Genomic DNA, 49,725 nt, shown 5'->3' on the forward strand with positions numbered 1-49,725 from the left:
GCATTCCCGCGCGCCGCGCACTCCCGACGTACTCCTTGTGACTACTCGTTGCGCTGTGCGGCGGGTTGCCGGAAGCCGTCCGCCCCGTCGCCGGGGGCATCCGCGATCTGCGTGATGAGGGCGCCCAGTTGCGCGGGCATCGACAGGAACGGCGAGTGGCCGCTCGCGATGCGGTGGACCGCTCCGGACCGGGCGGCCAGTTCTTCCTGGTGCTTGGGCGGCAGAGCCTGGTCGTGTTCGCAGATGACGTACGTCGAGGGCACGGTGCGCCAGCCCGCCTGGGTGAGGCTGTCGCTGAAGGACCTGGTGCTCTGCGGCACCAGCCGTGCGGCTGCCGCGTCGGCCTCCGGGCCGGGAACGTCTCCGTAGAACAGTGCGACAGGGTTGTCCGGTACGGCCTGGAAGCCGTGCGGATCGGACGGTACGGGCGCGCCGTGGTAGCCGAGCAGACTCTCACCGGCATCGAGCTGATAGGCCGCCAGATAGACGACGTGCGCGACATTTCCGGCCTGCGCCACGGCCTGCGTGACCGGGATGCCGCCGTAGGAATGGGCGACGACCACAGCCGGGCCGTCGATGCGCCGTAGCTCGTCCAGCACCGCCCGCGTGTCGTCCTGGAGTCCTGCCTCGTGTCCCGCGCTGGGCAGGTCGACCGTTCGGGTCCGCCACCCGCGGGCGTCCAGCACCTTTGTCAGCGAGCTCCAGCACCATGGGCCGTGCCAGGCCCCGTGCACCACGAGCAGTGTCGGACGGGGGACCCCATCTGCAGTCACGAGATGCCCTTCTCGTTGGTCGGTCAGTCACGCCCGGCACCTTCCAGGGGCCCGGCGGGATCGAGCGTAAGCCGCATCGGACACGGTGTCCAACACGATGTCCATCAACGAGCCGTCCCAGCCGCGACTTGCCCCTGAAATGTCCGTGACTCCACTTAAATCGCATATGTCACTATCTGGCCATAAGCTCGACCCCAAGTGTGCAAGCGAGCCGGCCTCACGCCCTGGAAGCGAGTTGCTGCCATGGACCATGTGGACGTCACCCTCAACGTGAACGACACCGAACACCACCTCCGACTCGACGCCCGCGTCACCCTGCTCGACGCGCTCCGCGACCACCTCGGACTGACCGGCTCGAAGAAGGGCTGCGACCAGGGAGCCTGCGGAGCCTGCACGGTCATGGTCGACGGAAAGCGCGTAGTGGCGTGCCTGGGGCTGGCCGCCCAGTACGAAGGGCGAAGGATCACCACCGTCGAAGGGCTGGCGACGAACGGTGAACTACACCGGATGCAGGCGGCGTTCGCGCGGCATGACGCGTTCCAGTGCGGTTACTGCACCCCGGGGCAGATCATGTCGGCGGTCTGCCTCATCGCAGAGGGGCGCGCGCACTCCGACGAGGACATTCGCGAGTTCATGAGCGGCAACATCTGCCGCTGTGGCGCCTATCCCAATATCCGCGCCGCGATTCGCGACGTGGTGGCGGAGGCGTGACCATGGATCCCTTCGAATATCTGCGGGCCGCCGATTCCGACCAGGCCGTGGCCGTGGTCACCGAGGACCCCGGTACGTCGTATCTCGCGGGCGGCACCACGCAGTTGGACCTGATGAAGGACGGCGTACTGCATCCGCGTCGGCTCGTCGACATCACCCGCCTTCCGCTCGGCGGCATCACGCACACCGAGTCGGCGGTGCACGTCGGGGCGCTGACCACCATGGAGGAGCTCGCCGCCGATCCCGTGGTGACGGAGCGGCTGCCGTTCGTACGGGAAGCGCTGCTGCTCGGCGCCTCGACGCAGCTGCGCAACATGGCCACCATCGGCGGCAATCTGCTGCAACGCGCCCGGTGCCGCTACTTCCGGGACCCGACCGTGCCCGCCTGCAACAAGCGCAGCCCCGGATCCGGGTGCGCCGCCATCACCGGCGTGCACCGGATGCACGCCATCCTCGGCACCAGCGACCACTGCATCGCCCTGCACGCCTCGGATGTCGCCGTGCCGCTGACCGCCCTCGACGCCGTCGTCCACATCCAGGGCGTGAACGGTCCCCGTGCCGTACCGCTGACGCGCTTCTATTTGCCGCCGGGTGACACCCCGCACATCGAGAACGTGCTCCAGCACGGCGAGTTGATCACCGCGGTCGAGATCCCGCTGCTGCCACGACAGGCGCGTTCCCACTACATCAAGGTCCGCGACCGGGTGTCGTACGAATTCGCGCTGGTCTCGGCCGGTGTGGCGCTGGTGCAGGAGGACGGCGTCATCCGGGAGGCGCGGGTGGGGCTCGGCGGCGTGGGCACCGTGCCCTGGCGGGCCTGGGACGCCGAGGACGTCCTGCGTGACGCGCCCGCGAACGCGGAGACGTTCCTTGCCGCCGCCCGGGCCGCCCTGGTGGGAGCCCGTCCGCTGCCCGGTACCGCGTTCAAGATCGAGCTGGCCCAGCGCACGCTCATCCGCACCCTCGAAACCGTGTCAGGAGCCGAGCAATGACCACGCTCGAAGCCGCCCGGGCCGTCGGTCCCGGCCTGGATCGCGTAGACGCGCCCATGAAGACCACGGGCAGGGCGCCCTACCCCAACGACTTCAGCCTCCCCGGCATGGTGCACGCCTGCCTGGTGCACAGCACCATCGCCGCAGGTCGCGTCCGTGCCATCGACACCACCGCGGCGGAGACCGCGCCCGGAGTCCTGGCCGTCATCACCCATCTGACCGCGCCGCAGCTGGAGCGCGGGCCGATGACGCTGCTGGGCCCGTCCCCGCCGGCCCCGCTCCAGGGCGACCGGATCCTCCACTACGGGCAGCACCTCGCCGTCGTGGTGGCCGCCAGTCCGGAGCAGGCCCGGCACGCCGCGGGGCTGGTGCGCGTCGACTACGAGCCTGCCGAGCCGCTGCTCGACCTCCACGACCCGCGGGCCGCGGTGGTCACCAACCCCTGGGGGCTGGACTCCGACCGTGGCGACATCGCCGCCGGGTTCGCCGCCGCGGACGTGGTCGTCGGCGGCAGCTACACCACCCCGGACAACACCAACAACCCGCTCGGCCTGATGTCCACGGTCGCTGCCTGGAACGGCGACTCGCTCACCGTGCACGACTCGACCCAGTGGCCCCACAACGTCCGCACCACGCTGGCCGCGGTCTTCAAGATCCCCGAGAGCAACGTCCGGGTCCTCGCCCCCTACGTCGGCGGGGGTTTCGGTGCCGGGCTGCGGGTGTGGCCGCATGTGATCCTCACCGTGCTCGCCGCACGCGAGGTGGGCAAGCCGGTCAAGCTCGTGCTCACCCGGCCCGAGATGTTCACCGCCGTGGGTCATCGGCCCTACAGCGCCCAGCAGATCAGGATCGGGGCGACCCGCACCGGAGAGCTGACCGCCATTGAGCACGAGGGCGTCTCCCCCGTGGCGATGGATGACGACGACTACGAACCCGTGTCGGCCTGCTCGGCCGTCTCCTACGCCTGCCCGAACGTCCGGACGCGGGACCGACAGGTGCGGCTGAACATCCCGTGCCCCGGCTCCATGCGGGCGCCGGCCGAGGGGCAGGGCAACTTCGCCCTGGAATCCGCGATCGACGAGCTCGCCCATGAACTCGGCATCGATCCGCTCGAACTGCGCCTGCGGAACTACGCGGAGGAGCATCCGCTGCTCGGGCTGCCCTGGTCCAGCAAGGCGCTGCGGGAGTGCTATCTGCAGGGCGCCGAGCGGTTCGGCTGGTCGCGCCGCGACCCTCGGCCGGGGTCGATGCGGGACGGACGCTGGCTGATCGGTTACGGACTGGCCGGGGTGTCGTACCCGCACTACCAGGTGCCGTGCCAGGCCCGTGCGTCCCTCCACCGCGACGGTTCGGCCGATGTGCGCAGCGCCGCCACCGACATCGGCACGGGCACGTACACGATCATCACGCAGCTGTCGGCGGAACTGCTGGGCCTGGACGTCTCCCGAGTCCACTTCGACCTCGGCGACTCGGACATGCCCTACGCGCCGCAGGCAGGAGGTTCCGGTCTGACCGGCGCGCTGGCGGGCGCCGTTCACGCCGCCTGCCGCCGCCTCGTGCAGGAGTTCCTCGACGTGGTGCGGGACGACCCGGATTCACCGCTGCGGGGAGCGGCGCTCGACGACGTCGCCGTCTCCCAAGGCCGGATCCACCGGATCGGGAACCCGGACCAGGGCGAGTCGTACACGGACATCCTGACCCGCCACGGCCTGGAGGAGCTGAGCGCCGACGGCCGCAGCACACCGCCCCAGCCCGACGCGGCGGGCATGGCCACGGCCGGCGCGTTCGGGGCCAAGTTCGTCGAGGTCCGTGTCGATCCCGACCTGGGGCTGCTGCGGGTGACCCGCGTGGTGTCGGCGATCGACGGCGGGCGCATCCTCAACGAGAAGACCGCCACCAGCCAGATCGTCGGCGGCACGGTGGGCGGCATCGGCCAGGCGATGTTCGAGGAGACCGCCACCGACGCCGGGACCGGACGCATCGCCAACGCCACCTTCGGGGACTACCTGGTGCCGGTCAACGCCGATGTCCCCGACATGGAGGTGATCTTCGTCGGCGGTCCGGACCGGGCAACGCCCGTCGGGACGAAGGGAGTCGGGGAGATCGGGCTGGTCGGTGTGGCGGCGGCCGTCGCGAACGCCGTCCACCACGCCACGGGGCGCCGCATCCGCTCCCTGCCGATCACCATCGACCAGCTCATGCTCTGACGGACGCCATAGGCCCGCCGGGCACTCGGCCTCACCAGGCCGGTTACCTAGGATGAGCCCATGGCTTCCACCACTCGACGACGCTCCAGCGCGGCCGACCGGAGGTCCGCTCTCGAGAAGCGGATCCTGTCCGCGATCGATGAGCTGCTGCGCGAAGGTGTCACCTACACCGAGCTCAGCGTCGAGCAGATCGCGGGCGCCGCCGGGATCTCGCGCTCCACGTTCTATCTGTACTTCCGCGACAAGGTCGACCTGCTGCTCCGGCTGAGCGGCTCGCTCAAGACGGAGAGCCATGCCATCGCCGCTTCCTGGTGGCCCTGCCGTCCGGGCGGCGGGCTCGACGGCCTGGCCCGCACCTACGAGCTGATCCTGCGCCACTACCGCGAGCACGCGGCGCTGCTGTCGGCGATCAACGAGGTGGCCGCGTACGACCCGGCAGTCCGGGAGGCCTGGACCGCCGACCAGGACCGCTTCGTCGACCACGTCGTGGCCGTGCTGAAGGAGGAACAGCGGGCCGGCCGGACTCCCGCGGACATCGACCCCGCCCTGACCGCCAGAATCATCGTCCAGGGAGGCGGCCAGGTCATCGCTCAGCAGGTGGCCGACGGCGACGTCAGCGACGACGCGGCCGTCGCCCGCGAACTGGCGAACGGTTACTGGTACGGCGTCTACCGCCGCGCCCCGCAGCCGACTGCTGACTGAGGCCCAGGGCACCGCCGAAGCTCCGCATACGTGACCGTGCCCCGGCCTTCGGCCGTGGCGCCGTTGGGACATGTCTCATGCGTGCCACACGAATGCAGTGACACGCCTTCCAACCGCACCGGATTCTGTCCTGCGCATGACCACCTTATTGCGCTGAGTGGAAGGCCTGGGACAGATGAGAAGAACCCGCCTGGTTGCGGCGGCAGCGTTGGGGCTCGTACTGAGCACCAGTGCCGTGGCACCGGTGTCCGCGCGCTCCGCCGCCGCGGACGGTGCCACGGCCGCTGTGGCCCCCACAGGGAAGGCCGCCACGGTGCGGCTGATCACCGGTGACCGTGTCACGGTCACCACGGACGCCGCCGGCAGACGGACCGCCGCGGTCCAACCCGGCCCGGGGCGCAAGGGAGTGGTGTTCCGCACCGTCGAGCAGAACGGCAGGCTGTCCGTCATTCCGTCGGACGCCTCGAACGGTGTCGCGACCGGACAGCTGGATCGTGAACTCTTCGACGTGACCGCGCTCATCGCCCAGCAGTACGACGAGGCGCACACCGACGCGCTGCCGGTGATCGTGCGGAACGCGGCGGGCCTGACGGACGGCGCCACGCGCCGGCTCACCGCTCTCGCCGACGACGACTCCCCCACCCGGCTCGACAGCATCGGAGCGCTGTCGCTCCGGGTCGGTGAGGACGACCTCGGCCGGTTCTGGCAGCAGTTGGCGGCCGGCGGCGCGCCGGACGGCGCCCGCGGGAGCCAGGCACCGCAGGTGTGGCTGGACAGCCGGGTCCGTCCCGTCCTGGACCGGAGCACCGCCCAGATCGGGGCGCCCGCCGCCTGGCAGAGCGGGCTGCGGGGCGAGTCCGTCAAGGTCGCCGTCCTGGACACCGGAGCGGACGCGTCCCATCCCGACCTGGCCGGCCGGATCGCCAAGGCCGAGGACTTCTCCGGCAGCGCCGGCACCGGCGACGCCTTCGGCCACGGCACCCACGTGGCCTCGATCGTCGCCGGCAGCGGCGCCGCGTCCGGCGGCACCCGCAAGGGCGTGGCACCGGAGGCCGACCTGCTGATCGGCAAGGTCCTCGGCGACGACGGTTACGGCACCGAGTCCCAGGTGGTCGCCGGTATGGAGTGGGCGGCTGCCCAGGGCGCCGAGGTGGTCAACATGAGCCTCGGCTCGGAGGGGGCCAGCGATGGGCAGGACCCGATGAGTCTGGCCCTGAACGCGCTGACCGAGAGCACCGGTGCGCTCTTCGTGGTGGCGGCCGGCAACGCCGGTGAGCAGGGGCAGAGCACCGTCGGCTCGCCCGGCGCCGCGGACGCGGCCCTCACCGTCGGCGCGGTCGACCGCGACGACGTCCTCGCCTCGTTCTCCAGCCGGGGCCCGCGGGCCGGGGACAAGGCGGTCAAGCCCGATGTCACCGCGCCCGGGGTCGGGATCGTGGCGGCACGTGCGGCCGGCACGACGATGGGCCACCCGGTCGACGCGCACTACGTCGCGGCGTCCGGTACGTCGATGGCCACCCCGCATGTCGCGGGCGTCGCGGCTCTCCTCGCTCAGCGGCACCCGGACTGGGGCCCGGAGCGGCTGAAGGACGCGCTGGTGAGCACCTCCCGCACGGTCGTCGGCCAGAAGGTCACCGAACAGGGCGGTGGCCGCGTCGACGTCGCCGCCGCCGTGCTGGGACCGTTGACCGCCACCGGCACCGTCGCTCTCGGCACGTACGAGACCGGTAACGGCAGCCCACGTTCGACGAAGGTCCGCTACACCAACCACTCCGGCGAGGACCTCACGCTCGCGCTCGACGTCCGGCTGGCCACCACCGCGGGCCGTGAGGTCGCCGACGGTGCGGTGCGCCCCGGCACGGATTCGCTGCGGGTCGCGGCGGGCCAGACCGTCGAAGTGCCCGTGACGGTCGACCCTTCCCGCCTCCAGCGAGGCGCCTACTACGGCTATGCGACCGCCACTTCCGCCGACGGCGAGGTGAAGGTCCACACCACGCTGAGCCTGCTGGTCAAGGGACCCGTCCATCGCCTGACGGTCACCACCTACGACCGCCAGGGCAACCGCTCCGGCGCACTGCCGACGATCTGGGGAACCGACGGCTTCGTCCGGTACGTCGACGAGGACCGGGGCATCGCCGAGGTCGAGGAAGGCACCTACCAGCTCGATCTTCCCTCCATCGCATCGGACGGCTCGGAGCTGCGCCATGTGATCCTGCCCGAGGTGAAGGTGACCAAGGACATGGCGGTCACGCTCGACGAGCGCAAGACCACCAAGGTGGAGATCCGCACCCCGCGTCCGGCGGAACAGCGCGGCATCGTGCACTACCAGATGCACCGGGTGATCGACGGGGTCGGTCTGACGCAGGGCGTCATGTACTTCGACAGCGCCGAACGGATCTACGTCAGCCCCACCGCCGAAGTCACCGACGGCACCTTCGAGTTCGCCTCCCGCTGGCAGCTCGTCGCACCACTGCTCCGGGCCGAGGTCCCCGGGTCCGGGATCGACCTGCGGGCCTACTACATGCCGCAGTCCCCGCTCTTCGGCGACCGGGGCCGGCGCCTGACCGCCGTCGACGCGGGGGATCTGTCCGCGCCGCGCTTCGACCGCGCCCGCGGCAAGCTCGCCGTGGTCACCAACCGCGACAACATCTACGAGCCGGACACGCTGACGAAGGCCGCCGAGGCCGGGGTCGCGGCCGTGGCCCTCGTCCACTTCAGCGACCAGCCGTGGACCCGTTGGGAGCCCGACGGCGACCGCTGGGCGCTGCCCACCGTCAGGATCGGCGCCGACGCGGGCGCCGAGCTGCTGGCCCGCATCGAGGACCGCAGGACGCAGGTGCACTTCACGGGCACCGCCCGCAGTCCGTACCTGTACGACGTCATGCAGATCTCCTCGCAGCGCATCCCCAGCAAGGTGGTGCACACCGTCACGGAGGACAACAGCGCCGTCATCCGCACGACGTACGCCGACAACGGCGGTACGCCGTGGGCCTCCGAACAGCGGTTCGCCCGCCGTCCCTACCAGGACTTCGCGTGGCTGCAGTACTCCCGGCACGTCCCGACCGGTTTCGAGCGCACCGAGTACGTCTCGGCGGGGGACACCGCCTGGGAGCACAAGGTGCACCACGAGACCGTCAGCCCGGATCGCGAACTGACGGTCGGGATGCGCAGCGCCCCGCGCACCTACCGTGCCGGTGAGCAGCTGCGGGAGACCTGGAACGGCTCGGTCGTGCGTCCGTCGATCCCGCGCGGCGCCGGTCTCGCCTCCGTCCGCGACGGGAACGTCCTCTCCCTGCGCATACCGGAGTTCACCGACTCGACGTCCGGGCACTGGTCACGCAAGCTCGAGAGCTCGGGCGGCGATGGCGGCATCGGAACGGGCGCCGGCACCTCCCAGCAGGGCGACACGGCGAAGGCGGTCCTGCTCCGCGACGGCAAGAAGATCGCCGAGGCGGGCAGCGCCTGGACGGACTTCGAGGTACCCGCCGGGACGGCCGACTACCGGCTGGACCTGTCGACCAGCCGGGCGTCGGACGAGTGGGCCTACGGCACCGCGACCCAGACGTCCTGGTCGTTCCGATCCGCGGCCGGCGGCGAGGCGAAGCTGCTCCCGCTGCTCCAGCTCGACTACGACGTTCCGGTGGACGAGCGCAACGAGGTCAAGTCCGGCCGTACGCATGCCGTTCGGCTGGCGGTCCGCGCCCAGGACGGGCTGGCCGCGCCCAAGGGCGTGGTGATGAAGGTCGAGGCGTCGTACGACGACGGCCGGAGCTGGAGCCGGACCTCGCTGCGTGACAGAGGGGCAGGCGCCTTCGACGCGACCGTCACACGGCCGACCGGCGTACGCGGCGACGCGTACGTGACGCTGCGGGTGACCGCCCGCGACGCGGCCGGCAACAGCGTGCGGCAGACCGTCACCCGGGCCTACCTCCACCGAGGCTGACCCGGCAAGCGGTGCGGCCGGCGACCGTCGGCCGCACCGCTTGGGCTCAGATCCAGTTGCGGCGTGCGGCGTGCCAGCCGAGCTGCATCCTGGTGGCGACTCCGGCGAGACTCATCAGGCCCTGGATGCGGCGCTGGACGGTGCGACGGCTGATGCGGAGCTGGCCGGCGATGGCCTCGTCGGTGAGGCCGGTGACCATCAGCGACAGCAGATGCCTGTCGTCCGCCGTGAGCGCGGCGGAGTCGCTCGCCGCGGCGGATCCGCCGAGCCGGCCCTCCGGCGTCACATGCAGGGGAACCCCGATCTCCCAGTAGCGCTCGAACAACGCCACCAGCGCCACCAGCAGGCTGCTGCCGCGGATGACGACGGCCGTCACCTCGCGGGGGTCGCTCGCCGGACCGGCCGGTGCCAGCGGGCAGACCGCCAGGCACCGGTCGGCGACGGCCATCCGCAGCGGCAGCGCGGGCACGGCCCGCGCGACCTCACCCGCCCGCACGGCCCTGACTACGTTGTCAACGGCGCCCGCGTCGTCGAAGAACGCCTGCTCGTACAGGACCCGGTAGCCGACCCCGGCGGCCAGGGCGTCGAACTCGGCCTGGTTCGTGCCCGACGGCATGGCGAGGTACTGGGCCTTGCAGAACCACAGCAGTTCGTGGCGGGCGCCGGCCTGGACCTGCCGCAGACGCTGGCGCAACGCCTCGGCCCCGGTGACGATCTCGATGACTTGGCCCGCGTCACGGGTCCAGGCGTGCCGCTGATAGGACTCCATGAGTTCGACGACGACGGCACGAGCCTTGAACAGGTCAAGGGCGTGGCGTTCGAGCCGCGGAAGCAGCGTCACATCGGGCGGGTTGGCGGCGAACCGCCCCGGAGCCCCCTCCACAGGGCGTGCCAGGCCCTTCTCCTCCAACGCCGCGAGCAGCCGCTGGGCGGTCCCGGCATCGAGGCCCGTCGCAGTGGACACATCGTTCGCCGACGCCGTGACGGTGACGACGAGGGCGCGGTACGCATCGGTCTCGGCGTCCGTGAGACCCACCGGCTCCAGCATGCTCTGCCTTTCCGCCCCTGGCCGGCCACGCCGACGCCGTCCACTGCCACGACGTGCAGCTCACCGGCCAGGATAAATCAGGCGCCCGGGCGGGTGATCGGCGGTCACCCGCCGGCCAGCGGGTTGGGCAGCGGCCGGTAGCGGGCGTCGGCGCCGTCGGCGCCCGTCCAGCGCAGCAGCAGGTTCGTCTTGGCGGGGAGCGTGGGTGCGGTGAGCAGGGCGGCGATCTCGGGCAGGTCGTGCCGGCCCAGTTCGCGGCGGACGGCGGGCCAGGGGTCCAGCCCGCCGTGCCGTTCGGCGAGTGCCCCGGCCAGCTCGGCCAGGTGGTTGACGACCAGGCAGTACACCAGCCGCTCCCACCCGGCCGCCCGCGACACGTCCGGCAGCAGCTTCACCCCCTCGGCGTCCCGGAACAGCGCCTGCACCGGTGTCCCGTCGGCGTCACAGGCGACCAGCGAGTTCTGCAGATGCGCTTCGAGTACGACGCCGTGGTCGGCGAAGGCCGCGAGGACCGGGGGCACCACCTGGCGCAGATACGCCTCCCACCAGCACGCCGGGTCCGCCGGACCGTCCAGCGGGCTGCCCGCGAAGCCCTCCACCAGCCCGGCGGCGAGGAACGGGGTCGCGCCGGGCAGGACGTGGCCGCGTACCCCGTCGCGGACCAGGACGGCGAGCTCCTCGAAGGCGAAGTCGGCGGTGCGATAGCCCCGGTCGGTCAGCCAGGCCGCCGTACCGCCCGCGAAGGCCCCGGTCACGGCGGCGTCGGTGCGGCGCAGCTTGAGCAGGTCGTGCCGCCACAGCCGCCGTACGTCGTTGGTGATGCGCACATCGAGGCTGAACTTGAGGAAGAGGTCGCGCTCCGGGGCGTACACCGTGCGGATCGCGGCCGTGGGCCAGACCGGGGATGCGGTGGTGTCCAGGCGGATCAGCCGGCCGTCGGCGAAGGCGGGGGCGAGGTCGCGGGCGGTCAGGTCGAGCTGCCAGGGGTGGGCGGGCAGCATCCGGTAGCCGGGCGGGGGCTGGCCGAGGGTGTCGAGCGCCGAGGTGTCGCCCTCCTCCACGACGGTGTCCTCGCGCACCCCGAGCAGCACGAGCGGGAAGCGGGCGTGCGCCTCGGGGGCGTAGGGCAGCCAGGCGGCGACCGGGCCGCCGCCGCGCGCCTTGGGGGCGGGGTGGTGGGGGTGGCCGGTGATCAGGGACTGCTCGGAGCGCAGATAGGGGTCGTCGGGCGGGGTGGCACGCGCGCGTGCGGTGAGGAGCGCGGCGACGGCGTCCCGGCTGTCGAGCATCTCGGCGGGCAGTTCGTGGTTGGACAGGCCGGTGTGGCGGCGCAGTTCCTCGGTGACGAGCTTGACGAGTTCGGTGTGGTCGAGGCGGTGCCAGCCGTGCGGCGTGTACACCTCGGGTGCGGTGGGCCGCCGGCCGCCGCGCACCCGCAGCAGCCGGTCACCGCCGGGCAGCCGGTAGACCCCCTCCCGGCCGGGCAGCGGGTGCGCCACCTCGCGCAGCAGACAGTTGAGCAGCGGCGCGGCCGCGTACGCGTCGGCCAGATCGGCGACGTCGGCACGGACTGCCGCGTCGACGGCTGGGGGGCTGAGGTCCACGCGTTCCACTCGTTCCCTACGGTTCATTGGTGCGGAGACGATCAGTATCGCTGTCGTCACGCCCCGCCGTGACCGCCGGTCGCGCCGTCCCGCCCCGACTCGCCCGAGGAGCCCGCCCGTGCCCCGTCCCCTCACCGCCGAGGCCGAGGTCGCCGACGAACTGTCCGTCGTCCGCCCGGACCTCGCCGCGCGGTACGCGGCCGAACTGCCGGCCGCCCGGGCGGCCGTACTGACGCGCCTGTGGCGGGCGCTCGCCCATGAGCCGCTCCCCTGGGTCGAAAGCCGCACCCCGAGCGGGGAGGGCGTCACGCTGCGCCTGCGCGACGGACGCCGGCTGCACGGACCCGCCCCGGACCCGTACGCGACCGCCGCCTACGTCACGGCCGTACGGCTCGACGACGTGGCGCAGGACCGTCCGGCACGGCTGATGACGGACCTCGCCGTACCGCACGGTGCGGACCTCGCCGCCGAACTCGACCACAGTGTCGCCTCACTCGCCCTGTCAAGGGCTGGACAGCCGCCTCACCCGGAAGAGTGGCCGGGAAGCGACTGGGAGTGGGAGCAGCGGGTGGTGGACGGGCATCCGTACCACCCCAACTGCCGCTCGCGGCCCGGTTTCTCGGTCGCCGAGCAACTCGCCCACGCGCCCGAGCACCGCCCGCTGGTGGGGCTCGGGCTGGTGCCGGTCCCGGCAGAGACGTGCCTGGTCACGGGTGCGTGGCCGGAGCAGCTGCGGGACGGGCGGCGGGTGCTGATCCCGGTGCATCCGTGGCAGGCCGCGCATGTGCTGAAACGGCCGTGCGAGGAGCGGCTCACCGGGCATCCGCTGATGTCCCTGCGCACCCTCGCCCTGGACGGCGGAGTACACGTCAAAACCGCGCTCAGCGCGCGTCTGACGTCGTCCGTGCGGGACATCTCGGTGCCGTCGGTCGCCGCGTCCATGACCCTGTCGGCGTTCGCGGCGCAGCTGGCGGCACGCACCGACGGCCTGCTGCACATCACGCGCACGCTGGGCGCGGTCACGGACGGGTCGCCGGACCTGGCGGCCGTGCTGCGGGAGTCGCCGCAGGAGTACGGGGGTCCCGGTGAGCGGGTGCTGCCGGTGGCCGCGCTGGCGACCACCGAACTGCCCGACTCCGCCGAATGGCTGGGTGAGTTCGCCCGGCTCGCTCTTGCCGTCGGGCTGCGGCTGCTGGAGCTGGGCGTGGCGCTGGAGGCGCACGGCCAGAACCTCCTCGTCGTGCTGTCCGCGACCGGCGCCCCGGTACGGCTGGTCTACCGCGACCTGGCCGACATCCGCGTCAGCCCGGCCCGTCTGGCCCGGCACGGCATCCCCGTCCCGGAACTGCCCGCCCGGATCCTCACGGACGACGTGACGACGCTGCGGCGCAAGCTGTTCGGGTCGCTGGTGGCGGGCGCCCTGGCCGGGACCGCCGGGTCGGGGGCGGCGCTGCGGACGGCGCTGGAGACGGCCGTACGAGACCTGCCGCGCACCCCTGACCTCGCCGCGTTGTGCGAAGAGCCGCTACCCACCAAGGCGCTGACACTGATGCGGCTGTCGCCGGGGACGGTCGGCGATCTGTGGACGGAGCTGCCCAATCCGCTGCTGTGACCGGCCGTTTCCGAGCAGGACGATCTTCCGTTTTGGAGCCCGACACCTCTGATCAATAAGATCCGCCGATGATCACAAGACAACGGCTGGCGGCAGGGGCAAGCGCCCTGTTCGCCGCGCTGGCGGCCGGGATCGCCCTCCCGTCGACAGCGCTCGCCGACGAGACCACGGCCGCCGCGCCCAAGGTCAACCTCGTACTGGACGTCAGCGGCTCGATGCGGGCGCGGGACATCGACGGCCAGTCGCGGATGGCGGCGGCGAAGCAGGCGTTCAACGAGGTGCTGGACGCCACGCCCGAGGACGTACAGCTCGGCATCCGCACCCTCGGCGCCAACTACCCCGGCGACGACCGGAAGACGGGCTGCAAGGACACCGCGCAGCTGTACCCGGTCGGCCCGCTGGACCGCACCGAGGCCAAGGCGGCGGTGGCCACGCTGGCGCCGACCGGCTGGACCCCGATCGGACCGGCGCTGCTGAAGGCGGCCGACGACCTCGACGGTGGCACCGGCTCCAAGCGGATCGTGCTGATCAGCGACGGCGAGGACACCTGCGCCCCGCTCGACCCGTGCGAGGTGGCCCGCGAGATCGCCGCCAAGGGCATCGGTCTCACCATCGACACGCTCGGCCTGGTGCCCAACACCAAGATGCGCCAGCAGCTCAGCTGTATCGCCGAGGCGACCGGCGGCACCTACACCTCGGTCGAGCACACCGACGAACTCACCGATCGCGTCAACCAGTTGGTGGACCGGGCGGCCGATCCGGTGGTGACGCCGGTGGCCACCGAGGGCACGGAGCGGTGCGCGCAGGCGCCGACACTGAGGTCCGGGCTGTACACGGACCGCGAGGAGTTCGGGCAGCAGCGCTGGTACCGGGTGGACGTGCTGCCCGGCCAGGAACTGCGCGCCTCGGTGAGCGTGTCGGCGGACCGGGACGTCAATCCGGCCTACGGCGTGCTGCTGCGGGCGGTCACGGTGAAGGGCCGCGAGATCGTGCGGGGCGAGGCGGCGGGCAACGGCCGTACGGATGTGATCTCCACCGGGCTGCGCCACCCGAAGGCCGAGCGCGACGATGTGGACGCCGACAAGCCCGCGGCCGAGACCGTGTGTCTCCAGGTCACCCACTCCTTCTCGGCGGCCGCCGGTGTGAAGACCACGCCCGGGCTGCCGCTGGAGCTGACGATCGACGTCGTCGACGGGCCCTCGCCGTCGAGCGATGTGGCCGCGTTCGGCCTCGGGCGCGGCTGGTGGCTGCTCGGCGCCCTCGTCCTGACCGGTTTCGTCGCCGGTCTGCTGTGGGGCTGGCTGTCGCGCTGGCGGGTCGCGGTCTGGAGGACCAACTGATGCGTATCGTGAGGGCTTTGGGCGCGGCGCTGCTGGCGCTGGGCTGGGCCGTTTCCCCGGCTGTGGCCGACTCCCCGTCGCCGAGCCCGTCGGACGACAGCGCGGCCCCGACCGAGGCGGGCACGTCGTTCCGTACGGCGGCCGAGTTCGAGCCGGGACAGACGGCCACGGCGGACGGCTCCGCGGGCGACTACCTGTACTGGTCGTTCCCCGCGGACGCCGGTCAGCGTCCCACCGTCGAGGCGACGGTGAAACTGCCGGACACGCACGCCGCCCAGACCTGGCAGATCGACGTGTACGACGGTCTGCGGCGCCGCCAGGCCTGCCAGTACGGATCCCAGACGCGGACCGCCGCCCAGGGCGCGGCCTCCGTGGAGCTGGCCTGCACGCTGCGCAGGGTCCGTGCCTGGTCGGAGCCGTGGGCGAACGACCCGCTGCCGGGCACGTACTACATCCGCCTCACGGCGGTGGGCCTGCCGACGTCGGACCTGGGGCTGCCGGTGAGCGCCGAGGTGCGGGTCGAGGGCAAGGAGATCGGCGGCGCGGCGGCGGTGGACGGGGCGCTGGCCGAGCCGCTGGTGCCGGGCGTGGCCGTCAAGCCGGAGGCGGAGCAGGAGGATTCCGCCGTCCTGTCGAGCATCGAACCCGAGGACGGCTGGACCTCCGGCTGGTGGTCCGACCGGTGGGTGTGGACCGCGGTGGGCGGTGCGCTGGCGGCGCTGGCCGGGGTCGGGGGGTATGCGCTGACGCGGGGCTCGGGGCGACCGACCCGCGCCTGATGCCGTATCAGAAGGCCCGCCCGGTACGGGCCTTCTGCCTTTCCTCACGCCTCCCGCAAGGCCTTGGCCGGCGTGCCGTCACCGCTCACCGTGATACGCCCGTCCCGCACCGCGTCGATCACACTCACCTCGCCGCGGCCGACCGACGTACAGGTGGCGGTGTCGAGAACCAGCACGGCGTCGGGTTCGCCCTGCGCGGGCCCGTCGCCGTACACGGGCCCGTCCTCGGCACCGACGTACAGGTGGAAGTCCCCCTCCTCCAGCCGCACTTCGACGAGCCCCTCCCCCTCCAGCGCCCGCAGCAAGGGCAGCGCGAACCAGTGGGCGCGGACCGCGTCCGTGGGCCGTCGCTCGCCGAGCTCGGCCTGCCCCCAGGCGCCCAGCGCCTGCAGCACCGGTAGCAACTCCCGCCCGCGCGGGGTGAGTTCGTAGACGTACGCCGCACCGGGCGGCGGCAACCGGCGCCTGGTCGTCAGCCCGTCGCGCTCCATGTCCTTCAGCCGGGACGCCAGTACGTCCGTGCTGACGCCCGGCAGGTCCGCGTGCAGGTCCGTATAGCGGCGCGCGCCGGCGAGGAGTTCGCGGACGATCAGCAGGGTCCAGCGGTCGCCGACGACATCGAGCGCGCGGGCGGCGGAGCAGTACTGGTCGTAGCTTCGACGAGGTGACATGCGACGCAGTCTAGACATGTCGTTGGACTTTCCAAGCTCGAACTTGGTAAAACCAAGCAACACCAGTTACCGGAGGGGCGCATGGAGTTCCGGCAGTCGAGCAAGCTCAGCGAGGTCTGTTACGAGATCCGCGGCCCGGTGATAGAGCACGCCAACGCGCTGGAGGAGGCGGGCCACAGCGTGCTGCGCCTCAACACCGGCAACCCCGCCCTGTTCGGCTTCGAGGCCCCGGAGGAGATCCTTCAGGACATGATCCGGATGCTGCCGCAGGCGCACGGCTACACCGACTCGCGCGGCATCCTCTCCGCCCGCCGCGCGGTCGCCCAGCGCTACCAGACGCTCGGCCTGGAGGTCGGCGTCGACGACGTGTTCCTCGGCAACGGCGTCTCCGAGCTGGTCTCCATGGCCGTACAGGCGCTGCTGGAGGACGGCGACGAGGTCCTGATCCCCGCCCCCGACTTCCCGCTGTGGACGGCGGTGACCACGCTCGCGGGCGGCAAGGCGGTGCACTACCTGTGCGACGAGCAGGCCGACTGGTACCCCGACCTGGACGACATGGCCTCGAAGATCACGGACCGCACGAAGGCCGTGGTCATCATCAACCCGAACAACCCCACGGGTGCGGTGTACCCGAAGGAGATCATCGAGGGCATCCTCGACCTGGCCCGCCGCCACGGACTGATGGTGCTCGCCGACGAGATCTACGACCAGATCCTGTACGACGACGCCGTGCACCACTCGACCGCGGCGCTCGCGCCCGACCTGGTGGTCCTGACCTTCTGCGGCCTGTCGAAGACGTACCGGGTGGCGGGCTTCCGTTCCGGCTGGCTGGTGGTGACGGGCCCGAGGCAGCACGCGAAGGACTATCTGGAGGGCCTGACCATGCTGGCCTCCATGCGGCTGTGCTCCAACGCGCCCGCGCAGTACGCGATTCAGGCGGCGCTCGGCGGCCGGCAGTCCATCCACGAGCTGACCGCGCCGGGCGGCAGGCTGCACGAACAGCGCGATGTGGCGTGGGAGAAGCTCAACGAGATCCCCGGGGTGTCGTGCGTGAAGCCGAAGGGCGCGCTGTACGCGTTCCCGCGGCTCGATCCCAAGGTGCACCGGATCCACGACGACGAGAAGTTCGTCCTGGACCTGCTGCTGCGGGAGAAGATCCAAGTCGTGCAGGGCACGGGCTTCAACTGGCCGACGCCGGATCACTTCCGGATCCTGACGTTGCCGCACGCGGATGATCTGGAGGCGGCGATCGGGCGGATCGGGCGGTTCCTCAGCGGGTACCGGCAGTAGCGGCCACATACCGTGTGCCGCATGGGTGATCTATTGCTGGTGCGGCACGGAGAGACCGAGTGGTCGCGGTCCGGGCGGCACACCGGACTGACGGACGTCCCGCTGACCGAGCACGGCCGCGAGGAGGCGCGCGGGCTGGTGCCGCTGATCCGGTCGCACCGGATCGGGGCCTGCTTCGTCAGTCCGTTGCAGCGGGCGCGGGAGACGGCCGAGCTCATCGGGCTGCACGGCGCGGTGCGGGTGGACACGGATCTGCGGGAGTGGGACTACGGGGGCTACGAGGGAATCACCACCGTCGAGATCCAGCGGGAGCGGCCCGGCTGGTTCCTGTTCACGGACGGGGTGACGCCCGGGCCACCGGAACACCCCGGGGAGAGCGTGGAGCAGGTCGGGGCGCGGGCCGACCGGATGCTGGGCAAGGTGGACGCCGCCCTCGCCAACACCGAGGGCGTGGTGGTGCTGGTGTCGCACGGGCACTTCCTGCGGGTGCTGACCGCCCGACGGCTCGGGCTGCCACCGGCGGACGGTGCCCTGTTCCAGCTGGCGACGGGGACGGTGTGCCGACTGGGCACGGAGCATGGGCGGCCGGTGATCGCGGCGTGGAATGTCAGACCCGGCTCGTAGCCTTCCAAGCGGTGGGGACACTGCCCAGCGCCTGGAGGGAGCACGCCGTGACACGACCGCCGACCGCCGCCCAGCGGCGTGTCATCGACGCCGCCGATCCGCTGACCGGTCGGCTCAGGGGGACGGATGCGCAGCTCGCGGCGCTGGTGAAGCGCGGGCTGGCGTTCCGGCATCCGCGGCCGCCGCACGATCACTTTCTGACACCGGCGGGACATCGGATACGGGAGGCCGAACCGGCGGAGCCCGAGGTTTCTGCGTCCACCGGTGTGTTCGCCGCGCGCGTCGGCGGCGAGGAGGCCGCGCCGGACGCCGGTCCGTCCCGCGTCCGTGAGGTGCACAGCGCCTGGCAGGGCCTGCTGGAGCTGCGCCGGATGACCAACCCCGACGGTGTCACGGACCGGCCGTGCGGCTGGGAGCGGACGCATCTGGTGCAGGCCGCCGCCCTCGCGCTGGAGGCCGCCGGGCACCGCCCGGCCGGTCAGGACTCCGCGGGCTACCGGGTGCGGGCGACCCCGCAGCCGGAGGCCGTCGCCGTGTACGAACCGGACGCCGAGGCCCTGCGGGCCTGCGCGGCCACGCTGGAGCGGGCGGGCTGGCAGGTCGGCGAGCACACGGAGCCGCGGACGCGGAGGCGGTATCTGCTGGCGTCTCCGCGGAGGGCATGATGAGCATGCCAAGATCAAGGGCGCGGAGCGCCGACCACGACAGGGGGAAGTCATGACCGAACCGTTCTCCGTCCGGGTGACGGTCCGCGGGTACGAGACCGATGTGCAGGGCCACCTCAACCAGGCGGTCTATCTCAACTACGCCGAGCACGCGCGCTGGTCACTGCTCCAGGCGGCGGGGATCACGCAGGCCGGGCTGGTGGGCACGGGCGTGGGCCCGGTGGCCCTGGAGACCAACATCCGCTACCTGCGCGAACTGCTCGCAGGCGACGAGGTCGACGTCACGTGCGCCTTCGAGTGGGGCGAGGGCAAGACGTTCAAGATGCGGCAGACGATCCGCAAGACCGACGGCACGGTCGCGGCCGAGCTGGTCGGGGTCGGCGGGTTGCTGGACCTGAAGGAGCGCAGGCTGCTGGCCGATCCGCAGGCGTACTTCAAGAACCTGGCGACCGACCCGAGCCTGTTCGGGCTGTAGCGAACCCCGTTCGCTGAGTTCGTACTCCACCTTCGGCGGCACCGCTGGTGGCGGCCACGGCGGAGGACTATCAGCTGGCGTTCCGGGTGGCGACGGTGATCGCGGTGTGGGCACTGGGGCTGGCGGCGGTCGTCCTGAGGACGCGCCGGACACGGCCCTGAATTCGGATGCCGGCTACGGCTTTGACCTGCGATGCTGCGGCCCCATGGCCCCACGACGCATCAAACCCAGCCTCTACATCTCCGTGGACATCGAGGCCGACGGACCGATTCCCGGGCCGTACTCGATGCTCAGCCTCGGAGCCGCGGTCGCCGGTCAGCAGGACCCCGACGGTTTCACGGCCGCGGACCCGGAGGAGCGGACCTTCTACCGTGAACTCCGGCCGATCAGCGAGGAGTTCGTGCCCGAGGCGCTCTCGGTGAGTGGGCTCGACCGGGAGCGCCTCGGGCGTGAAGGGGCCGAACCCGCGGTCGCCCTCGCCGAGTTCACCGACTGGGTGCGGGAGGTCGCCGCGGGTGCGCAGCCGGTGATGTGCGGCTATCCGGCGTCGTACGACTGGACCTTTCTCTACTGGTACCTGATCCGCTTCACCGGATCGAGTCCCTTCGGCCACTCCGGTTGCCTCGACATGAAGACGCTGTACGCCACCAAGGCCGGGCTGCCGCTGCGGGCGGTGGCCAAGGGCACCATGCCGCGTGAGCTGCTGTCGCGGCGCCGTCACACGCACCATGCGCTGGACGACGCCGTCGAGCAGGCCGAGCTGTTCGCCAACCTCATGGCGTGGCGGGGGCCCGGGTCGTCGCCGCCCCGGTGATCTCCTCCCCCGCCTCCATCGGATGCGTGACGTCCTGCGCGTCCCCGCCCTTGCCGAGGTGGTTGAAGACCAGGTTCAGCAGGACCGCCGCCACACACCCCGTCGAGATGCCCGAGTCGAGCACGATCCGGGCGGTCTCCGGGAAGGAGTGGTAGAACTCCGGGGCCGTGATCGGGATGATGCCGACGGCCAGCGAGACGGCCACGATCAGGACGTTGTTGTCCTTCTCCAGACCGGCCCGGACCAGGGTCTGGATGCCGCTCGCGGCGACCGAGCCGAACAGGACCACGCCCGCACCGCCGAGCACCGGGCGCGGTACGACGGCGATGAGCGAGGCGGCCATGGGGCACAGGCCCATCAGGACCAGGAAGCCGCCGCCGGCGGCGACGACGTACCGGCTGCGGATCTTCGTCATCGCGACCAGCCCGATGTTCTGGGCGAAGGCGCTGCACATGAAGCCGTTGAACAGGGGGCTGATCGCCGAGCCGAGGGTGTCTGCGCGCAGGCCCGCCGCGATGGTCTTCTCGTCCGCCGGGCGGTCCACGATCTCGCCCAACGCCAGCATGTCCGCGGTGGATTCGGTCATCGAGACCACCATCACCACACACATCGAGACGATCGCGGCGACCTGGAACTGCGGTGCGCCGAAGTGGAAGGGCGTCGGGAAACCGACGATTGCCGCGTCGGCCACCGGTCCGAAGTCCGTGGCTCCGAAGGGGATCGCGACGAGGGTGCCCGCCACCAGGCCCAGCAGTACGGCGATCTGCTTGACGAAGCCGCGCGTGAAGCGGCGCAACAACAGAACGATCACCAGCGTCCCGGCGGCCAGGCCCAGATTGGTGCTCGCACCGTAGTCGTCCGCCGCGGGGTTGGGACCCTGCGCCCAACCGAAGGCCACCGGCAGCAGCGACACGCCGATCAGCGTGATCACCGTGCCTGTGACGACCGGCGGGAAGAAGCGGACCATCTTGCTGAAGAAGGGGGCCGCCATGAAGCCCAGCAGGCCTGCGACGATCACCGCGCCGAAGATGATCGGCAGTGCGTCGGACTTGTCGTCGGTGGAGGCGACGATCGCCGTCATGGGGGCGACACCGGCGAAGGTGACGCCGTTGACGAAGGGCAGCCGGGCGCCGATCTTCCAGATACCGAGCGTCTGGAGGAACGTGGCGAGGCCCGCGGTGAACAGGCAGGCGCCGGTGAGGAAGGTCAGTTCGGTGCCGGTCAGGCCGATGGCCGCGCCGACGATCAGGGGTGGGGCGACGACTCCCGCGTACATGGCGGCGACGTGTTGCAGGCCGGTGGTCGCCATTTTGAGGGCGGGGAGTTTCTCGTCGACGGGGTGGACGGCTCGCTGCTCGGGGGCGGTGGGCGGTGCGGCATCGGGCTGAGCGGCCACGGCGGCTCCTCCGGTCGGTTAACAGCACGTCGGCTCTGACGTGGGTTTCAAGGAGGTGATGCGCGGTCGTGCGGGACCGTTGAAGAGGGGACGGGTGACCGTTCCGGGGCGCGCTCGTCCAAGCGCGCCCCGGAGACGGCCGCCATGGACCCCGCTCGGGTCCACGGCTGCCGGCCGGGAGCCGTCCCTCCCGGCCGGAGTCTTCACCGGGTTCAGCCCTGGGCGGCGATCCGCGCCAGCCGCCGCGCCTCGTCCCGCGTGGAGCGGGCGATCGCGTCCTCGTCGACGTGCAGCAGCCGGCCGTTCTCGACGACCGCCGCACCGTTGACCAGGGACAGCGTGACCGGGGCCGCCGCGCCGAAGACCAGCGCGGTCACCGGGTCGGCGATGGAGGCGTGCGCGAGGGTGTCCAGCTTCCACAGCACCAGGTCGGCCAGCTTGCCGGGCTCCAGGGAACCGATCTGGTCGGCGCGGCCGAGCACCTGGGCACCGCCGTACGTGCCGAGCCGCAGCGCCTGACGGGCGTTGAGGGCGGCCTCGCGGTGGGCGCCGAGGCGGTTGATGAGCAGGGCGTTGCGCAGCTCGGTGTGGAGTTCGCCGGACTCGTTGGACGCGGTGCCGTCGACGCCGAGGCCGACCGGGACACCGGCGGCGAGCATGTCCGGGACGCGGGCGATACCGGCCGCCAGCCGGGCGTTGGACGAAGGACAGTGGGCGACACCGGTCTTCGTACGGGCGAAGGCGGCGATGTCGGAGTCGTTCATGTGGACGCAGTGCGCCATCCACACGTCCTCGCCGAGCCAGCCGGTGGACTCGAAGTAGTCGGTCGGGCCCATGCCGAACAGCTCGTGGCAGAACTTCTCCTCCTCGACCGTCTCCGAGCCGTGCGTGTGCAGCCGCACGCCGAGCCGACGCGCCAGCTCCGCGCCCTCACGCAGGAGTTCGGTGGAGACGGAGAACGGGGAGCAGGGGGCGACCGCGACCTGCGTCATGGCGTCGAAGGAGGCGTCGTGGTGCCGCTTGACGGTCTCCTCGGTCGCGGCGAGCGCGCCGTCGAGGGTCTCCACGGCGAAGTCCGGCGGCAGACCGCCGTCCTTCTCGCTGCGGTCCATCGAGCCCCGGGCGAGGGTGAAGCGGACGCCCATCTCACGGGCGGCGCGGATGATGGAGCCGGACAGGTCGCCGGAGCCCTGCGGGAAGACGTAGTGGTGGTCCATCGCCGTGGTGACGCCACCGCGGGCCATCATCGCGAGCGACCCCTGCGCGGCCGCGTACGTCATCTGCTCGTCGATGCGCGCCCAGACCGGGTACAGGGCGACGAGCCAGTTGAAGAGGTTGTGGTCCGTGGCCATGCCCCGGGTGATCCACTGGTAGAAGTGGTGGTGGGTGTTGACCAGGCCGGGGGTCACCAGGTGGCCGGAGGCGTCGATACGGCGGACGACGTTCTCCAGGCCCTCGGGTGCCTTGCCCGAGCCGAGCGCCTCGATGCGGTTGCCGGCGACGACGACGTACCCGGAGGCGTACTCGGTGTCGTCCGCGTCGACGGTCGCGATCGCACAGTTCTCGATGACGATGCGCCGGGCTGCTGCCATGATTCGTCCTTTTCGCTCAGTGGACTTTGGTGGAGAGGGCACGGCAGGACCCTAGGAGTTTTGAGTGCCGCGGCCGGGGAGCCTTCGAGCCTGCGTCTCCGCCGGCCGCGGGTGCCGAAAGTGGGGGTGGATCAGAGGTTGGTGAGGTCCACCGGGATCCTCGCCTCGCAGCCGTCCCTGAGGATGGTGGCCTCGATCAGGCCGTAGGGGCGGTCGGCGGCGAAGTACACCTCGTTGTCGTTCTTCAGCCCGAACGGCTCCAGGTCCACCAGGAAGTGGTGCTTGTTCGGGAGGGAGAAGCGGACCTCGTCGATCTCGCTGCGGTTGTTGATGATGCGGGCGCCCATCTGGTACAGCGTCTGCTGCAGCGACAGCGAGTACGTCTCGGCGAAGGCCTGGAGCATGTGCTTCTTCACCTGCTCGTAGGACTTCTCCCAGTTGGGCATCTTCTGCTCGTCGTCGCTCCAGTGGAAGCGCCAGCGGCCGGCGACCTGGGTGGCCAGGATGCGGTCGTAGGCCTCCGGGAGGGTTGTGTACTTGTCCTTGACGTAGCCCCAGAACTCGGAGTTCGTCGAGTTCATCACGACGAGGTCCTTGAGGCCGGAGATGACCTCCCACGACTCGCCGTCGTAGGTGATCTGGGTCAGCCGGGTCTCCTGGCCCTTGCGGACGAAGGAGTGCTTGACCTCGTCCGCGCCGATGAACTTGGAGTTGGCGTCGGAGGTCTCGATCCGCTCCCAGGCGTACTCCTCAATGCGGATCCGGGCGCGGTGGATCGGCTCCTGCGAGGTGACGAAGTGGCGGGCGAGGTGGATGCCGAACTGCTCGGCGGACTCGATGCCGTGCTCCTTCGCGAACGCGTACACCGTGTTCTTGGTGGTGTCGGTCGGCAGCACGTTGGCGTTGGAGCCGGAGTAGTGGACCTCGTCCATGTCGCCGCTCAGAGCCACCGACACGTTCAGGTCCTTGATGTGGTGGGTGGCGCCGTCCCGCGTGATCTTTACGACTCGGTTCTCGGCCTTGCCGTACTGGTTCTGTCCCAGGATCGTGGGCATGTGTCTGCTAGCTCCCTCGGTAAACGGAGTAGCCGAACGGGTTGAGCAGCAGCGGTACGTGGTAGTGCTCGCCCGGCACGACGGCGAACGTGATCGCCACCTCCGGGAAGAACACGCCGGGTCCGCTGTCCCGATTCGCGGGGGCGTCCTGCTGCGCATCGGCTTGCTTCTTCGCGAACTTCTCGAAGTACGCCTCGACCGCGAAGTCGAGCCGTACGTGGGTGGTGCCCTCCGGCAGCGCCGGGAGGTCCTTGCACCGGCCGTCCGCGTCGGTCGCGGACCCGCCGAGCGCCTGCCAGTCCGCATCCCGGCCACTGCGGGCGGAGAGCTGGACGGCGACGCCCTCGGCGGGGCGGCCGACGGATGTGTCCAGGATGTGGGTGGACACGGAGGCGGTGGTGCTGGTGCTCATGTCTGATCTTCCTGTACGAGGTTGGCCAGGCGAATGCGGTTGATCCTGCCCAGCTCGGTGCGGACGATCTCCCGCTCCTGCTCCGGCGAGTTCCCGATCCGCTCCTTGACCGCGTCGCGCATCTGCTCGCCGGTGCGGCCGGTGGCGCAGATCAGGAAGACATGGCCGAACTTCTCCTGGTAGGCGAGGTTCAGTTCCAGCATCTCCGCCTTCAGCTCCTCGGAGGCGCCGGCCATGCCGCGCTGCTCCCGGGCCGAGGTCGGGTCGCCCGGCTTGGGACGACCGATCGGCGGGTGCCCGGCCATCGCCTCTTCGAGGTCCTCGCCGGTCAGCGCGGCCATCGCGGCGTCACTGGCGGCGTAGAGGTCCTCGGGGGTGGCGTAGGGGCGGGCGGCGAGCAGCCGGTACGCCCAGGCCGTGGAAGCACACGCCTCGTGGAGAGCGGCGTAGGCCGCGTGCTCCTCCAGGGCGTTGAACCGGGCCAGGCCCGGGGGCGTGGAATTCGACGTCACGGGAGCCTCCGTGGCCGCGAAGGGCCTTCGTGCTGAACGGGCGTGCCGATAGCTAACGCCCTGCGACGACGAGACGTCAACACTTTGTTGAAAATTCGCGGTAACGGAACCTGAGCGGCCCGCCTCAGACGTTCTTCTCGCGGTTGAGGTAGTTGTAGACGGTGAACCGGCTGACGCCGAGCGCGCTCGCCACGGTCTCCACGCCGTGCCGTACCGAGAAGGCGCCCCGCGCCTCCAGTATGCGCACCACCTCCTGCTTGGACTTGCGGTCCAGCTCGGACAGCGGCTTGCCCTGCTTGCGCTCCATGGCCGCGAGGATGTGGTCGAGGGAGTCGGCGAGCTGCGGCAGCCGTACGGCGACCACGTCGGCGCCCTCCCAGGCCAGCACGACGTCGTCGGCGCTCGCCTCGTCCGGCGGGATGATCGTGCCGCCCATGGCGTCGACCAGCGGCTTCACGGCGGCGATGAAGGACTCGTTGCCGGTCACTTATCGCCCTCCCCGAGCACGTTGACCTGGAGCGACACCCGGGTGGCCCCGGCCTGGAGCGTCCTGCGGAGCAGGGCGTCCACAGCCGTCAGCACCGCGTCGGCCGCACCCTCGGCGGTGTTGCCGAAGGGGCCGACGTCCACGGCGTCCAGCTCGGCGGCCTCGATGACCTCGCGGGCCACCAGCGCGTGCGCGGGTGCCTCGTCGAGATCGAAGGGTTCCGTCGTGAATTCCACTCTCAGTCGCACTGTGCCCCCAAGGCGTCTTTGACCTGCATCCTCTCAGCCCTCCGGCCAAGAGGGCACCCGCAGGCACATTGTGCCGCCCGGCCGGTGGCCGACAACCGTCGTCGTGCGGGAAGGGCGGTGCGGGAGGGGTTGACGGTCCGGGAGCGCTCCCTTAGACGTGCATGGAAGCGCTCCCACGCCACGGACGAACACCCCCCACCGCAATCACCCGACAAGGACGGACCATGCTGCGCAGTCTTGGAAAGCGCTTACCCAGTGTCGCCGCCGTGCTCCTCCTCACCACCGCCGTGACAGCGGCCGGTGTCCCCGACGCCCGGGCGGCCACCACCGCGACGATCAACGGGTCGACGGTCCTGCAGCCGATCGACGGCTTCGGCTTCTCCGAGCACTTCGGGCGGGCCGACATCATGCGCGGCTCGCAGGGCCTGCCCGCCCACAAGCAGCGCGAGGTCCTGGACCTGCTGCTCAGCAAGACCACCGGCGCCGGGCTGAGCATCCTGCGCCTGGGCATCGACTCGGGCATCCAGCCCACCGACCCCGGCGGCCCGAACGCGACCCCTAAGTACGTGTGGGACCGGAACGACAAGGGCCAGGTGTGGCTGGCCCAGCAGGCCAGGGCGTACGGCGTGAACCGCTTCTACGCCGACGCGTGGACCGCGCCCGGCTATATGAAGACCAACGGCACCGATGCCAACGGCGGAACGCTGTGCGGCCTGTCCGGCGCGACCTGCGCGAGCGGCGACTGGCGCAAGGCGTACGCGAACTACCTGGTCCAGTGGGCGAAGTTCTACGGCCAGGAAGGCATCCGGATCACCGACCTCGGGTTCGTCAACGAGCCCGACTGGACCGCCACCTACGACTCCATGCGGCTCAGCCCGGCCCAGACGGTGGAGTTCACCAAGGTCTTCGGTCCGATCGCGAAAGCGGCGGGACACAAGGTCGTCTGCTGCGACTCCTTCGGCTGGAGTCAGCAGAAGAACTACAGCCGCGCGATCGAGGCCGACGCCACCGCCCGCAACCTGGTCGCCACCCACGCCGGGCACACCTACGCCAGCCCGGTCGACGGTCCCCTGCCGACCGGCAAGCGGAGCTGGATGTCGGAGTGGGCGCCCGACGGCACGACCTGGAACGAGAACTGGGACGACGGCAGCGGCTACGACGGCTTCACGGTGGCCTCCGCCCTCCACGACGCCCTGACCAAGGGCAATGTCAACGCCTACATCTACTGGTACGGGGCGTCCGTGGGCACCACCCGCGGCCTGATCCAGCTCGACGGTGCCGACTACCGCACCTCCAAGCGGCTGTACGCGATGACGAACTACAGCCGCTTCATCCAGCCGGGCGCCAACCGCATCGGCGCGACCACGCCCGAGGCGAGCCTGAAGCTGTCGGCGTACCGGAACGCGGACGGCTCGGTGACGGTGGTCGCCCTCAATACGGCCACCAGCGCCCAGCAGGTGTCGTTCAGCCTGCGCAACACGGGGTTCACGACCGGGACGGCGACCCCGTATCTGACCAACTCCTCGCACAGCACGGCCCGGCAGGCCGCGATCCCGGTCCGCTCGGGCGTGCTGTCGGTGACGATCCCGGCCCGGTCCCTCGTCACGTACCAGATCAAGCGATAGGGGGCTGCGATGCTCAAACGACTGGCTGTGCTCGCCGGTGGACTGGCGCTGCTCCTGGGCGCCCTGGTCCCGGTGTCGAACGCGTCGGCCAAGGCCGACCTACCCGGCAGTTTCCGGTGGAGTTCGAGCGGGGTGCTGATCTCCCCGAAGTCGGACGCGAGCCACAACCTCACCGGGATCAAGGATCCGTCGGTCGTGTACCACAACGGCCGGTGGCACGTGTTCGCCAGCACCACGAACAGCAATGGCGCGTACAGCATGGTGTACCTGAACTTCACCAGCTGGCAGACGGCCGGAGCCGCGCAGCATCACTACCTGGACCAGACCGCGATCGGCGCGGGGTACAAGGCGGCACCGCAGGTTTTCTGGTTCGCGCCGCAGCAGCGGTGGTACCTCATCTACCAGACCGGTGACAACGCCGCGTACTCGACCACCACGGACATCAGCAACCCCAGGTCGTGGACCGCCCCGAAGAAGATCTACGCGAACGGCATGCCGCAGATCATCAGGGACAACATCGGCAGCGGCTACTGGGTCGACTTCTGGAACATCTGCGACAGCTCCAAGTGCTACCTGTTCTCCTCCGACGACAACGGGCACCTGTACCGGTCCGAGACGACGCTGGCGAACTTCCCGAACGGCTTCACCAACACCGTCATCGCGCTCCAGGACGCCAACAAGTACCGCCTGTGGGAAGCCGCCAACGTCTACAGGCTCAAGGACTCGAACACCTACCTGCTGCTCAACGAGGCGATCGGCAGCAACGGCCGGCGGTACTTCCGGTCCTGGACGTCGAACAGCATCAACGGCACCTGGACCCCGCTCGCGGACACCGAGAGCAACCCCTTCGCCCGGTCCACCAACGTCAGCTTCGGCGGCACCCCCTGGACCCAGGACATCAGTCACGGCGAGATGGTCCGCCACTACAACGACCAGAGCCTCACCATCAACCCGTGCCGCCTGCAGTTCCTCTACCAGGGGATGAACCCCTCGGCGAGCGGCCCCTACAACACCCTGCCGTGGCGGCTGGGCCTGCTCACCCAGACCAACTCCACCTGCTGAACCGGCATCTGCCGCGACGGACCGGCGGCCCCTCCCCGTAGAGCAGTCGAACGCAGTGACTGCACAGGGAGGGGCTGCACCGTGTCAGGACGGCACAGGATCACAGGCGCCAAGGGGACGGCGCTCGCGGTGGCGGCGATGGCCGCGCTGACCGCGTCGCAGGCGCCGGGGGCCACCCCGTCGGCGCGGGCCGCCGCGCCCGCCGGGCCGGAACTGGACGCCGGGCGCGGGCCGAGCGTGTCCGGGGACACTCCGTACCGTATGGAACTCCCGCCGCTGAAGGCGCGGGGGGCCGCGCTGTCGCCGGTGGGCGGCGCGCTGCCGGTGAGCGTGTTCGCCGCCTACCGGCAGGCCGAGGAGCGGCTGGCGCGCTCCCTGCCCGGCTGCGGGCTGCGGTGGCAGTTGCTGGCCGGCATCGGCCAGGTGGAGTCCGGTCAGGCGCGCGGCGGGCGGGTGGCCGCGGACGGCACGACGCCCTCGCCGATCCTCGGCCCACGGCTGGACGGCAACGGTTTCGCCCTCATCCGGGACAGCGACGGCGGTTCCCTCGACGGGGACACGGTGTACGACCGTGCGGTCGGCCCGATGCAGTTCATCCCGTCGACCTGGGCGGTGTGGGGCGCGGACGGCAACGGCGACGGGCGAGCCGACCCGCACAACATCTTCGACGCGGCGCTCGCCGCCGGGCGCTACCTGTGCGCGGGCGGCCGGAACCTGTCCGCGCCCGCAGACCTGGACGCGGCGATCCTCGGCTACAACCACTCGACGGCGTATCTGCGGACGGTCCGGGCGTGGTTCGCGTACTTCCTGGAGGGCCACCGGGTCGTTCCGGACGCCGGGACGCCGGGCGGCCGCAGCCCGGAGCGCGAAGACTCCGGGCCGGTGCCGCGCGAGCCGTCGGCCACCCCACGCACCGGCCCGACCGGCGGTGGATCCGGTACGCCGTCCCCCGCCCCGTCCCGGTCCTCCCCCCCGTCCCCGACGGCACCGCGGCCGACCCCCACCGGCCGCCCGTCCACCCGCCCGGCGCCGCCGCCGCTCCCCCTGCCCGACGCCGGAGTGGACCTGCCCGGCGGCGACCTGCTGCCCGAGGACGACTCGATGGGCGCCACCCCCTCCACAAGCATGACTACCGGCAGGTAATGTCGCTCTCCGCCGGGCGCACGTGGCCGGCGGATGAGCGCAAAGGGGCCCTCATGGCGACGACGGACATGCCTGCGGAGATACAGGCGGCCCACGACCGGTGGGAACGCATGTGGGGCCACCGCGAGCATCTGCTCAAGGTGGCCCGCCGCAGGTCGATGTCCCAGGAGGACGCCGAGGACGCCGTGCACGAGGCGATGCTGCGCGCGGCCGAGCGCCCCGACCTGGACGACGAGCGGCTCGCCGCCTGGCTGACCACGGTGACGATCCGGCTGTGCGTCGACCGGTACCGGCAGGTCAACCGGGAGGCGGAGGTGCGTACCAGCCCGACGCTGATCGCGCCCGGTCCGGTGCCTGTCGACGAGGCGGTGTGCGACCGGGCCGAGGCCAAGTGGCTGGCCGTGCGCAGCGGGGAGCTGCCCGCGCGCCAGGCGGAGGCGCTCCGGCTGAAGTCCGAGGACCTGGACGTCGGTCAGGTCGCCGTGCGGATGGGCCTGAGCTACCGGACGGTGGAGTCACTGCTGGCCCGGGCCCGCCGGACGCTGCGCAACTCGCTGGCCGGCACGCTCGGGCTCGCCCTGTTCCTGTGCGGCCGGGGCAGGCCGCGCGGTGCCTCGCAGGCGCAGGCCGTCGCGCTGGCGTCCACGGCGGCGACGCTGGCGGTGGCCGGATTCGTGCTGCCGTACGCCTACGACGGGGACGGGCAGGGCGCGGCACCCGGGACGTCGGTCTCCCCGTCGCCGGAGGCATGGCAGCGGCCGTCCCCCGAGGGCCCGGGTGCGGCTCCGGAGGGGCGTGCGCTGCCGGACACGCCTGTTCCGGCCGCGCCGGAGGCGGCGGTGAGGGAAAGCCCGGCGGACCGGTCGCTGCTGCCGCTGTCGGTGCCGTCCCTGCCGGTGGTCTCCGCGGCACCGGAAGTGCCCGCCCCCGAGGTGCCCGCGGTACCTGAGGTGCCGGAGGTGACCGGCGTGCCCGACGTACCGGGGCTGCCCGCCATCCCCGCGACCCCCGACGTGCGTGACCTCCCACAAGACCGTCCCGCCCTGCCGGATGTTCCGGACCAGCCGAAACCGACGGACGGTCTCGAAGCACCCGCGAACCCCCTGCCGTAACGCCCGCCAAACCGGTCCGCAAAAAAACTTCGCTTCGCCGCGACGGACCGCCCGCCCCTCCCCGTAGAGCAGATGTCGGAGCTGCTCCATGGGTGACTTCACGGGCGAAGGGTGGACCGGATGGGTGTCGAGATCTGTGTGGAAGGGCTGACCAAGTCCTTCGGTCACCAGGTCATCTGGCAGGACGTCTCGCTGACGCTGCCCGCCGGGGAGGTCTCGGTCATGCTCGGCCCCTCGGGCACGGGCAAGTCGGTGTTCCTCAAGACGCTCGTCGGACTGCTGAAGCCGGAGCGTGGCTCGATCACGATCCAGGGCCGGGACATCACCAAGCTCCGCGAGCACGACCTGTACGAGGTGCGCAAGCTCTTCGGTGTGCTGTTCCAGGACGGCGCGCTCTTCGGCTCGATGAACCTCTACGACAACATCGCCTTCCCGCTGCGCGAGCACACCCGCAAGTCGGAGAGCGAGATCCGGCGGATCGTGCTGGAGAAGATGGACATGGTCGGGCTCATCGGCGCCGAGGGGAAGCTGCCCGGTGAGATCTCCGGCGGGATGCGGAAGCGCGCCGGGCTGGCCCGGGCCCTCGTCCTCGACCCGGAGATCATCCTCTTCGACGAGCCGGACTCGGGCCTCGACCCCGTCCGCGTCGCCTACCTCAACCAGCTCATCGTCGACCTCAACGCCCAGATCGACGCGACCTTCCTGATCGTCACGCACGACATCGCCTCGGCCCGCCAGGTGCCGGACAACATCGGGCTGCTGTTCCGCCGCGAGCTGGTGATGTTCGGGCCTCGCGACCAGCTCCTGACCAGCGATGAACCGGTCGTACGGCAGTTTCTGAACGGCCGGATGCAGGGGCCCATCGGCATGGCGGAGGAGAAGGACGCCGCACAGGTCGAGCAAGAGCTGGCCGAGATCGGCGACACCACCGATCCCCAGCACCTGACCCCGCGGCTGCTGCCCAGTCCCGGCATCACCAGACCACCCCGCTGGCAGGCCATCGCCGAGCGGGAGGACGAGGTGGCCCGCGCATGAGCCTCAACCCCGTCGGTGCGCTGCGCCACTCCGGAAGCCTGTTCGCGATGGCCCTGGACGTCATACGAACTGTCCCGAAAAGACCCTTTCAGGTGCGGGAGTTCATCCAGCAGGCCTGGTTCATCGCGAGCGTCACGATCCTGCCGACCGCCCTCGTCTCCATTCCCTTCGGGGCGGTCATCGCCCTCCAGATCGGCAGCCTGACCCGGCAGCTCGGCGCCCAGTCGTTCTCGGGCGCGGCCTCCGTCCTCGCGGTACTGCGCGAGGCCTCGCCGATCGTCACCGCGCTGCTGATCGCGGGGGCGGGCGGTACGGCGATCTGCGCGGACCTCGGGGCGCGGAAGATCCGCGAGGAGATCGACGCCATGCAGGTGCTGGGCATCGACCCCATCCACCGGCTGGTCGTGCCGCGCGTGCTGGCCTCGATGCTGGTGGCGGTGCTGCTCAACGGCCTGGTGTCGGTGGTCGGCGTCGCGGGCGGCTACTTCTTCAACGTGGTCCTCCAGGACGGCACACCCGGCGCGTATCTGGCCTCCTTCACCACCCTCGCCCAGCTCTCCGACCTGTGGGCGGCCGAGATCAAGGCGCTCGTCTTCGGCGCGATCGCCGCGATCGTCGCCTCCTACAAGGGCCTCACCGCGAAGGGCGGCCCGAAGGGTGTGGGCGACGCGGTGAACCAGTCGGTGGTGATCACCTTCATGTTGCTGTTCGTGACGAACTTCGTGATGACCGCGGTGTACTTCCAGGTCGTCCCGCAGAGGGGCTGAGCGATGAGACTTCTCGACCGCCCACTGAAGTCCCTTGAGGACCTGGGCGCCCAACTCTCCTTCTACGGCCGTTCGCTCGCCTGGACGGGCCGTACCCTGCGCCGCTACAAGAAGGAGATCCTGCGCCTCCTCGCCGAGGTCAGCTTCGGCCGTGGCGCGCTCGCCGTCGTCGGCGGCACGGTCGGCGTGATCGCCTTCCTGTCGTTCTTCACCGGCACGGAGGTGGGCCTGCAGGGCTACGCCGCGCTCAACCAGCTCGGCACGTCCAACTTCGTGGCGTTCCTGTCGGCGTACTTCAACACCCGGGAGATCGCCCCGCTGGTGGCCGGGCTCGCGCTGTCCGCGACGGTCGGCGCCGGGTTCACCGCGCAGCTCGGCGCGATGCGGATCAGCGAGGAGACCGACGCCCTGGAGGTCATGGGCGTGCCCTCGCTGCCGTTCCTGGTGACCACCCGGATGATCGCCGGATTCGTCGCCGTGATCCCGCTGTACGTGGTCGGGCTGCTGTCGTCGTATCTCGCCGCCCGCACCATCACCACCGGCTACTACGGGCAGTCGGCCGGCACCTACGACCACTACTTCCAGCAGTACCTGCCCCCGGTCGACGTGCTCTGGTCCTTCGGCAAGGTGCTGGTCTTCGCCGTGGTGATCATCCTCGTGCACTGCTTCTACGGCTACTACGCGAGCGGCGGCCCGGCGGGCGTCGGCGTCGCGGTGGGCCGGGGCGTGCGCACCTCGATCGTGGCGATCAACGTCCTCGACTTCTTCCTGTCGCTCGCGATCTGGGGCGCCAACACGACCGTAAGGATCGCGGGGTGAGAGCAATGCGCATGCGCCGAGTGAGGCTCCGGGTGTACGGCGTGGTGTTCCTCGCCGTGCTGGCCCTGTTGCTGTCCCTGTCCGTCGCCGTCTACCGGCAGGCGTTCACGCCGGTCGTGCGGATCACGCTGGAGGCCGACAGCCTGGGCAACCAGCTCGACCGGCGGGCCGACGTCAAGCTGCGCGGGCTGCTGGTCGGCGAGGTGCGCGGGGTGCGCGCGGACGGGACGAAGGCGACGCTCGACATCGCGCTCAAGCCGGAGCATGTGCCGTACATCCCGGCCGATGTGCACGCGCGGCTGCTGCCGAAGACGCTGTTCGGCGAGAAGTACGTCGATCTGGTCGTGCCCGCCGGTTCGTCCGCGCGGCCGATCCGCGCCGGGGACGTGATCACCCAGGACCGCACCCGGGTCGGCATCGAGCTCCAGCAGCTGATGAACGACCTGCTGCCGCTGCTGCGGACCGTGAAGCCCGGCGAGCTCAACGCCACGCTCTCCGCGTTCGCCACGGCCCTCGAAGGGCGCGGCGACCGGATCGGCGACAACCTCACGCGCATGGAGGCGTATCTACGCAGGCTCAACCCGCATCTGCCGTCCCTGAAGGAGGACATCGCACGGTTCGCGGACGTCGCCGAGGTGTACGGCGACGCGGCGCCCGACCTGATGCGGATCCTCCGCAACACCGTCACGACCAGCCGCACGCTGGTGGAGAAGAAGGAACAGTTGGCCGCAGCGCTCACCTCGACCACGACCACCGCCCGCACGGCGGACGGCTTCCTCGCCGCGACCGGCGACCGGCTGATCACCCTGGGCCGGGTCTCGCGGCCCACGCTGGAGCTGTTCGCCCGCTACTCACCGGAGTATCCCTGCCTCCTGGAGGGCCTGGTCCGGCAGGAGAAGGCCTCGGAGGAGGCGTTCCGGGGCGGCAGGATGCGCATCACCCTCGAAGTCGTACAGCAGCGGCCGGCGTACGAACCCGGTGAGGAGCCCTTCTACGGCGAGCGGTCGGGCCCGAACTGCCGGGGCCTGCCGAATCCGCGCGTGCCCGCGCCGCACACCAAGCTGAACGACGGTACGTCGTCGGGGAGTTCGTCCCAGGTGTCCGGCACCCCGGCCGAGCAGCGCGCCATCGGCTCGCTCGTCGCGCCCGTGCTGGGCGTGCCCGCCGACGAGGTGCCGCCGGTGGCGACGCTGCTGTTCGGGCCGATGGCGCGGGGAACGGCGGTGAGCGTCGTATGAGCACGAATGCGCGCCGGACCGCGGCGCCGCTGATCAAGTTCAGTGTCTTCGCGCTGGTGACGATCCTGGCGACGGCCCTGCTCGCCGCCACCATCGTCAACATCTCCTTCACTCCCCGGCACACCTACCGGGCGGTGTTCAGCGACGTCACCGGCCTGGAGGAAGGCGACGACATCCGGGTGGCCGGGGTGCGGGTCGGTGAGGTCGAGGGGATCCGGATCAAGGACCGGACGCGCGCGGAGGTCACCTTCACCGTCACCGAGGACCGTCCGCTGCTCACCAGCACCGGCGCGGTCATCCGCTACCGCAACCTCGTCGGGCAGCGGTACGTCGCCCTGACCGAGGGCGCGGGCGACGGCACCCGGCTGCGGCCCGGCGCGACGATCCCGCTGTCGCGGACCCAGCCGGCGCTGGACCTCAACGCGCTGCTGAACGGCTTCAAGCCGCTGTTCGCGGCGCTCAGCCCGAAGGACGTCAACCAACTGGCCACCGAGATCATCAAGACGCTCCAGGGCGAGGGCGGCACGGTCAACAGCCTGCTGGCGCACACGGCATCGCTCACCACCACGCTCGCCGACCGGGACCAGCTGATCGGCTCCGTGATCGACAACCTCAACACCGTGCTGGAGACGCTCGACGAGCGCGGCGCCCGGTTCTCCGGGCTGCTCAAGCAGCTGCGCCGGGTGATCTCGGGGCTGTCCGCCGACCGCAAGCCGATCGGCGAGTCGCTGGTGAGCATCGGCGACCTGACGGAGGCCACGTCGGGCCTGCTCGCGGACGCCCGTCCGCCGCTGAAGGACGACATCGCCGAGCTGACCGAGCTCACCGGGACGCTGAACAGGAACGAGAAGACCGTGGAGGGCGTGCTGAAGCGGCTGCCGAACAAGCTGAGCGAGCTGACGGGGACGGCGTCCTACGGCTCGTGGTTCAACTTCTACCTCTGCGACTTCGACGGCCGGATCGTGCTGCCGAAGACCCGTGAGGTGATCACGCCTCAGCTCCAGGTGGCGAGGGCGAGGTGCGCGGCATGAGCATCCGGCTGCGACCGAAGCGCGCGGCGCGTCCCGAGCCCCTGGTCAAGGTGCGCGTCGAGTGGCCGAAGCTGCCGCGCGTCCGGTTCCCGCGCATCGGACGCCGACCGCGCATCAGGCGACCGCGCCTGACCCCCTTCCGTGAGCGCAACCCCGTCATGATCGGCGCCGTCGGTCTCACCACGCTCGCGCTGCTCACGGTGGCCGCGTTCAACGCCGACTCCCTGCCGGTGATCGGTGACGGCGAGACGTACAGCGCCGCCTTCGCGGAGGCGGGCGGGCTCAAGCCCGGGGACGAGGTGCGGATCGCCGGGGTCAAGGTCGGCAAGGTGCAGGAGGTCGACCTGGACGGCGACCACGTCAAGGTCACCTTCAAGATCAAGGGTGACCCGGAGTTCGGCTCCGCGACCGGGGCGTCGATCCGGGTGAAGACGATCCTCGGCGCCAAGTACCTGGCCCTGCACCCCAAGGGTGCCGGGCAGTTGGCGCCCGGCAGTGAGATCCCGCTGAAGCGGACCGTCCCGGCGTACGACGTCGTGCAGGCGTTCAGCGATCTGACGACCACGACGGAGGAGGTCGACACCGAACGGCTGGCGGCCGCCCTGGACACCATCTCCACCACGTTCCAGGACTCCCCCGCCGAGGTGCAGGCGTCCATCAAGGGCCTGTCGAAGATCTCCCGGACGGTCGCCTCCCGCGACAAGGCGCTGCGCGAACTCCTCGACCATGCCAACGGGGTCACCGGCGTCCTGGCCGAGCGCTCCTCGGACTTCACGGCCCTGGTCGAGGACGGCGACAAGCTGTTCAAGGAGATCAGCAGGCGGCGTGAGGCCATCCACAAGCTGCTGACGACCTCCGCGGCGCTCGGCGTCGAGCTGTCCGGCCTGGTCGAGGACAACGAGAAGGAGATCGGGCCCGCGCTGAAGGGCCTGAACCAGGTGGTGCAGATGCTGGAGCGCAACCAGTCGAGCCTGGACCGCAGCGTCAAGCTGCTCGCGCCCTACGTCCGGGTCTTCACCAACACCCTCGGCAACGGCCGCTGGTTCGACTCCTACGTCCAGAACCTGGTCGCCGCCCCGGTGGCGCCGGGCACGGGAGGTTCGCGATGAGGAAACGTCTGGCGCTGCTCGTCGTGCTGGCCCTGGTCGCCGGGCTCGCCTTCGTCCTGTGGCCGCGCACCGAGAAGGCGCGGGTCACCGCCTACTTCCCGCGCACCGTCGGCATCTACCCCGGCTCGGACGTCCGGGTCCTCGGCGTCCGCGTCGGCGAGGTGAAGGCCATCACCCCGGAGGGCGGCCGGGTGCGGGTGGAGCTGGAGTACGACGCGGCGCGCAGGATTCCCGCCGACGCGCAGGCCGCGATCATCAACTCCTCGGTGGTCAGCGACCGTTATGTGCAGCTGCTGCCGGTGTACCGCGAGGGTCCGGTGCTCCGGGACGGTGCCGTCATCCCCGAGTCGCGCACGGCCGTGCCGGTCGAGCTGGACCGGATCTTCGACAGCCTGCACACCACCGCCGAGGCACTCGGCCCCGAGGGCGCCAACCAGGACGGCTCGCTGTCCCGGCTGCTCGGGGTGAGCGCGCAGAACCTCGACGGGCAGGGCGAGAACATCCACCAGATGGTGAAGGACCTCTCGGAGGCGGTCACCACGCTGTCCGACGGGCGCGGCGACCTGTTCGGGACCGTGCAGAACCTTCAGGTGTTCACGGCGGCGCTGGCGGCCGACGACAAGAGCGTGCGGTCGTTCAACACCAGCCTCGCCCAGGTGGCGGAGCAGCTCGCCGGGGAGCGCAAGGACCTCGCGGCGGCGCTGCGCAACCTCGGCACCGCCCTCGGCGACATCTCCGCGTTCGTGAAGAACAACAAGAAGTCGCTGACCTCGAACGTGAAGGGCCTCAGCAAGGTGACCAAGGTTCTCGTCGCCCAACGGGCGGCCCTGGAGGAGCTGCTGGAGGTCGCGCCCACGGGTCTGTCGAACCTCCAGAACGCCTACAACGCCTCCTCCGGCACCCTCGACACCCGCAACAATCCGCAGCACCCGCAGGATCCGGCCGCCCTGCTGTGCTCCGTGCTGCGCACCACCGGCGAGCGGGCCGACTGCGCGGAGCTGGAGAAGCTCTTCGACTCCCTGCCCGAGGTGCCGACCGCGCCCGCAGTGCCGGGCACGGGCACGGTCGACCGGACGCTCGGCGGCATCCTGGAGGGCGACGCATGAGCGGGCTGCGCAGATGCGCGTGGGTGGCGGTCGGTTCGCTGCTGCTGACCGGCTGCGAGTTCAACGGCTGGTACGACGTCGAGCTGCCCGGCGGCGCCGCCGCGGACGGCCGGGCGTACCGCGTCACCGTCGAGTTCCGCGACGTCCTCGATCTGGTCCCGCAGTCGGCGGTGAAGGTCAACAACGTGACCGTGGGCGCGGTCGAGAAGGTCGAGCTGGACGGCTGGCACGCGCGTGTACGGCTGCGGATCGCCGACTCGGTGAAGCTGCCCGCCAACGCGGTCGCCGAGCTGAGGCAGACCAGCATGCTCGGCGAGAAGTACGTCGCCCTGTCCGCCCCGCCCGGCACGGCGCCCGTGGGCCGGCTGCGCGACGGCGACCGCGTCCCGCTCAGCCGCAGCGGTCGCAACCCGGAGATCGAGGAGGTGCTGTCCGCCCTGTCCGCGCTGCTCAACGGCGGTGGCGTGGCCCAGCTCAAGACGATCACCGTGGAGCTGAACAAGGCCCTGGCAGGGCGCGAGAACCGGGTCAAGTCCCTGCTCGGGGAACTGGACACGTTCCTCGGCGGCCTGGACGACCAGCGCCGGGACATCGTCCGCGCGATCGAGGCCGTCGACCGGCTCGCGGGGCGGCTCGGGAAGGAGAAGAAGACGATCGCCACGGCCGTCGACACGATGCCGCCCGCGCTGAAGGTGCTCGCCGACCAGCGGCGCGACCTGACGAGGATGCTCACCGCCCTGTCGAAGCTCGGCACCACCGGCACAAAGGTGATCAAGGCCTCCCGGGACGACACCATCGCCAACCTCAACCAGCTCCGCCCGATCCTGAAGCAACTGAACAAGGCGGGCGACGACCTGCCCAACTCCCTTGAGCTGCTGACCACTTACCCCTTCCCGCGCAACGCGGTGGACGCCATCAAGGGTGACTACGTGAACCTGAGCGTCACCGCGGACCTCGATTTCGCGAGCCTCTACGGCAACCTGACGGACGAACCGGAGGACGGCGACGGGGACGGGGGCGGCACTCCCGAGACACCCGGCCTTCCGGATCTGCCCGACGTGCCGGATGTCCCCGGTGTTCCCGACCTGCCGACCGTCCCGACGCCCACACCCGGGGTTCCCGAGGCGCCGGCCGCCCCCTCGGCCCCGTCCGGGGACGTGCTGTGCCCGCCGGTGTGCACGGCCGCGCACGGCACCGACCAGGACCTGCCGCCGGGCATCGACCTGGCGCTCGCGGAATTGCTGTTGAAGGGGATACAGCCGTGATCACACGTACGGTCAAGGCCCAGCTGATCGCCTTCGCCACCGTCACCGCCGTCGGTGTGTCGTACGTCGGCGCCGAGTACACCGGCCTCGTGGACAGCGTGCTCGACCGCGGCTACACCGTGCAGGCCGACTTCGCCGACTCCGGCGGCATCTTCACCGGCGCCGAGGTCACCTACCGCGGGGTGCCGGTGGGGCGGGTCGGGGCGCTGCGGCTGACCGGTGCCGGTGGGGTCTCGGTCGCGCTGGACATCGAGGACGGGGCGCCGCGCATCCCGGCGGACACGCTTGCCGTGGTGGCGAACCGTTCAGCGGTGGGCGAGCAGTACGTCGACCTCCAGCCGCGCGGGTCCGGCGGGCCGTACCTGCTGGACGGCAGCACGATTCCGCGTGACAGCACGCGCGTTCCGCTGCCCACCACCGATCTCGTGCTCAGCCTCGACCGGCTGGTCAATTCGGTCGGCAAGGACGATCTGCGGGTCACCGTCGACGAGCTGGGCAAGGCCTTCGCCGGTACCGGCCCGCACCTGAGCAGGCTCGTCGACTCGGGCAACGCGCTCGTCGAGACGGCGTCCGAGTCGCTGCCCGAGACGATCGCGCTGATCGAGGACTCCCGGAAGGTCCTTAAGACACAGACCGACCAGGGCTCGTCCATCAAGGCGTTCTCGCGTGACCTGGCGCTGCTCACCGAGGAGTTGAAATCGAGCGACGGGGACCTGCGAAGGCTCATCGGCAACGCGAAACCGGCCGCCGTAGAGCTCAACTCACTGCTGAAGTCGATCGAGCCGCGGCTGTCGGTGCTGCTGGCCAACCTGATCAGTGGCGGACAGGTCACGCTCGCCCGGCTGCCGGGCGTGGAGCAGGCCCTGGTCACCTTCCCGGTGGTGGTCGCGGGCAGCTACACCGTCGTACCCGGCGACGGCACCACCCACTTCGGCCTGGTGACGAACGCCGACCACCCGCCCGCCTGCACCGAGGGCTACGGCGGCACCGCCCAGCGCGACCCGGCCGACACCAGCACACGCGAGCCGAACACCGGCGCGCGCTGCACCGCCCCGCGGGGCAGCGCCACCTCGGTGCGCGGCGCACAGAACGCCCCCGGCGCGTCGACCGGCGCCGGGGGCGCCGACCGGACGGCGTACGTGACGCCGTACGACCCGGAGACCGGCAGCTTCACCGGCCCGGACGGAACGCCCGTCGAGATCGGCTCGACGGGCGGCCAGCAGACCGTCTTCGGAAAGGAGTCGTGGCAATGGCTGCTCGTCGGCCCAATGGCATGAGCGGGATGGTGTTCCAGGCAACCCGGAGCCTGCTGACCCGGGCCGGAAGCTCAAGGGCCGTGTCGGTGGGGCTCGTCATGGCGACCGTCCTCAGTACCGCGTCGGCGCTCTGGCTGAGCTTCGGGCTCTACGAGCAGCGCGCGGCGGAACAGCGCCGCCAGGACATCCTGGCGGCGGCCCGCCAGTCGGCGCTGAACTTCACCTCGCTCGACTACCGGCGTTACGACCGGGACAGCGCCAACGTGCTCAAGGGCTCGACCGGTGACTTCAAGAAGGAGTTCGCCGCGCGGACCAAGGACCTGACCGATCTCGTCAAGCAGAACAAGTCCGTGTCCGAGGGTCAGGTCCTCGACGCGGGCATCGTCCGCTCCGACGAGCGCTCGGCCCGCGTGCTCGTGGTGGCCGACAGCAAGGTGACCAACACCGCCGTGCCCAAGGGGGAGGCGCGCACCTACCGGCTGCAACTCGACCTGGTCCAGGAGGACGGCCGCTGGCTGACCTCGGACGTCGAGTTCGTGGGCTGACCCGATCCAGTGAGGAGGAAGACCGTGGCGAAACCCACCACCCGAGGACGCGGCTCCGCAACCCCGGCCCGGCGCACGATGACGGCGGCGGCCCGCGCCGCGGCCAAGCGGGCGGAGCGGAGCCCTGCCACTGCCGTGGCCGAGCGCACGGAGCGGGGCCCTGCGGTCAAGGCGCCGCCTGCCGGGCGCACTGTCGTCATCGAACCGCCGGACGGCTGGGACGACCCGCCGGAGCCGTCGCCCGAGGACTTCGCGGAGGACACCCCGCAGGAGACGGACGTGCGGCACTCCCGGCGAGGGGTGTGGGCCGCGCTCCTGTCCGTCCTGCTCGTGGCGAGCCTGGTCGCCGTCGCCGTACTCGCGACGCACTACCGGGACGGCGCGCGGGCCGACCAGGCGCGGGCGGAGGCGCTCGCGGCCGCGCGCAAGGCGGCGCCCGTCGTGCTGTCGTACGACTACCGCCACCTGGACCGGGACTTCGCCGCGGCGCGCGCCCATATCACGGGGAAGTTCCGCGACGAGTACCAGAAGACCACGCAGACCGTGGTCGGACCCACGGCGAAGAAGTACGACGGCGTGGTGAAGGCGACCGTCGCCGCGCCGACCGACGGCGGCGTCCCGGCGGCCTCCGTCGTGTCGGCCTCGGCGGACGGCGCCGTGGTGCTGCTCTTCGTCAACCAGGTCACCACGAGCACCCAGGTCACCGGATCCCGCATGGACCTGAACCGGGTGCGGATGACGATGACCCGCACGTCCGAGGGCTGGAAGGTGAGCGCCGTCGACGCACTCTGAGCCACCGTCTCCCCAGCGCCCCCGCGCCACGCGCGCGGGGGCGCTTTTTTGTCGGCCGCTCTTGACAGCCCTCACCCACCCCGGGCAGTCTTCCATTAAGCAGAAAGCAACTTCCGCAATACGGAATAACACCGAACGCAGCGCAGAGCAGGAAGGGAGCGCCGACCCCCGATGGGATTCGCAGACCAGCGCTTCAACGTCAACCTGTCGATCCTCTTCACGGAACTCCCGCTCCTGGAGCGCCCGGCCGCGGCCGCCGCGGCCGGCTTCACCGCGGTCGAGCTGTGGTGGCCCTGGGTCGACTCCCCCGCCCCCGAGCAGTCCGAGCTGGACGCCCTGAAGCAGGCGATCGAGGCCGCGGGCGTCCAGCTCACCGGCCTGAACTTCTACGCCGGACAGCTCCCCGGCCCGGACCGCGGCGCCCTGTCGGTGCCCGGCGAGGAGTCGGAGCGGTTCCGCGCGAACATCGACGTGGCCGCCGGCTTCGCCGCCTCCCTCGGCTGCAAGGCGCTCAACGCGCTCTACGGCAACCGCGTCGAGGGCGTCGACCCGGCCGAGCAGGACGCGCTCGCGCTGGACAACCTGGTCCTCGCCGCCCGCGCCGCCGACCGGATCGGCGCGATCCTGCTGATCGAGGCCCTCAACCAGCCCGAGTCGCCGCTGTACCCGCTGGTGTCGGCACCGGCCGCGATCGGCATCGTCGACAAGGTCAACCAGGCGACCGGCCTCGGCAACGCACGGTTCCTGATGGACCTCTACCACCTGTCGATGAACGGCGAGGACCTGCCGCAGGTGATCGAGCGGTACACGGCGAAGACCGGCCACGTGCAGATCGCCGACAACCCGGGCCGCGGCGCCCCGGGCACGGGCTCGCTGCCCCTCGAAGACCTCCTCGACCAGCTGAAGAAGGCGGGTTACGACGGCTGGGTCGGCCTCGAGTACAAGCCGGGCGACCGCCCGAGCGCCGAGGCCTTCGACTGGCTGTCCCGCTGACCCCCGCACCGAAAGGCACCCCCAATCATGAGCAACGCACTTCCCAAGATCGCGTGGATCGGCCTCGGCATCATGGGCTCCCCCATGTCCGAGAACCTGATCAAGGCGGGTTACGAGGTCACCGGCTACACCCTGGAGCGGGAGAAGCTGGACCGGCTGACCGCCGCGGGCGGCACCGCCGCCGCCTCCATCGCCGAGGCCGTGCGCGACGCCGACGTGATCATCACGATGGTGCCCGCGTCGCCGCAGGTCGAGGCCATCGCGTACGGCCCGGACGGCATCCTGGAGAACGCCAGGTCCGGCGCGCTGCTGATCGACATGTCCTCGATCACGCCGCAGACCTCCGTCGACCTGGCCGCCGCCGCCCGCGACAAGGGCATCCGGGTGCTGGACGCGCCGGTGTCCGGCGGTGAGGCCGGTGCCATCGAGGCCGTGCTGTCCATCATGGTCGGCGGTGAGCAGGCCGACTTCGACCAGGCGAAGCCGATCTTCGAGGCGCTGGGCAAGACCATCGTGCTGTGCGGCCCGCACGGCTCCGGCCAGACCGTGAAGGCCGCCAACCAGCTGATCGTCGCCGTGAACATCCAGGCGTGCGCCGAGGCCGTGGTCTTCCTGGAGAAGTCCGGCGTGGACCTGAAGGCGGCCCTCGACGTCCTCAACGGCGGTCTCGCGGGCTCCACCGTGCTGACCCGCAAGAAGGACAACTTCCTGAACCGGGACTTCAAGCCGGGCTTCCGGATCGACCTGCACCACAAGGACATGGGCATCGTCACCGACGCGGCCCGTAACGTCGGCGCGGCACTGCCGGTCGGCGCCGTGGTCGCCCAGCTGGTGGCCTCCCTGCGCGCACAGGGCGACGGGGGCCTGGACCACTCGGCCCTGCTGCGGTCCGTGGAGCGCCTGTCCGGCGCCCAGGTCTGACCGCTTTCGAGACTTCCGGGCGGCGCCGCCGCTGACACCTGTCCTGTCGCGCCCAGGCGGTGGCGCCGCCCGGAACCACCCTCGACCCCACTCGGCTTCAACAAACTGTTGACGTCGCGATCGCCCCGAACCTAGGCTCCACAAAGCGGATGCTCCACGAAGTGGAATTGGTTTTCCGCTGCCCCTCGTACGGAAGGTCACCATGTCGAAGCGCGTGCTCACCACCGAGTCCGGCGCCCCGGTCGCCGACAACCAGAACTCCGCCTCCGCCGGTGTCGGCGGTCCGCTCCTGCTCCAGGACCAGCATCTGCTGGAGAAGCTGGCGCGCTTCAACCGCGAGCGCATCCCGGAGCGCGTGGTGCACGCCCGCGGCTCCGGCGCGTACGGCTACTTCGAGGTGACCGACGACGTCACCGGCTTCACGTACGCCGACTTCCTGAACACCGTCGGCAAGCGCACCGAGGTGTTCCTGCGCTTCTCGACCGTGGCCGACAGCCTCGGCGGTGCGGACGCGGTGCGCGACCCGCGCGGCTTCGCGGTCAAGTTCTACACCGAAGAGGGCAATTACGACCTCGTCGGGAACAACACGCCGGTGTTCTTCATCAAGGACCCGATCAAGTTCCCGGACTTCATCCACTCGCAGAAGCGCGACCCGTTCACCGGGCGCCAGGAGCCGGACAACGTCTGGGACTTCTGGGCGCACGCCCCGGAGGCCACGCACCAGGTGACCTGGCTGATGGGCGACCGCGGCATCCCGGCGTCGTACCGCCACATGAACGGCTACGGCTCGCACACCTACCAGTGGACGAACGCCGACGGCGAGGCCTTCTTCGTCAAGTACCACTTCAAGACCAACCAGGGCATCCGCTGCCTGAGCAGCGAGCAGGCCGCCGAGATCGCGGGCAAGGACCCCAACTCGCACCAGACGGACCTGCTTCAGGCCATCGAGAGGGGCGTCAACCCGTCCTGGACGCTGTATGTGCAGTTGATGCCAGCGGCGGAGGCCGCGGACTACCGCTTCAACCCGTTCGACCTGACCAAGGTCTGGCCGCACAAGGACTACCCGCTGCGGCGCGTGGGCCGCCTCGTCCTGGACCGCAACCCGGACAACGTCTTCGCCGAGGTCGAGCAGGCCGCGTTCTCCCCGAACAACTTCGTGCCGGGCATCGGTCCGTCCCCCGACAAGATGCTCCAGGGCCGCCTGTTCGCCTACGCGGACGCGCACCGCTACCGCCTGGGCGTCAACCACACGCAGCTCGCGGTCAACGCCCCGAAGGCGACGGTGGTGAACAACTACGGCCGGGACGGCTTCATGGCCACCAACGCCCAGGGCCGGCACGCCAAGAACTACGAGCCGAACTCCTACGACGGCCCGGTGGAGACCGGCCGCCCCCTGTCGGCCCCGCTGGCGGTGACGGGCCACACGGGCACCCACGAGGCCCCCCTCCACACCAAGGACGACGACTTCTTCCAGGCGGGCGAGCTGTACCGCCTGATGTCCGCCGAGGAGAAGTCCCGCCTGATCGCGAACATCGCCGGCGGCCTCTCACAGGTCTCCCGCGACGACGTGATCGAGAAGAACCTGGCCCACTTCCACGCCGCCGACCCCGAGTACGGCAAGCGCGTGGAGGACGCGGTCCGCGCCCTGCGCGAGGACTGAACCCACGGGCTGCGTCCGGACTCTGACGGGAGGTCAGGACTCCGGACGCACGGCCCGCCATGCCACCGGCGACCCGGATGAGGGGTGGTCGCCCGGTGGTACGGCGGGCACGGCGAGGACCGCGGCGGCGTGCGAGCCAGTGCGGTGGTGAAGGTCCCGAGGCTCCTTCTTCGACCTGAGGGAAGGAACCCGGAGCCGTCGCTGGCCGCCGCGGTCCCAGCCACGTCCGACTCCGTCCGGCGGCGCGAATGTCCTGACGCGCCCAGCCTCGCACCGCCGGACGGCCACAACGACCAGGGCGCCGGGAAGAACCCTCACTTCCCGGCGCCCTTCGCCATGCCAACGGCTGAGGTGCGGATGCGTCGTCGTCGCAGCACCCTGAAGGCATGGCACACCCCACACAGCCCCCGCATGTCGTAGTCCACCCCCCGGCCCTCGACGGCTCCCGCAGGGTCACCGCCGGGGACGAGACCCTCGGCATCGCCACGCATCTGGACGATGTCGTCGAGATTCTGCGGCTGGCCGACCTCGACACGATCGAGGTCGAGGAGAGCGACCTCATCGAGTGGCAGGGCGGCGGACCGGACGACTGGCCCGGGCTGTCGGAACACCACCAAATCAACCACTGAACCCGCCCTTCATGCTTCGAGCGCCCCCCGACGCGGGCACATACCCCTCACACACCGGGCCCGCCGGCACGGGGGCGGCGGGCCCCCAGGTGACGGGGGTTGACGGTGATGAGCGACGAAACGACGGCGACGGGGTGGCCGGAGCCGCACGAGATCGCCTTTCTGCGGGGTGGCCCCAGGGCCGCCATCAGGGTCGCCGTGCTCGGTCTGCATCTGCGGGGCCTGGTAGAGGCCGGGAAGCCGGGGACGCTGCGGAAGGCAGCCGCCTTCCCCGCGCCCGACCACCCGCTGGAGAAGGCGGTACGCGTCGGCCTCTACCGGCCCGCCGGCATACGGGAGTTGCCCAGCCGCTCGGCCGTCCGCCTCGCCCTCGCCCGAATGCGCCGCAGGCTCATCGCGGCCGGGCTGCTGCGCCCGGCGCTGCCCGGCCCGACCCGCACGGCACGCCGTCACCTCGCCGCCCTGCGCTCCCGGCACCCGCTCCCCACCGGCCCGGACGGCCTCACCGACGAGGAGATGCTGTACGCGGTCGCGCTCCACGGCGACCGGGCCCTGATGGCGCTCGTACCGCACTTCACCCGTGCCTCCGGGCTCACCGGCCGCGGCGCCCTCGCGGACCAGGGGCGCTTCCCGTTCGGCCGGGGCAACGACTTGCGCCGGACCTTCGGTGCCGAGGAAGAGACCGGGCAGCACGGCGACGGCACGTCCGGCGGGCACCACTACGGAGGCGGCGGGTACGGGTGCGGCGGGGGCGGTGGCGGAGGCGGAGGCGGCGACTGAGCTACCGAGCGACCGAGCGACTGAACCGGGCACGGCGAAGGGCGGCCCACCCCTCGGGTGAGCCGCCCCCAACTGCCGTATGCCGCCTCAGACCTTCAACGTCTTGATGGACGTCGGCGCGTGCCCGGGCTCCGTCGCGAGTTCCTCGAACTCCACCACGTTGCTGATGTCGTTGGTGCCGGACATGGAGATATTGGTGATCCGCTCCAGGATCGCCTCGACGACCACCGGCACCCGGAACTCGGCGGCGAGCTTCTTGGCCTGTTCGAAGGCCGCGCCCAGCTCGCCCGGGTCGGTCACCCGGATCGCCTTGCAGCCGAGGCCCTCGGCGACCTTGACGTGGTCGACGCCGTAGACGCCGAGCTCGGGCGAGTTGAGGTTCTCGAACTCCAGGTTGACCTGGAAGTCGATCTCGAAGGCCCGCTGCGCCTGCCGGATCAGGCCCAGGTAGGAGTTGTTCACCAGGACGTGGACGTACGGGATCCGGTGCTGCGCGCCGACCGCCAGTTCCTCGATCATGAACTGGAAGTCGTAGTCGCCGGAGAGCGCGACCACGGACGCCTCCGGGTCGGCCTTGGCGACGCCCAGCGCGGCCGGGATGGTCCAGCCGAGGGGGCCCGCCTGGCCGCAGTTGATCCAGTGGCGCGGGCGGTAGACGTGCAGCATCTGGGCGCCGGCGATCTGCGAGAGGCCGATGGTGGTGACGTAGCGCGTCTCCGGGCCGAAGGCCTTGTTCATCTCCTCGTAGACGCGCTGCGGCTTGATGGGGATGTTGTCGAAGTGCGTACGGCGCTGGAGGGTCGCCTTCTTCTCCTGCGCGGACGCGGCCCACTCGGAGCGGTCGGGCAGCCGGCCGGCCGCCTTCAGCTCCCGGGCCACCTCGACGAACAGCTCCAGCGCGGCCTTGGCGTCGGAGGCGATGCCGTAGTCGGGCGCGAAGATCTTGCCGATCTGGGTCGGCTCGATGTCGACGTGCACGAACGTCCGGCCGGCCGTGTAGACGTCGAGCTTGCCGGTGTGGCGATTGGCCCAGCGGTTGCCGATGCCGAGGACGAAGTCGGACTCCAGGAAGGTCGCGTTGCCGTAGCGGTGCGAGGTCTGCAGGCCCACCATGCCGGCGTTCAGCTCGTGGTCGTCGGGGATGACGCCCCAGCCCATCAGGGTCGGCACGACCGGAGTGCCCGTCAGCTCGGCGAACTCCACGAGGAGTTCGGCGGCGTCGGCGTTGATGATGCCGCCGCCCGCCACGATCAGCGGGCGCTCGGAGGCGTTCAGCATCCCGATCGCCTTCTCGATCTGAGCGCGGGTGGCGGCCGGCTTGTAGACCGGCAGCGGCTCGTACGTCTCCGGGTCGAACTCGATCTCGGTGAGCTGGACGTCGATCGGCAGGTCGATCAGGACGGGACCGGGGCGGCCGGAGCGCATCAGGTGGAAGGCCTGCTGGAAGACGCCGGGGACCTGCGCGGCCTCCAGGACGGTGACCGCCATCTTCGTGACCGGCTTGGCGATCGAGGCGATGTCGACGGCCTGGAAGTCCTCCTTGTGGATCACCGCGGTCGGGGCCTGGCCGGTGATGCACAGGATCGGGATGGAGTCGCCGGTCGCGGAGTACAGGCCGGTGATCATGTCGGTGCCGGCCGGTCCGGAGGTGCCGATGCACACGCCGATGTTGCCGGGGTGGGTGCGGGTGTAGCCCTCGGCCATGTGCGAGGCGCCCTCGACATGGCGGGCGAGGGTGTGGCTGATGCCGCCGGACGCCTTGAGTGCCGCGTAGAACGGGTTGATCGCCGCGCCCGGCACACCGAACGCGTCCGTGACGCCCTCGCGCTTGAGGATCTCGACTGCCGCGCGGGCAGCGGTCATACGAGCCATTGAGTACTCCTGCTTCGGCTGTCGGTGCGTACTCCCGTCGCGCCCCGCCGGTGAGCACTTCCGTATAGCGGAAAGTAACTTCTACGATCTGGAAGCAATGTAAGCGCGGGTGCCAAATGCCGTCAAGGGACGGACAGGCAGGGGGCGGGAGGAGCACGATGTGGCCATGCCCGAGAGCCTGCCCGTGCGCTGCCCGGCCTGTCGGCGCGAGCACCTCTACACCGCCCCGTCGTACCCCTGCGCCTGCGGCGCCCCCGCCGGTCCGCCGCTGGACAGGCAGGCCGCGCCGCAGGCCGTCACGCACCGCAGCTGGGACGAGGAATGGGTCCCCGTGCGCTGCGCCTCCTGCGGCCGGCGCAACCAGTGGCCGCGCCCGGAGCTGGGCTGCCCCTGCGGGACGGTGCTGAGCATCCCGGTGGCGAGACCCGGCACCGGCCACCGGCAACCGGTCGGCGTACGCACCGCCCTCGACGCCGTCACGGCCGCCGCCCTCTACCTCCACCGCCTCGGCCACCGCGACCTGCGCCGCGCCGACCAGCGGCCCCCGTCCGGGATAGGGCTCGCCGCCCGCGGCCTGCTCGCCCAGGTCGACCCGTCCGCGCGCCCTGCGACCCTGCGGGACGTGGAGTGCCTGTGGCTGACGGCCATGTCGGAGTCCGCGCGCTGCGTGTACTTCTCACTGACCGGGTACGCCACCGAGGCCCGCGCCCGCGCCGACGCCCTCGGCGTCCCGCTGTTCGTCGTGGACGACCCCACCGGCACCCCGCGCCCGGTGAACCAGCCCGCCGACGCCCTGCACGCCACCCTCGTCTGAGGGGACGTACGGCGGTCTACGGATCTCTCAGCGGAAGTCCTCCTCGCGGTACTCACTCGCCGACCCCGCTGCCGTGGCCTCGCGCAGTTCGATACGGCGGATCTTGCCGGAGACGGTCTTCGGGAGGTCTGCGAACTCCAGTCGGCGGATGCGCTTGTACGGCGCGAGGGTCTCGCGCGAGTGCTCGAACAGCACCTTT

Annotated in this window: 45 protein-coding genes and 2 pseudogenes; 34 read left to right on the forward strand and 13 right to left on the reverse strand. The window is 71.0% G+C overall.

Going from position 1 to position 49,725, the window contains the following annotated elements:
* Positions 1-41: 41 nt before the first annotated feature.
* Positions 42-773 (reverse strand): alpha/beta fold hydrolase, encoded by a 732-nt coding sequence (locus tag SSP24_RS05965; RefSeq protein WP_141307704.1) that lies wholly within the window; start codon positions 771-773, stop codon positions 42-44.
* A 243-nt stretch (positions 774-1,016) separates the two neighbouring features.
* Between SSP24_RS05965 and SSP24_RS05970 the strand changes: the two genes are divergently transcribed.
* The 5 genes from SSP24_RS05970 to SSP24_RS05990 all read left to right on the forward strand — a co-directional run bounded on the left by SSP24_RS05970 (position 1,017) and on the right by SSP24_RS05990 (position 9,328).
* Positions 1,017-1,484, forward strand: coding sequence for a (2Fe-2S)-binding protein (locus SSP24_RS05970; protein ID WP_141307705.1), 468 nt, complete (start codon positions 1,017-1,019; stop codon positions 1,482-1,484).
* Positions 1,485-1,486: 2 nt separating this feature from the next.
* Complete coding sequence (locus SSP24_RS05975) at positions 1,487-2,476, forward strand: FAD binding domain-containing protein (RefSeq protein ID WP_141307706.1); 990 nt, start codon at positions 1,487-1,489, stop codon at positions 2,474-2,476.
* Positions 2,473-4,683 carry a xanthine dehydrogenase family protein molybdopterin-binding subunit gene (locus SSP24_RS05980; RefSeq protein WP_141307707.1) on the forward strand — a complete coding sequence of 737 codons (2,211 nt, stop codon included), beginning with the start codon at positions 2,473-2,475 and terminating at the stop codon, positions 4,681-4,683. The genes SSP24_RS05975 and SSP24_RS05980 overlap by 4 nt, the downstream gene beginning before the upstream one ends.
* Positions 4,684-4,743: 60 nt before the next feature.
* Positions 4,744-5,385: a TetR/AcrR family transcriptional regulator gene (locus SSP24_RS05985; RefSeq protein WP_141307708.1), complete on the forward strand. Its 642-nt coding sequence runs from the start codon at positions 4,744-4,746 to the stop codon at positions 5,383-5,385.
* A gap of 175 nt (positions 5,386-5,560) precedes the next feature.
* On the forward strand, positions 5,561-9,328 hold the full coding sequence (locus tag SSP24_RS05990; protein WP_141307709.1) for a S8 family peptidase: 3,768 nt from the start codon (positions 5,561-5,563) through the stop codon (positions 9,326-9,328).
* A 46-nt stretch (positions 9,329-9,374) separates the two neighbouring features.
* Here SSP24_RS05990 and SSP24_RS05995 read toward each other — a convergent pair whose 3' ends face one another.
* Together SSP24_RS05995 and SSP24_RS06000 are read right to left on the reverse strand one after the other, a co-directional pair.
* Positions 9,375-10,364, reverse strand: coding sequence for a helix-turn-helix domain-containing protein (locus SSP24_RS05995; protein ID WP_229864752.1), 990 nt, complete (start codon positions 10,362-10,364; stop codon positions 9,375-9,377).
* A gap of 116 nt (positions 10,365-10,480) precedes the next feature.
* The gene (locus SSP24_RS06000) at positions 10,481-11,989 is read right to left on the reverse strand and encodes an IucA/IucC family protein (RefSeq protein WP_373306630.1); all 1,509 of its coding nucleotides are present in this window, start codon (positions 11,987-11,989) and stop codon (positions 10,481-10,483) included.
* A gap of 109 nt (positions 11,990-12,098) precedes the next feature.
* Between SSP24_RS06000 and SSP24_RS06005 the strand changes: the two genes are divergently transcribed.
* From SSP24_RS06005 to SSP24_RS06015, 3 genes are all read left to right on the forward strand, one after another.
* Positions 12,099-13,592, forward strand: a complete 1,494-nt coding sequence (locus SSP24_RS06005) for an IucA/IucC family protein (protein ID WP_141307712.1) — start codon at positions 12,099-12,101, stop codon at positions 13,590-13,592.
* Positions 13,593-13,660: 68 nt separating this feature from the next.
* A complete protein-coding gene (locus tag SSP24_RS06010; protein ID WP_141307713.1) occupies positions 13,661-14,932 on the forward strand; it encodes a VWA domain-containing protein in 1,272 nt (423 codons plus the stop codon).
* Entirely contained in the window at positions 14,932-15,711 is a 780-nt protein-coding gene (locus tag SSP24_RS06015; protein WP_141307714.1) for a hypothetical protein, read from the forward strand. The genes SSP24_RS06010 and SSP24_RS06015 overlap by 1 nt, the downstream gene beginning before the upstream one ends.
* Positions 15,712-15,755: 44 nt before the next feature.
* Here the strand turns inward: SSP24_RS06015 and SSP24_RS06020 are convergent, their stop codons facing one another.
* Complete coding sequence (locus SSP24_RS06020; protein ID WP_141307715.1) at positions 15,756-16,382, reverse strand: winged helix-turn-helix transcriptional regulator; 627 nt, start codon at positions 16,380-16,382, stop codon at positions 15,756-15,758.
* 81 nt (positions 16,383-16,463) lie between these two features.
* On the opposite strand from SSP24_RS06020, the gene SSP24_RS06025 reads away from it, so the two are divergent.
* From SSP24_RS06025 to SSP24_RS06045, 5 genes are all read left to right on the forward strand, one after another.
* Positions 16,464-17,672 carry a pyridoxal phosphate-dependent aminotransferase gene (locus SSP24_RS06025; protein ID WP_141307716.1) on the forward strand — a complete coding sequence of 403 codons (1,209 nt, stop codon included), beginning with the start codon at positions 16,464-16,466 and terminating at the stop codon, positions 17,670-17,672.
* Between the two features lie 21 nt (positions 17,673-17,693).
* Positions 17,694-18,296 (forward strand): histidine phosphatase family protein, encoded by a 603-nt coding sequence (locus SSP24_RS06030; RefSeq protein ID WP_141307717.1) that lies wholly within the window; start codon positions 17,694-17,696, stop codon positions 18,294-18,296.
* Between the two features lie 47 nt (positions 18,297-18,343).
* Positions 18,344-18,961 (forward strand): hypothetical protein, encoded by a 618-nt coding sequence (locus SSP24_RS06035; RefSeq protein ID WP_141307718.1) that lies wholly within the window; start codon positions 18,344-18,346, stop codon positions 18,959-18,961.
* Between the two features lie 52 nt (positions 18,962-19,013).
* On the forward strand, positions 19,014-19,436 hold the full coding sequence (locus tag SSP24_RS06040; RefSeq protein ID WP_141307719.1) for an acyl-CoA thioesterase: 423 nt from the start codon (positions 19,014-19,016) through the stop codon (positions 19,434-19,436).
* A 205-nt stretch (positions 19,437-19,641) separates the two neighbouring features.
* Positions 19,642-20,250, forward strand: a complete 609-nt coding sequence (locus SSP24_RS06045; protein ID WP_141307720.1) for a 3'-5' exonuclease — start codon at positions 19,642-19,644, stop codon at positions 20,248-20,250.
* Here the strand turns inward: SSP24_RS06045 and SSP24_RS06050 are convergent.
* The 7 genes from SSP24_RS06050 to SSP24_RS06080 all read right to left on the reverse strand — a co-directional run bounded on the left by SSP24_RS06050 (position 20,210) and on the right by SSP24_RS06080 (position 25,952).
* A complete protein-coding gene (locus SSP24_RS06050; RefSeq protein ID WP_141307771.1) occupies positions 20,210-21,559 on the reverse strand; it encodes a nucleobase:cation symporter-2 family protein in 1,350 nt (449 codons plus the stop codon). The two genes, SSP24_RS06045 and SSP24_RS06050, sit on opposite strands and share 41 nt — an antisense overlap.
* Positions 21,560-21,858: 299 nt before the next feature.
* Positions 21,859-23,238 (reverse strand): 8-oxoguanine deaminase, encoded by a 1,380-nt coding sequence (locus SSP24_RS06055; RefSeq protein ID WP_141307721.1) that lies wholly within the window; start codon positions 23,236-23,238, stop codon positions 21,859-21,861.
* 131 nt (positions 23,239-23,369) lie between these two features.
* Entirely contained in the window at positions 23,370-24,293 is a 924-nt protein-coding gene (pucL, locus tag SSP24_RS06060; protein WP_141307722.1) for a factor-independent urate hydroxylase, read from the reverse strand.
* Between the two features lie 7 nt (positions 24,294-24,300).
* On the reverse strand, positions 24,301-24,705 hold the full coding sequence (uraH, locus tag SSP24_RS06065) for a hydroxyisourate hydrolase (protein WP_141307723.1): 405 nt from the start codon (positions 24,703-24,705) through the stop codon (positions 24,301-24,303).
* Positions 24,702-25,217: a 2-oxo-4-hydroxy-4-carboxy-5-ureidoimidazoline decarboxylase gene (gene uraD, locus SSP24_RS06070; RefSeq protein WP_141307724.1), complete on the reverse strand. Its 516-nt coding sequence runs from the start codon at positions 25,215-25,217 to the stop codon at positions 24,702-24,704. The genes uraH and uraD overlap by 4 nt, the downstream gene beginning before the upstream one ends.
* Positions 25,218-25,341: 124 nt before the next feature.
* Positions 25,342-25,704: a helix-turn-helix domain-containing protein gene (locus SSP24_RS06075; RefSeq protein ID WP_141307725.1), complete on the reverse strand. Its 363-nt coding sequence runs from the start codon at positions 25,702-25,704 to the stop codon at positions 25,342-25,344.
* Positions 25,701-25,952: a YkoF family thiamine-binding protein gene (locus SSP24_RS06080; protein ID WP_141307726.1), complete on the reverse strand. Its 252-nt coding sequence runs from the start codon at positions 25,950-25,952 to the stop codon at positions 25,701-25,703. The genes SSP24_RS06075 and SSP24_RS06080 overlap by 4 nt, the downstream gene beginning before the upstream one ends.
* Before the next feature lie 224 nt (positions 25,953-26,176).
* Here SSP24_RS06080 and SSP24_RS06085 point away from each other — a divergent pair, with 224 nt between their 5' ends.
* The 20 genes and pseudogenes from SSP24_RS06085 (at position 26,177) to SSP24_RS06180 (ending at position 46,840) form a co-directional block, all read left to right on the forward strand.
* Entirely contained in the window at positions 26,177-27,577 is a 1,401-nt protein-coding gene (locus tag SSP24_RS06085; protein ID WP_141307727.1) for a glycoside hydrolase family 30 protein, read from the forward strand.
* Between the two features lie 75 nt (positions 27,578-27,652).
* Positions 27,653-28,639: pseudogene (locus SSP24_RS06090) on the forward strand (glycoside hydrolase family 62 protein); the annotation flags it as partial.
* An 81-nt stretch (positions 28,640-28,720) separates the two neighbouring features.
* Positions 28,721-29,782, forward strand: a complete 1,062-nt coding sequence (locus SSP24_RS06095; protein ID WP_308439571.1) for a lytic transglycosylase domain-containing protein — start codon at positions 28,721-28,723, stop codon at positions 29,780-29,782.
* Positions 29,783-29,835: 53 nt separating this feature from the next.
* A complete protein-coding gene (locus SSP24_RS06100) occupies positions 29,836-30,894 on the forward strand; it encodes a sigma-70 family RNA polymerase sigma factor (RefSeq protein ID WP_141307729.1) in 1,059 nt (352 codons plus the stop codon).
* A 120-nt stretch (positions 30,895-31,014) separates the two neighbouring features.
* Positions 31,015-31,929 (forward strand): ABC transporter ATP-binding protein, encoded by a 915-nt coding sequence (locus SSP24_RS06105; RefSeq protein WP_141307730.1) that lies wholly within the window; start codon positions 31,015-31,017, stop codon positions 31,927-31,929.
* On the forward strand, positions 31,926-32,696 hold the full coding sequence (locus SSP24_RS06110) for an MlaE family ABC transporter permease (protein ID WP_141307731.1): 771 nt from the start codon (positions 31,926-31,928) through the stop codon (positions 32,694-32,696). Before SSP24_RS06105 ends, SSP24_RS06110 begins: the two co-directional genes overlap by 4 nt.
* 3 nt (positions 32,697-32,699) lie before the next feature.
* Complete coding sequence (locus tag SSP24_RS06115; RefSeq protein WP_141307732.1) at positions 32,700-33,515, forward strand: MlaE family ABC transporter permease; 816 nt, start codon at positions 32,700-32,702, stop codon at positions 33,513-33,515.
* Between the two features lie 11 nt (positions 33,516-33,526).
* Positions 33,527-34,753, forward strand: a complete 1,227-nt coding sequence (locus SSP24_RS06120; RefSeq protein WP_141307773.1) for an MCE family protein — start codon at positions 33,527-33,529, stop codon at positions 34,751-34,753.
* Positions 34,750-35,784 carry an MCE family protein gene (locus tag SSP24_RS06125; RefSeq protein WP_141307733.1) on the forward strand — a complete coding sequence of 345 codons (1,035 nt, stop codon included), beginning with the start codon at positions 34,750-34,752 and terminating at the stop codon, positions 35,782-35,784. The genes SSP24_RS06120 and SSP24_RS06125 overlap by 4 nt, the downstream gene beginning before the upstream one ends.
* 128 nt (positions 35,785-35,912) lie before the next feature.
* On the forward strand, positions 35,913-36,893 hold the full coding sequence (locus SSP24_RS06130; RefSeq protein ID WP_141307774.1) for an MCE family protein: 981 nt from the start codon (positions 35,913-35,915) through the stop codon (positions 36,891-36,893).
* Positions 36,890-37,999, forward strand: a complete 1,110-nt coding sequence (locus tag SSP24_RS06135) for an MCE family protein (RefSeq protein WP_174864601.1) — start codon at positions 36,890-36,892, stop codon at positions 37,997-37,999. The genes SSP24_RS06130 and SSP24_RS06135 overlap by 4 nt, the downstream gene beginning before the upstream one ends.
* Entirely contained in the window at positions 37,996-39,264 is a 1,269-nt protein-coding gene (locus tag SSP24_RS06140; protein ID WP_141307734.1) for an MCE family protein, read from the forward strand. The genes SSP24_RS06135 and SSP24_RS06140 overlap by 4 nt, the downstream gene beginning before the upstream one ends.
* The gene (locus SSP24_RS06145; RefSeq protein WP_141307735.1) at positions 39,261-40,541 is read left to right on the forward strand and encodes an MCE family protein; all 1,281 of its coding nucleotides are present in this window, start codon (positions 39,261-39,263) and stop codon (positions 40,539-40,541) included. The genes SSP24_RS06140 and SSP24_RS06145 overlap by 4 nt, the downstream gene beginning before the upstream one ends.
* Positions 40,514-41,065 (forward strand): Rv1363c family protein, encoded by a 552-nt coding sequence (locus SSP24_RS06150; RefSeq protein WP_373306629.1) that lies wholly within the window; start codon positions 40,514-40,516, stop codon positions 41,063-41,065. Before SSP24_RS06145 ends, SSP24_RS06150 begins: the two co-directional genes overlap by 28 nt.
* 24 nt (positions 41,066-41,089) lie before the next feature.
* Positions 41,090-41,857: an Rv1363c family protein gene (locus SSP24_RS06155; protein ID WP_141307736.1), complete on the forward strand. Its 768-nt coding sequence runs from the start codon at positions 41,090-41,092 to the stop codon at positions 41,855-41,857.
* 171 nt (positions 41,858-42,028) lie between these two features.
* Positions 42,029-42,850, forward strand: a complete 822-nt coding sequence (locus tag SSP24_RS06160) for a TIM barrel protein (protein ID WP_141307737.1) — start codon at positions 42,029-42,031, stop codon at positions 42,848-42,850.
* A 27-nt stretch (positions 42,851-42,877) separates the two neighbouring features.
* A complete protein-coding gene (locus SSP24_RS06165) occupies positions 42,878-43,771 on the forward strand; it encodes a 2-hydroxy-3-oxopropionate reductase (RefSeq protein ID WP_141307738.1) in 894 nt (297 codons plus the stop codon).
* A 202-nt stretch (positions 43,772-43,973) separates the two neighbouring features.
* Positions 43,974-45,431, forward strand: coding sequence for a catalase (locus SSP24_RS06170; protein WP_141307739.1), 1,458 nt, complete (start codon positions 43,974-43,976; stop codon positions 45,429-45,431).
* A gap of 386 nt (positions 45,432-45,817) precedes the next feature.
* On the forward strand, positions 45,818-46,060 hold the full coding sequence (locus SSP24_RS06175) for a hypothetical protein (RefSeq protein ID WP_141307740.1): 243 nt from the start codon (positions 45,818-45,820) through the stop codon (positions 46,058-46,060).
* 108 nt (positions 46,061-46,168) lie between these two features.
* Complete coding sequence (locus SSP24_RS06180; RefSeq protein WP_141307741.1) at positions 46,169-46,840, forward strand: TIGR04222 domain-containing membrane protein; 672 nt, start codon at positions 46,169-46,171, stop codon at positions 46,838-46,840.
* Between the two features lie 87 nt (positions 46,841-46,927).
* Here SSP24_RS06180 and gcl read toward each other — a convergent pair whose 3' ends face one another.
* Positions 46,928-48,712 (reverse strand): glyoxylate carboligase, encoded by a 1,785-nt coding sequence (gene gcl / locus SSP24_RS06185; RefSeq protein WP_141307742.1) that lies wholly within the window; start codon positions 48,710-48,712, stop codon positions 46,928-46,930.
* 166 nt (positions 48,713-48,878) lie between these two features.
* Between gcl and SSP24_RS06190 the strand changes: the two genes are divergently transcribed.
* Entirely contained in the window at positions 48,879-49,526 is a 648-nt protein-coding gene (locus SSP24_RS06190; protein WP_141307743.1) for a hypothetical protein, read from the forward strand.
* A 27-nt stretch (positions 49,527-49,553) separates the two neighbouring features.
* On the opposite strand, the pseudogene SSP24_RS06195 reads toward SSP24_RS06190, so the two are convergent.
* Positions 49,554-49,725 (reverse strand): annotated as a pseudogene (locus SSP24_RS06195) (AMP-dependent synthetase); the annotation flags it as partial.

It is taken from the genome of Streptomyces spinoverrucosus (assembly GCF_006539505.1).
Taxonomy (GTDB): Bacteria; Actinomycetota; Actinomycetes; order Streptomycetales; family Streptomycetaceae; genus Streptomyces; species Streptomyces spinoverrucosus.

Bases quoted from the DNA above. Each gene is read 5' to 3' on its own strand.
- SSP24_RS05990 (WP_141307709.1), top strand. From the start codon at position 5,561: ATGAGAAGAACCCGCCTGGTTGCGGCGGCAGCGTTGGGGCTCGTACTG.
- SSP24_RS06125 (WP_141307733.1), top strand. From the start codon at position 34,750: ATGAGCACGAATGCGCGCCGGACCGCGGCGCCGCTGATCAAGTTCAGT.
- SSP24_RS06030 (WP_141307717.1), top strand. From the start codon at position 17,694: ATGGGTGATCTATTGCTGGTGCGGCACGGAGAGACCGAGTGGTCGCGG.
- SSP24_RS06010 (WP_141307713.1), top strand. From the start codon at position 13,661: ATGATCACAAGACAACGGCTGGCGGCAGGGGCAAGCGCCCTGTTCGCC.
- SSP24_RS05985 (WP_141307708.1), top strand. From the start codon at position 4,744: ATGGCTTCCACCACTCGACGACGCTCCAGCGCGGCCGACCGGAGGTCC.
- SSP24_RS06170 (WP_141307739.1), top strand. From the start codon at position 43,974: ATGTCGAAGCGCGTGCTCACCACCGAGTCCGGCGCCCCGGTCGCCGAC.
- SSP24_RS06175 (WP_141307740.1), top strand. From the start codon at position 45,818: ATGGCACACCCCACACAGCCCCCGCATGTCGTAGTCCACCCCCCGGCC.
- SSP24_RS06050 (WP_141307771.1), bottom strand. From the start codon at position 21,559: ATGGCGACCACCGGCCTGCAACACGTCGCCGCCATGTACGCGGGAGTC.
- SSP24_RS06180 (WP_141307741.1), top strand. From the start codon at position 46,169: ATGAGCGACGAAACGACGGCGACGGGGTGGCCGGAGCCGCACGAGATC.
- SSP24_RS06135 (WP_174864601.1), top strand. From the start codon at position 36,890: ATGAGGAAACGTCTGGCGCTGCTCGTCGTGCTGGCCCTGGTCGCCGGG.
- SSP24_RS06140 (WP_141307734.1), top strand. From the start codon at position 37,996: ATGAGCGGGCTGCGCAGATGCGCGTGGGTGGCGGTCGGTTCGCTGCTG.
- SSP24_RS06020 (WP_141307715.1), bottom strand. From the start codon at position 16,382: ATGTCACCTCGTCGAAGCTACGACCAGTACTGCTCCGCCGCCCGCGCG.
- SSP24_RS06110 (WP_141307731.1), top strand. From the start codon at position 31,926: ATGAGCCTCAACCCCGTCGGTGCGCTGCGCCACTCCGGAAGCCTGTTC.
- SSP24_RS06055 (WP_141307721.1), bottom strand. From the start codon at position 23,238: ATGGCAGCAGCCCGGCGCATCGTCATCGAGAACTGTGCGATCGCGACC.
- gcl (WP_141307742.1), bottom strand. From the start codon at position 48,712: ATGGCTCGTATGACCGCTGCCCGCGCGGCAGTCGAGATCCTCAAGCGC.
- SSP24_RS06165 (WP_141307738.1), top strand. From the start codon at position 42,878: ATGAGCAACGCACTTCCCAAGATCGCGTGGATCGGCCTCGGCATCATG.
- SSP24_RS06015 (WP_141307714.1), top strand. From the start codon at position 14,932: ATGCGTATCGTGAGGGCTTTGGGCGCGGCGCTGCTGGCGCTGGGCTGG.
- SSP24_RS06045 (WP_141307720.1), top strand. From the start codon at position 19,642: ATGGCCCCACGACGCATCAAACCCAGCCTCTACATCTCCGTGGACATC.
- SSP24_RS06150 (WP_373306629.1), top strand. From the start codon at position 40,514: ATGGCTGCTCGTCGGCCCAATGGCATGAGCGGGATGGTGTTCCAGGCA.
- SSP24_RS05980 (WP_141307707.1), top strand. From the start codon at position 2,473: ATGACCACGCTCGAAGCCGCCCGGGCCGTCGGTCCCGGCCTGGATCGC.
- SSP24_RS06120 (WP_141307773.1), top strand. From the start codon at position 33,527: ATGCGCCGAGTGAGGCTCCGGGTGTACGGCGTGGTGTTCCTCGCCGTG.
- uraH (WP_141307723.1), bottom strand. From the start codon at position 24,705: ATGAGCACCAGCACCACCGCCTCCGTGTCCACCCACATCCTGGACACA.
- SSP24_RS06190 (WP_141307743.1), top strand. From the start codon at position 48,879: ATGCCCGAGAGCCTGCCCGTGCGCTGCCCGGCCTGTCGGCGCGAGCAC.
- pucL (WP_141307722.1), bottom strand. From the start codon at position 24,293: ATGCCCACGATCCTGGGACAGAACCAGTACGGCAAGGCCGAGAACCGA.
- SSP24_RS06160 (WP_141307737.1), top strand. From the start codon at position 42,029: ATGGGATTCGCAGACCAGCGCTTCAACGTCAACCTGTCGATCCTCTTC.
- SSP24_RS05975 (WP_141307706.1), top strand. From the start codon at position 1,487: ATGGATCCCTTCGAATATCTGCGGGCCGCCGATTCCGACCAGGCCGTG.
- SSP24_RS06085 (WP_141307727.1), top strand. From the start codon at position 26,177: ATGCTGCGCAGTCTTGGAAAGCGCTTACCCAGTGTCGCCGCCGTGCTC.
- SSP24_RS06040 (WP_141307719.1), top strand. From the start codon at position 19,014: ATGACCGAACCGTTCTCCGTCCGGGTGACGGTCCGCGGGTACGAGACC.
- SSP24_RS06025 (WP_141307716.1), top strand. From the start codon at position 16,464: ATGGAGTTCCGGCAGTCGAGCAAGCTCAGCGAGGTCTGTTACGAGATC.
- SSP24_RS05970 (WP_141307705.1), top strand. From the start codon at position 1,017: ATGGACCATGTGGACGTCACCCTCAACGTGAACGACACCGAACACCAC.
- SSP24_RS06105 (WP_141307730.1), top strand. From the start codon at position 31,015: ATGGGTGTCGAGATCTGTGTGGAAGGGCTGACCAAGTCCTTCGGTCAC.
- SSP24_RS06100 (WP_141307729.1), top strand. From the start codon at position 29,836: ATGGCGACGACGGACATGCCTGCGGAGATACAGGCGGCCCACGACCGG.
- SSP24_RS06115 (WP_141307732.1), top strand. From the start codon at position 32,700: ATGAGACTTCTCGACCGCCCACTGAAGTCCCTTGAGGACCTGGGCGCC.